Annotated in this window: 46 protein-coding genes (2 of these 46 cut by a window edge); 21 read left to right on the top strand and 25 right to left on the bottom strand. The window is 46.9% G+C overall.

Annotated features, from left to right (window positions below; all coding sequences use genetic code 11):
* The 5 genes from NCI00_RS26065 to NCI00_RS26045 form a co-directional block, all read left to right on the top strand.
* Window positions 1-633 carry the 3' portion of a rhomboid family intramembrane serine protease gene (locus NCI00_RS26065; protein WP_166559918.1) on the top strand. It extends 147 nt beyond the left edge of the window, so only the last 633 of its 780 coding nucleotides appear in the window; the start codon falls outside the window, past its left edge; the stop codon is at window positions 631-633.
* Between the two features lie 114 nt (window positions 634-747).
* Window positions 748-1,665, top strand: a complete 918-nt coding sequence (locus NCI00_RS26060; protein WP_253532526.1) for a rhomboid family intramembrane serine protease — start codon at window positions 748-750, stop codon at window positions 1,663-1,665.
* A gap of 120 nt (window positions 1,666-1,785) precedes the next feature.
* A complete protein-coding gene (gene dxs / locus NCI00_RS26055; protein ID WP_253532525.1) occupies window positions 1,786-3,720 on the top strand; it encodes a 1-deoxy-D-xylulose-5-phosphate synthase in 1,935 nt (644 codons plus the stop codon).
* Window positions 3,721-3,985: 265 nt separating this feature from the next.
* Complete coding sequence (locus tag NCI00_RS26050) at window positions 3,986-5,215, top strand: dicarboxylate/amino acid:cation symporter (protein ID WP_253532523.1); 1,230 nt, start codon at window positions 3,986-3,988, stop codon at window positions 5,213-5,215.
* Between the two features lie 127 nt (window positions 5,216-5,342).
* Window positions 5,343-5,732: an RDD family protein gene (locus NCI00_RS26045; protein ID WP_253532521.1), complete on the top strand. Its 390-nt coding sequence runs from the start codon at window positions 5,343-5,345 to the stop codon at window positions 5,730-5,732.
* 59 nt (window positions 5,733-5,791) lie between these two features.
* On the opposite strand, the gene NCI00_RS26040 is transcribed toward NCI00_RS26045, so the two are convergent.
* On the bottom strand, window positions 5,792-6,436 hold the full coding sequence (locus NCI00_RS26040; RefSeq protein WP_166559913.1) for a MarR family winged helix-turn-helix transcriptional regulator: 645 nt from the start codon (window positions 6,434-6,436) through the stop codon (window positions 5,792-5,794).
* A gap of 181 nt (window positions 6,437-6,617) precedes the next feature.
* On the opposite strand from NCI00_RS26040, the gene NCI00_RS26035 reads away from it, so the two are divergent.
* Complete coding sequence (locus NCI00_RS26035; protein ID WP_253532520.1) at window positions 6,618-9,089, top strand: TonB-dependent receptor; 2,472 nt, start codon at window positions 6,618-6,620, stop codon at window positions 9,087-9,089.
* Between the two features lie 72 nt (window positions 9,090-9,161).
* Here NCI00_RS26035 and NCI00_RS26030 read toward each other — a convergent pair whose 3' ends face one another.
* Window positions 9,162-10,097, bottom strand: a complete 936-nt coding sequence (locus NCI00_RS26030; protein WP_166559912.1) for a sugar phosphate isomerase/epimerase family protein — start codon at window positions 10,095-10,097, stop codon at window positions 9,162-9,164.
* 211 nt (window positions 10,098-10,308) lie between these two features.
* Window positions 10,309-12,528, bottom strand: coding sequence for an alpha/beta hydrolase family protein (locus NCI00_RS26025; RefSeq protein WP_253532519.1), 2,220 nt, complete (start codon window positions 12,526-12,528; stop codon window positions 10,309-10,311).
* Window positions 12,529-12,884: 356 nt separating this feature from the next.
* Between NCI00_RS26025 and NCI00_RS26020 the strand changes: the two genes are divergently transcribed.
* The gene (locus NCI00_RS26020) at window positions 12,885-13,754 is read left to right on the top strand and encodes a carbon-nitrogen hydrolase (protein ID WP_253532517.1); all 870 of its coding nucleotides are present in this window, start codon (window positions 12,885-12,887) and stop codon (window positions 13,752-13,754) included.
* A 75-nt stretch (window positions 13,755-13,829) separates the two neighbouring features.
* Here the strand turns inward: NCI00_RS26020 and hisIE are convergent, their stop codons facing one another.
* The 3 genes from hisIE to NCI00_RS26005 form a co-directional block, all read right to left on the bottom strand.
* Complete coding sequence (gene hisIE / locus NCI00_RS26015; RefSeq protein ID WP_253532515.1) at window positions 13,830-14,429, bottom strand: bifunctional phosphoribosyl-AMP cyclohydrolase/phosphoribosyl-ATP diphosphatase HisIE; 600 nt, start codon at window positions 14,427-14,429, stop codon at window positions 13,830-13,832.
* Between the two features lie 93 nt (window positions 14,430-14,522).
* Window positions 14,523-15,686: a sigma-54-dependent transcriptional regulator gene (locus NCI00_RS26010; protein WP_253532513.1), complete on the bottom strand. Its 1,164-nt coding sequence runs from the start codon at window positions 15,684-15,686 to the stop codon at window positions 14,523-14,525.
* Window positions 15,687-15,887: 201 nt separating this feature from the next.
* Window positions 15,888-16,586 (bottom strand): peptidylprolyl isomerase, encoded by a 699-nt coding sequence (locus NCI00_RS26005; protein WP_253532511.1) that lies wholly within the window; start codon window positions 16,584-16,586, stop codon window positions 15,888-15,890.
* Between the two features lie 69 nt (window positions 16,587-16,655).
* Between NCI00_RS26005 and NCI00_RS26000 the strand changes: the two genes are divergently transcribed.
* The 6 genes from NCI00_RS26000 to NCI00_RS25975 all read left to right on the top strand — a co-directional run bounded on the left by NCI00_RS26000 (window position 16,656) and on the right by NCI00_RS25975 (window position 25,344).
* Complete coding sequence (locus NCI00_RS26000; RefSeq protein ID WP_166559907.1) at window positions 16,656-17,888, top strand: HD domain-containing protein; 1,233 nt, start codon at window positions 16,656-16,658, stop codon at window positions 17,886-17,888.
* Window positions 17,889-17,898: 10 nt separating this feature from the next.
* On the top strand, window positions 17,899-18,936 hold the full coding sequence (lpxD, locus tag NCI00_RS25995; RefSeq protein WP_166559906.1) for a UDP-3-O-(3-hydroxymyristoyl)glucosamine N-acyltransferase: 1,038 nt from the start codon (window positions 17,899-17,901) through the stop codon (window positions 18,934-18,936).
* Window positions 18,937-18,941: 5 nt separating this feature from the next.
* A complete protein-coding gene (locus NCI00_RS25990; protein WP_253532560.1) occupies window positions 18,942-20,333 on the top strand; it encodes a bifunctional UDP-3-O-[3-hydroxymyristoyl] N-acetylglucosamine deacetylase/3-hydroxyacyl-ACP dehydratase in 1,392 nt (463 codons plus the stop codon).
* Window positions 20,334-20,432: 99 nt separating this feature from the next.
* Window positions 20,433-21,236 carry an acyl-ACP--UDP-N-acetylglucosamine O-acyltransferase gene (gene lpxA, locus NCI00_RS25985; RefSeq protein ID WP_114068851.1) on the top strand — a complete coding sequence of 268 codons (804 nt, stop codon included), beginning with the start codon at window positions 20,433-20,435 and terminating at the stop codon, window positions 21,234-21,236.
* A gap of 212 nt (window positions 21,237-21,448) precedes the next feature.
* Complete coding sequence (locus tag NCI00_RS25980; RefSeq protein ID WP_253532509.1) at window positions 21,449-22,258, top strand: polysaccharide deacetylase family protein; 810 nt, start codon at window positions 21,449-21,451, stop codon at window positions 22,256-22,258.
* A 5-nt stretch (window positions 22,259-22,263) separates the two neighbouring features.
* Window positions 22,264-25,344: a PVC-type heme-binding CxxCH protein gene (locus NCI00_RS25975; protein WP_253532507.1), complete on the top strand. Its 3,081-nt coding sequence runs from the start codon at window positions 22,264-22,266 to the stop codon at window positions 25,342-25,344.
* Window positions 25,345-25,515: 171 nt separating this feature from the next.
* On the opposite strand, the gene cysM is transcribed toward NCI00_RS25975, so the two are convergent.
* Window positions 25,516-26,388 carry a cysteine synthase CysM gene (cysM, locus tag NCI00_RS25970; protein ID WP_114460990.1) on the bottom strand — a complete coding sequence of 291 codons (873 nt, stop codon included), beginning with the start codon at window positions 26,386-26,388 and terminating at the stop codon, window positions 25,516-25,518.
* Between the two features lie 64 nt (window positions 26,389-26,452).
* On the opposite strand from cysM, the gene NCI00_RS25965 reads away from it, so the two are divergent.
* The 5 genes from NCI00_RS25965 (at window position 26,453) to NCI00_RS25945 (ending at window position 29,834) form a co-directional block, all read left to right on the top strand.
* Window positions 26,453-26,665: a hypothetical protein gene (locus NCI00_RS25965; RefSeq protein WP_253532505.1), complete on the top strand. Its 213-nt coding sequence runs from the start codon at window positions 26,453-26,455 to the stop codon at window positions 26,663-26,665.
* Window position 26,666: 1 nt separating this feature from the next.
* Complete coding sequence (locus NCI00_RS25960; RefSeq protein WP_253532503.1) at window positions 26,667-27,080, top strand: PIN domain-containing protein; 414 nt, start codon at window positions 26,667-26,669, stop codon at window positions 27,078-27,080.
* A gap of 3 nt (window positions 27,081-27,083) precedes the next feature.
* Window positions 27,084-28,607 (top strand): oligosaccharide flippase family protein, encoded by a 1,524-nt coding sequence (locus NCI00_RS25955; RefSeq protein ID WP_253532502.1) that lies wholly within the window; start codon window positions 27,084-27,086, stop codon window positions 28,605-28,607.
* Between the two features lie 23 nt (window positions 28,608-28,630).
* Window positions 28,631-29,140, top strand: coding sequence for a gliding motility lipoprotein GldH (locus NCI00_RS25950; RefSeq protein ID WP_253532501.1), 510 nt, complete (start codon window positions 28,631-28,633; stop codon window positions 29,138-29,140).
* A gap of 64 nt (window positions 29,141-29,204) precedes the next feature.
* Window positions 29,205-29,834 (top strand): LON peptidase substrate-binding domain-containing protein, encoded by a 630-nt coding sequence (locus NCI00_RS25945; protein WP_253532500.1) that lies wholly within the window; start codon window positions 29,205-29,207, stop codon window positions 29,832-29,834.
* 84 nt (window positions 29,835-29,918) lie between these two features.
* On the opposite strand, the gene NCI00_RS25940 is transcribed toward NCI00_RS25945, so the two are convergent.
* Together NCI00_RS25940 and NCI00_RS25935 are read right to left on the bottom strand one after the other, a co-directional pair.
* On the bottom strand, window positions 29,919-30,392 hold the full coding sequence (locus tag NCI00_RS25940) for a nucleoside deaminase (protein ID WP_253532499.1): 474 nt from the start codon (window positions 30,390-30,392) through the stop codon (window positions 29,919-29,921).
* 7 nt (window positions 30,393-30,399) lie between these two features.
* A complete protein-coding gene (locus NCI00_RS25935; RefSeq protein ID WP_253532498.1) occupies window positions 30,400-31,593 on the bottom strand; it encodes an NAD(P)/FAD-dependent oxidoreductase in 1,194 nt (397 codons plus the stop codon).
* 85 nt (window positions 31,594-31,678) lie between these two features.
* Here NCI00_RS25935 and NCI00_RS25930 point away from each other — a divergent pair, with 85 nt between their 5' ends.
* From NCI00_RS25930 to NCI00_RS25920, 3 genes are read left to right on the top strand one after another with little or no spacing between them, the layout of a single operon-like run.
* The gene (locus tag NCI00_RS25930) at window positions 31,679-32,908 is read left to right on the top strand and encodes a glycosyltransferase family 4 protein (RefSeq protein WP_253532497.1); all 1,230 of its coding nucleotides are present in this window, start codon (window positions 31,679-31,681) and stop codon (window positions 32,906-32,908) included.
* Between the two features lie 42 nt (window positions 32,909-32,950).
* Window positions 32,951-33,400, top strand: a complete 450-nt coding sequence (locus NCI00_RS25925) for a PaaI family thioesterase (protein WP_253532496.1) — start codon at window positions 32,951-32,953, stop codon at window positions 33,398-33,400.
* A gap of 36 nt (window positions 33,401-33,436) precedes the next feature.
* Window positions 33,437-34,900: a cellulose synthase family protein gene (locus NCI00_RS25920; RefSeq protein WP_253532495.1), complete on the top strand. Its 1,464-nt coding sequence runs from the start codon at window positions 33,437-33,439 to the stop codon at window positions 34,898-34,900.
* A 191-nt stretch (window positions 34,901-35,091) separates the two neighbouring features.
* On the opposite strand, the gene rpmB is transcribed toward NCI00_RS25920, so the two are convergent.
* From rpmB to NCI00_RS25840, 16 genes are all read right to left on the bottom strand, one after another.
* Window positions 35,092-35,316 carry a 50S ribosomal protein L28 gene (gene rpmB, locus NCI00_RS25915; RefSeq protein WP_013926610.1) on the bottom strand — a complete coding sequence of 75 codons (225 nt, stop codon included), beginning with the start codon at window positions 35,314-35,316 and terminating at the stop codon, window positions 35,092-35,094.
* Between the two features lie 119 nt (window positions 35,317-35,435).
* Window positions 35,436-35,819, bottom strand: coding sequence for a LytTR family DNA-binding domain-containing protein (locus tag NCI00_RS25910; RefSeq protein WP_253532492.1), 384 nt, complete (start codon window positions 35,817-35,819; stop codon window positions 35,436-35,438).
* 302 nt (window positions 35,820-36,121) lie between these two features.
* Window positions 36,122-37,153: a Holliday junction branch migration DNA helicase RuvB gene (gene ruvB / locus NCI00_RS25905; protein WP_114461001.1), complete on the bottom strand. Its 1,032-nt coding sequence runs from the start codon at window positions 37,151-37,153 to the stop codon at window positions 36,122-36,124.
* A 110-nt stretch (window positions 37,154-37,263) separates the two neighbouring features.
* Window positions 37,264-37,431, bottom strand: coding sequence for a GxxExxY protein (locus NCI00_RS25900; RefSeq protein WP_256498320.1), 168 nt, complete (start codon window positions 37,429-37,431; stop codon window positions 37,264-37,266).
* A gap of 176 nt (window positions 37,432-37,607) precedes the next feature.
* Window positions 37,608-41,243 (bottom strand): PKD domain-containing protein, encoded by a 3,636-nt coding sequence (locus NCI00_RS25895; RefSeq protein ID WP_253532490.1) that lies wholly within the window; start codon window positions 41,241-41,243, stop codon window positions 37,608-37,610.
* Between the two features lie 227 nt (window positions 41,244-41,470).
* Entirely contained in the window at window positions 41,471-42,316 is an 846-nt protein-coding gene (locus NCI00_RS25890) for a sugar phosphate isomerase/epimerase family protein (RefSeq protein ID WP_253532488.1), read from the bottom strand.
* 48 nt (window positions 42,317-42,364) lie between these two features.
* Complete coding sequence (locus NCI00_RS25885) at window positions 42,365-43,588, bottom strand: MFS transporter (protein WP_114067440.1); 1,224 nt, start codon at window positions 43,586-43,588, stop codon at window positions 42,365-42,367.
* Between the two features lie 105 nt (window positions 43,589-43,693).
* The gene (locus NCI00_RS25880; RefSeq protein WP_253532486.1) at window positions 43,694-44,995 is read right to left on the bottom strand and encodes a Gfo/Idh/MocA family oxidoreductase; all 1,302 of its coding nucleotides are present in this window, start codon (window positions 44,993-44,995) and stop codon (window positions 43,694-43,696) included.
* 179 nt (window positions 44,996-45,174) lie between these two features.
* A complete protein-coding gene (locus tag NCI00_RS25875) occupies window positions 45,175-45,945 on the bottom strand; it encodes a 3-ketoacyl-ACP reductase (RefSeq protein ID WP_253532484.1) in 771 nt (256 codons plus the stop codon).
* A 51-nt stretch (window positions 45,946-45,996) separates the two neighbouring features.
* Window positions 45,997-47,442, bottom strand: coding sequence for an oxidoreductase (locus NCI00_RS25870; RefSeq protein ID WP_253532483.1), 1,446 nt, complete (start codon window positions 47,440-47,442; stop codon window positions 45,997-45,999).
* 111 nt (window positions 47,443-47,553) lie between these two features.
* Complete coding sequence (locus NCI00_RS25865; protein ID WP_253532482.1) at window positions 47,554-48,951, bottom strand: glycosyl hydrolase; 1,398 nt, start codon at window positions 48,949-48,951, stop codon at window positions 47,554-47,556.
* A gap of 172 nt (window positions 48,952-49,123) precedes the next feature.
* Window positions 49,124-50,452 (bottom strand): GntP family permease, encoded by a 1,329-nt coding sequence (locus tag NCI00_RS25860; RefSeq protein ID WP_253532481.1) that lies wholly within the window; start codon window positions 50,450-50,452, stop codon window positions 49,124-49,126.
* Between the two features lie 85 nt (window positions 50,453-50,537).
* Entirely contained in the window at window positions 50,538-51,803 is a 1,266-nt protein-coding gene (locus NCI00_RS25855) for a polysaccharide pyruvyl transferase family protein (RefSeq protein ID WP_253532480.1), read from the bottom strand.
* A gap of 17 nt (window positions 51,804-51,820) precedes the next feature.
* On the bottom strand, window positions 51,821-53,155 hold the full coding sequence (locus NCI00_RS25850) for a polysaccharide pyruvyl transferase family protein (protein WP_253532478.1): 1,335 nt from the start codon (window positions 53,153-53,155) through the stop codon (window positions 51,821-51,823).
* 87 nt (window positions 53,156-53,242) lie between these two features.
* Window positions 53,243-54,940, bottom strand: coding sequence for a RagB/SusD family nutrient uptake outer membrane protein (locus NCI00_RS25845; protein WP_253532475.1), 1,698 nt, complete (start codon window positions 54,938-54,940; stop codon window positions 53,243-53,245).
* A 12-nt stretch (window positions 54,941-54,952) separates the two neighbouring features.
* On the bottom strand, window positions 54,953-57,671 hold the 3' portion of the coding sequence (locus tag NCI00_RS25840; protein ID WP_253532472.1) for a SusC/RagA family TonB-linked outer membrane protein. It continues 656 nt past the right edge of the window; 2,719 of the gene's 3,375 nt are visible here — the last part of the coding sequence; its start codon lies beyond the right edge, outside the window; it ends in the stop codon at window positions 54,953-54,955.

Here is a 57,671-nt window from a genome sequence, read left to right as displayed (position 1 = left end):
TATATGTTTTTGCATGGTGGTTTTGGGCATTTATTCAGCAATATGCTCGGCCTTTTCTTTTTTGGACCGCTGTTAGAACAGCACGTGCTGGGCACCAAGCGTTTTATCATCTTTTACTTTGTTACGGGGATTGGCGCAGGTTTTTTGTACGCGGTCATCAATTACATCGAAATGTCGCAGCTCAGTCATGCTGTTGACCTATACACACAATTCCCGTCTCCCGACGCATTTTTGGATTTCGTAACCCGATTTGCTCCCGACATAAAGCAGGGAGCACTTGGTTTTTTGAATGATTTTGAAGACCAACCCAAAAATTTATCGTATATCAACGAGAGTGTGGGGTTTGTAAAAGATTTGTACCAACAGCGCCTGAATATACCCATGTTGGGAGCATCTGGGGCGATTTTTGGAATTATCGCCGCATTCGGGCTTATTTTCCCCAACATGGAAATGATGTTGTTGTTCTTTCCTGTCCCCATCAAGGCCAAATATTTTGTTACTTTTTACGCTTTGTATGAATTATACGCGGGGGTCTATATCAGGGATTCGGGAGTGGCGCATTTTGCCCATATTGGAGGCATGATTTTTGCGTATATATTGTTGAAGGTCTGGCGGGTGAAGCGAATGTACTGATTTGCGTTATTGTATATTTTTACCTAACTTTCGTTAAAAAAATAACAATAAAAAGCCTAAAAGCTTGTTTGAAATTACTAATAATTAACCAATAACCATTAACGACCAAAAGGCATGGGCAGCATTTTTGACGATGTTAAGGGGGAGTTTTCAAAGACCAACAATGCGGTTGTTAAACTCATACTGTTGAACCTGTTCGTCTTCGTGACGGTCATTGTTCTATACATTATTTTCACTTTTGGTCAATACCCCGTTTATTACGAATGGGTGATGGAACAGTTGCGCCTTCCTGCGGACTTTGATGCGTTTTTGCACCGCCCGTGGACTTTGCTCACCAACTTTTTTGTCCATCAGGGGCCTTTTCATATTTTCTTTAATATGCTCTCGCTGTATTGGTTTGGGCAGGTGTTGGAAGAATACCTCGGGAGCCGGCGGCTCGTGGCTCTGTATCTGCTTGGGGGGCTCGGAGGCGGTTTGTTGTTTTTAGCTTTGTATAACACATTACCTTATTTTCAGGGCGAATTGGCCAGTACAACGCTCGTTGGAGCTTCTGGGGCGATTTTTGCCGTCATTTTAGGGGCAGCTACGCTCTTGCCCGATCATACTTTTTTTGTCTTTTTGATTGGGCCCGTTCGTTTAAAATACATTGCAGCTTTGTGCATTATTATTTCAATGGCTCAGCTGGTAGGGCCTAATGCTGGTGGCAATGTAGCACACATTGCAGGAGCAATGGTGGGTTTTGGTTTTATCAAATCCCTTAAAAAAGGCCACGATTGGGGCACGCCCATTTATGCTATTAATGATTTTTTTCGGAAGTTGTTTACTGGCAAGCCCAACGTAACCATTCCGCAACGCGCCCGGGCAACGACCACCTCAGCGGCGCGTCACTTTACTTCCAGCAGCGAAAATTCGGCTATTTTGATTCCAAACCAAGACGAAATCGACGCTATTTTGGACAAAATTTCGAAGTCGGGTTATGAAAGTTTGACCCGGGAAGAAAAACAAAAACTCTACAAAGCAAGTCAGCAGTGATGGGTTAGGGGACGGTGATTTTCAAACTTTTGATAAGTTGCTTTTCTTTTTCGTACTTTTGCCAAACACTTTTATCGGTACATCGGTTATAGTACTACGTTTGTTTCAAGCCGTTACACAATGCTCATCACTCCAGGTAAATTACTTTCGCAACTCCATACGCCCGAAGATCTGCGTAAGTTAGACTCATCCCTACTTCCTCAAGTATCGCAAGAACTCCGACAGTACATCATTGATTTGGTGTCTGTGTACGGTGGTCACTTTGGCTCAAGCTTGGGCGTTGTTGAGCTTACCGTTGCCTTACATTACGTTTTCAATACGCCCGAAGACCAGTTGGTATGGGATGTAGGCCACCAAGCCTACGGTCACAAAATCCTCACTGGACGACGGGACAATTTTTATACTAACCGCCTCTACGGCGGCATTTCGGGCTTCCCCAAACGCAAAGAAAGCCCTTATGATTCTTTCGGCGTAGGGCATTCCTCTACTTCTATTTCTGCCGCGCTGGGCATGGCCGTTGGCGCACGGTTGGGTGGCGCTCAAAATCAACAGTCTATCGCGATTATCGGCGACGGTGCCATGACGGGCGGAATGGCGTTTGAAGCAATGAACCACGCTGGAGCGCTAAACAATACCAACCTGCTCATCATTCTCAACGACAATTGCATGAGCATCGACCCCAACGTGGGGGCGCTCAAAGAATATTTGACCGACATTACCACTTCCCATACTTACAACCGCGTAAAGGAGGAAGTTTGGAATCTGCTGGGCAAAATGAGCCAATTCGGTAAAAATGCCCGTGAGATTGTTTCCCGCGTCGAAGATGGACTCAAAGCAACCTTGCTGCGCCAAAGTAACCTGTTTGAATCACTTAATCTACGCTATTTTGGCCCCATTGACGGCCACGACGTTGATCATCTTGTACACGTTCTCAATGATTTAAAAAATATTCCGGGCCCCAAACTGCTGCACTGCGTCACGGTCAAAGGAAAAGGGTTTGCTCCTGCCGAAAAAGACCAAACAAAATGGCACTCTCCCGGCAAATTTGATAAGATTACGGGCGAAATCTTCAAGAAAGTTTACGACCAACCACAACCACCCAAATACCAAGATGTATTTGGAAATACACTGGTTGAATTGGCCGAACAAAACGAAAAAATTGTGGGTGTAACACCTGCCATGCCTTCTGGCTCATCGCTCAATATTATGATGAAAGCCATGCCCGACCGGGCTTTCGACGTGGGCATTGCCGAACAGCACGCCGTGACATTCTCGGCCGGGATGGCTACTCAAGGCTCGGTGGTGTATTGTAATATTTATAGCACTTTCATGCAACGAGCTTACGACCAAGTTGTGCATGATGTGTGTATTCAAGAACTACCCGTTATTTTCTGTCTGGACCGGGCAGGGTTTGCAGGAGCCGACGGCCCCACACACCACGGTGCCTACGACATTGCGTACATGCGTTGTATTCCTAACATGGTGATTTCGGCTCCGATGAACGAACAGGAGTTACGAAATCTGATGTACACGGCCCAATTGACCGAAACACAGAAGTCGAAAAAAGCATTTACCATTCGTTACCCACGCGGCGAGGGCGTCATGCCTCAGTGGAAAACGCCATTCGAGAAAATTGAAATCGGCAAAGGACGTAAAGTACGAGCGGGTGACGACGTAGCCATTCTGACCATTGGGCACATCGGTAACTATGCCGTTAAGTCATGCCATATACTAGAATTGGAAGGCATCAGCGCCGCCCACTACGATTTGCGTTTTGTAAAGCCTTTGGACGAAGCCCTACTGCACGAAGTTTTTCAAAAATTCGATAAAGTCATTACGGTAGAAGACGGCTGTTTGCCCGGAGGAATGGGCAGCGCGGTGCTCGAATTTATGGCCGAAAACGGATACCACGCCCAAGTAAAGCGTCTTGGTATTCCAGACCGAATTGTAGAGCACGGCGAACAACTTGAACTACACCGGGAATGTGGTTTCGACCCCGAGGGTATTGCTCGAACGGCTCGTGAAATGATGACAACCCCTGCAATTGCTTTGTAAAATTCCTTTATATTATTTCTACAAGAGGCTCGGTGAATCACCGAGCCTCTTGTGCGTTTAAAATTACCCGAACGTCTCCTGATTCGCCAAGTTGAGGGCAGTTTTTCGTCCTGACACACGCTTCTTTTTCTTTTTTTTCCTAATTTGTGGCAGAATCATAAAGCGCGGGAAGCAGGCCTCCAATCTTTATGATTATTCTTTTTAAAATACCACTCACTAAATTCCTTGAAAATTTTAACCTAACGTATCTATAACCCAACACTTCATGAAACTAAACATTACTACCAAAATCATCATTGGCTTCGTATTGGGCGTCATTATCGGTCAAATCCTGCACAGCACCATGAGCCCCGAAGATGCCACACAGATTGCCAATAAGTTTCAAATCCTGAGTAAAGTTTTCCTCAAATTAATTAAAATGATTGTCGGCCCACTCGTGTTTTGCACTTTGGTGGTGGGGGTTGCCAAACTTGGTGATTTTAGCGTAGTAGGACGGATTGGGATTAAAACACTGCTTTATTTTTATTTTGCTACGATTCTCTCGCTGATTGTGGGCTTGGTGGTAGTCAACGTAACCCGTCCTGGAGAAGTACAGCAGTGGCCGCGTCCTGCCGCAGGAACTGAAGTGGGCGTATCGGGCAAAGCCATGAAAACCGTCGAAGATTTTATCCTTCATATCTTCCCCGACAGCTTTTTTAAAGCATTGGCCGAAAACGAAATCCTGCAAATTGTGGTATTTTCACTGTTTTTCGGAATAGCCCTGGGCGCAGTGGGCGAGCATGGAAAAAAGCTAATCAAAGTGATTGACAGCTTGGCCGAAGTGGTGTTCAAAATCGTTGGCTATGTGATGCAACTTGCGCCATTCGCCGTTTTGGGCGCCATGACCGGCGTGGTAGCCTTGAAAGGCCTCGGCATTCTTATTTCCTATGCGTATTTGATTCTCTGCTTCTTCGGAGGCCTTCTTTTCTTTGTTTTCGGGGTTTTGTGGGCTATTTGTCTGGTAATGCGGATTCCGTACCTCAAATTGCTGGCGCACGTCAAAGATTCAATGATTCTGACATTCAGTACGGCCAGCTCAGAAGCCTCTTTGCCGCAGCAAATCACGGCGTTGGAGAAATTCGGTTGCAGCAAGCGTATCATCGGATTTGTGTTACCACTCGGTTATTCATTCAACTTGGACGGCTCGATGATGTACATGACCTTCGCAACGGGCTTTATTGCGCAGGCGTACGGCATCCCGCTTTCCATCGAGCAGCAGATTGCGATGTTGCTTACGCTGATGATTACCTCAAAGGGAATCGCCGGAGTGCCAAGGGCATCGTTGGTGGTGATTGCGGGTACACTGGCTCAATTTGATTTGCCCGTTGAAGGACTTGCGTTGCTCATCGGCGTGGATCCGTTTTTAGATATGGGGCGTTCGGCCACTTCCGTGGCGGGCAATGCCGTAGCTACGGCCGTTATTTCCAAGTTAGAAGGAGAATACATCGAGAGTTAAGGCAGATTTTACGTAATTTATTTTTACAAAAATTAACCCGTAACTCCTTGACTGTTTGGCTGAAAAGAAGTAGGTTCGATAAAAAATTCCCTGAACCACTTTTTTTACTCTAAACCTTCTTAATCTAATGCAAAAAGCCGATGCCATCCAACGTTTTGTAGCTGCCTTTATTGACGGTATTGTGGGTTATCTTCCCGCCTGGATTTTAGCCTTTATTTCTTTTAAACTCATTTTTGTGGGGTATCTTATTGCCATTGCTTACGTACTAACCAAAGACGCCATCCCGGCCACAAGCGGCTTTTTCGGAGGGCAAAGCATCGGTAAAAAATTAATGAAAATCAAAGTCATTAAGGAAGATACTGGCGCGGGTATTGAGGGAGATTGGGGCGCGGCCATTGTGCGCCAAGTTTCATTGATGATTCCTCTTTTTGGTTTTGTTGATGCCCTGATGGTATTTAGCGATGACAAAAAGCGTTTTGGCGATAAATGGGCGAACACCATCGTGGTAAAGCAGTAGTCAGAACCATAAATTCATTTCATAAAAAGCGTTTGCGAACTCCTTCGCAAACGCTTTTTTTATTCGGTTTGATTTAAATTCAATAGTTCATCTAAACTTTTCTCCCGCTCGTTTAGAAATAACGGTTTGTGGAAAAAATGCAGTTTTTGAAGCAGATATAACAACTGCAACTTCTCGATTTCATTTAGGTTGCCAGAAATAATCAAGCTTGCCTTTCGCATCTCACCGAACGTTCCAAACAAAACACCTTTTCCCCGCTCCGTAATTAACAAACGCTTGCTTCGACGATCGTTGGGGTCGTCGGTTTGTTCAATCAATTTGTTATTCAACAAACGCTTTATCACCTCCATTCCCGTCGTTTTTTCGTGGATGTTTAACTCGATGATTTCCGTTTTTGAACACCCTCCTCTTTGCCATATACCCGCCAAATAGCCGAAGTCATCCAACGTAATAAGCGCCGAGTCTTCGAGGGCTTTTTTAATGTACCCTTTGGCATAACGGTACAAAAAAGCAATCAATTGCGACAACAATGCTTCCACTGTTTCGCTGTTTTCAAAGTCTACCGCAGCATCGGTTGATTTTGAAAAAACCTGCTGATTCAAATACGCCACAAATCCTTCCATGTCTTTTCGTTGAGAAGAAGAACGCTGGGCTTCGTAATCTGCCAGATGACCAATGAGCTGTTGCAGGAGTTCGTAATTCATTTTTTTAAACTAAAAACATTCTAATATATCAAAATTAATTTGTTTTCGTACAAACAATTTCAAATTTGGAATGTTATTGTATTGTATCAAACATGGATAGAACAAAATCGAACCTAAAATGTTTGTCACAACACTTATTTAGCTACAAACCATCTAGAAATATATATACAATCTAAAAACAATGAATTCAACGTCAACACTCAAAAAAATCCCGAATTACACTGCCATAGTAGCCTTCTTCATGGTTGCTTATTTAAGCCTTGCTTCGGTTTTTGCCCAAAATACGGGGACCATCCTCGGTAACGTCAAAGACAAACGCACGCAAGAAGTACTGATTGGCGTGACGGTTCAGGTGGAAGGCACCAACCAAGGCACCACTACAGATGCCGAAGGTAAGTTTAAACTCAGCTTGCCCGTGGGTAGCTACAACCTCAAAGCCACATTTGTCGGTTACAAAGCCACCAGTAAGTTCAACATTGTGCTTACCTCAGGCAACGCCCAGCAAATCAACTTCGAGCTGGAAGAAGATGCCGTACAGTTGGCCGAAACCAAAATTGTTTTTAACCGTTCAATTTCGGTCGCCTCCGTCGAAACGCCCAACTCCATCCAAAAACTAACGACCGAAGAAATCAAAAACAACCCCGGTGGCAACTTCGACATCTCACGGGTAATTCAGGTATTGCCTGGTGTTGGCGGGACGGCTGGGTCAGTGGGCGGCTTTCGCAACGATTTGATTATCAGGGGAGGAGGTCCAAATGAAAACGTGTTTTATCTGGATGGGATCGAAATACCCGTCATCAATCACTTCGCCACGCAGGGAAGTTCGGGTGGCCCAACGGGCATTTTGAACGTATCTTTTATTGAAGATGCCACGCTAAGTTCGAGCAGTTTTAACGCCCGATACGACAACGCACTTTCGTCGGTGCTTCAATTCCGTCAGCGCGAAGGTAATCCAGAGCGTGTGCAGGGCAACATCCGCGTCAGCTCCACCGAAGTAGCCGGCACGCTAGAAGGGCCGATTTCCGCCAAGACCACTTTTTTGGCGTCGGTTCGCCGCTCGTATTTGCAGTTTTTATTCAAGGCCATTGACCTACCCATTCGGCCCAATTATTGGGATTTCCAGTACAAAGTCACGCATAAAATCAATAAAAAAACCACGCTAACGGCCATCGGCGTGGGAGCCATCGACGAATTCACTTTTGCCGTTCCGCAAGAAAGCAGCCCCGAAAAAGAATACATCTTACGCTCCAATCCCAACATCAATCAGTGGAATTATACGACGGGTTTTTCACTGAAACGGCTTCTGGAAAACGGCTTTATGAATGTTTCGCTGAGCCGAAACATGTTTAATAACCGTCTGGACCGCTTTGAAGACAATCGACAGGGCGATGAACGATACCGCGCGCTGAAGAGCAATTCGCAGGAGATTGAGAATAAACTACGGATTGATGTCAATAAATTCATTGGAAAATGGGAATACAGCTACGGCGCAGTGTTGCAATACGTCAAATACAACAATGATTTTTTCAACGTCTTACGCCGCGAAATCACCAACTCACAGGGACAAATCGTGCAACCGGGTATCACGGTGACGTTTAATACGGCCATTGATTTCTTCAAATACGGTGCCTTTGCGCAGGTTAATCGTAAACTACTCAACGACCGCCTCAATCTTTCGGCGGGCCTACGCACCGACATGAATTCTTTCACGAACGACGGCAACAATCCGCTCGAAACGCTGAGTCCACGCTTGTCGGCCAGCTATCAGGTGAGCGACAAATGGCGGTTGAATGCGTCGGTAGGGCGTTATTTCAAAACCCCGATTTACACCGTTTTGGGCTACCGTCAAGATGGGAATTTTGTCAATAAATCCAACAAATACATTCGTTCTGACCACGTGGTAGCGGGTCTTGAATTCATTCCAACGCCTACTACGCGCATCACGCTCGAAGGTTTCTCGAAAATGTACGATAATTACCCCATCTCGGTACGCGACGGCATATCGTTGGCCAATCAGGGGGGCAATTTTGGCGCCATCGGCAACGAAGCCGTGACGAGTACTGGCAAAGGCAGAAGTCGGGGAATTGAATTTTTTATACAGCAAAAACTCACCAAAAACTTCTTCGGCGTATTGAGTTACACCTATTTTCAATCTGAATTTACGGGAAAAGACGGTAAATACATAGCGTCAGCTTGGGACACCCGCAATCTGGTTTCAACCCAGTTGGGCTACAAATTTAAGCGGGGTTGGGAGCTGGGCCTAAAATGGCTTTACCAAGGCGGCGCTCCCTACACGCCGTTTGACTTGGCAACTTCTCAAAGAACGTATCTCACCAGCGGTGTGGGCACCGAAGACTACACTCGCCTCAATAGCCAACGGCTCAAAGCATTCAGCCGCGTGGACTTCCGGGTGGATAAAAAATGGAATTACAAAAAGATGTCGATTGACTTATTCTTTGATTTTCAAAATGCCTTGTTGACTGCCAATCCAGCCTTTCCACAATACACATTTGAGCGCACCGCCGACAATTCAGGCTTCAAAACCACCGATGGGCAAGCCCTCAAACTCGACGGAAGCAACGCCATTCCGCTCATTTTAGCCAACGAAGACGCCAATTTCACGCCAGCACTGGGCTTGGTGATTGAATTCTAAAAACACTTATTTAAACAAAAAGGGGCGTGTCGAATATAAAAATTCGACACGCCCCTTTTGCAAATACGCTTTTTACACCATTGCACCCACTCGCTCCAACAGCTTCTTGGTGGCTTTGATGCCGTCGTATTCTGACGTCACGTTTCCTTCGTACTCAATACCGATGATTCCCTTGAAACCAGCATCTTTTACGATTTTGAGCAAACGAGCGTAGTCCATTTTCGCCTCATTTCCCTTTTCGTCAAAGTCGTTGGTTTTGGCACTTACACCTTTAGCAAAAGCCATCAATTCTTTCACGCCTTTGTAGCGGTCGTATTCTTCTGTACAACTACCGCCCCACTCACCACCACTGCTACGCTTAATGCAAAAGTTGCCGAAATCGGGCAATGTACCTACATTTTTCATGTTGACCTGCTTCATGACATTCGACAGCCACTGCCCGTCTGACGAGTAACCACCGTGGTTTTCTACAATCACATTGATACCGACAGGTGCGGCAAATTCGCCTAATTTTCCGAGACCGTCTACCGCTGCTTTGGCTACTTCTTCGGCCGTACCACGCCCGAATGAATTGACCCTGATGGTTTTGCAGCCAAGGTATTTGGCACACTCGACCCATTTTTTGTGATTATCCACCGCTTTGTTACGTACTGCGGCATCGGTTTCGGCAAGACCGCCTTCTCCGTCAATCATGATGAGGTGGTTTTTGACGTCGTTGTCTTTACAGCGCGTTAGCAGGTCGTTGAGGTAGGCCGTATCTTTGGCTTTATCTTTAAACATCTGATTGACGTATTCCACAATCCCAATTCCAAATTCCTTACGAGCTACCACGGGAAAATCTAAATTGGTCAATTTTTTTTCGTTGAGAATAGCTTTGTGCAACGACCATTCGGCCAACGAAATCTGAAACCACAGTTTTTGCGGTTCAGCAGCAAACAGCTCAGGAGCAAACGCGGCCATTCCTGCGGCAGCGCCTAAGTTTTTAATGAAAGTGCGGCGATTATTCATTTTTAACGTAAAAATTTATGGTTTAACTCATCTAAAGCAATCTTCAATAAACTATTCAAGTACTCGTATTCAGCTCTTACTTGTTACTGAGACTTAATGAATTCCTCCTAAAATTCATCTTTTTCAGCCTTATAGTCAGGTTTTTCTCTACCTGATTTTAAGACGTTTTCGTCATCATCCATAAGCAATAATTGTTTTAAAATTACCCTTTCTACTTCTTGCCAACGTACCGCTCAAAAAATTCATAAATACGCAACATCCGATCGATGCGCTGACGCGGGTTGCCCGTACGGCTTAACTCGTGCGTACCGCCCGGCATCCGGACATATTCAACTTCACGGCCCAAAATTTTCAGGGATTTATACATCATTTCGCTCTGAATTACGCCCGTCCGCAGGTCATTCTCGCCGTGTTTGATGAGAAACGGGGTTTTTATTTTATCAACGAACGTATAAGGCGAATTCGCATCCATTGACTCTTTGGCTTCGGTTTCCCACGGATAGCCGCCAAAATAGCCAGGCACCAAACGCCACGCGTTGCCCTCGCCCATAAACGTGGTTAGGTCGTACACCCCGCGTTGGGCAAAAGCCGCCTTAAAACGATTGTCATGCGCGATAATCCACGCCGTAAGATAACCCGCATACGAACCTCCTGTTATCACCTGACGTGAGGTATCAGCCCATGTTTCTTTGGCCGCATCCGCACACGCCCGCAACACATCGTTGGCGGGGCCAGTGCCCCAATCACGGTAATTGGCTTTCATAAAATCGACGCCGTAACCGCCCGAACCACGCGGATTGGCATATACTACCCCATAGCCCTGCGCACAAAAGAACTGATGTTCGTGCCACATCGACGCTTCGCCAGGCCCCCACATGGCGGTAGGGCCACCGTGCATATTGAGCAGCAACGGATATTTTTTGCCTGCCTCCACAAACGTCGGTTTCATAATCCAATACTCGATGGTCTGGCCTTTTTCATTTTTGAATGTCCGTTTTTCGGGCATACTCAATGCTTTTTTGCTTACCCAATCGTTATGCGTCGACAACTTCACGGCGTTTTTTGCCAATACATCGGCCTGATACAATTCAGACGGGTTGGCCACTTCGGTTTTGGCAAAAACAACTTTATTGGGAAAAACATCAAAATCAGTCACTCCACTATCAAAATCAGACAATTGCTCTACTTTATCAATGGTCGGAACGGCTCTGAAAAGTGGGGCTCCACCGTTTGAGGAGGCCGTAAAATAGACGTATTCTACCTTACCAACTTCTTTCTTGTTTTTTGGGAACGTCAGCGTTACCCATTTCAGATTACCCGGAGAACGGTCAAAAGGATTAACGGAGTATTTGGCAGTCGTCGTTTTTAGGTTTAAAAAGCCCAAATGTCCTTGGTCGAGTATGGCCGATTTAACAGGAGCCTGTGACGTAATAAAAGCCAACCACTGTCCATCGGGTGAGGGAGTGGGCTGCCCAAAATTACGGCCTTTTTCTACCAAAACCGTTCGCATCCCGCTACCATCAGCGTTCATGACACAAATGCGACTTTCGGCGTCGCGGTCGGGATGAAGCAGGCTATCGGCGCGGGTACTAAACCAAATTTGTTTGCTATCGCCCGACCAAGCGGCACCCGCGTACGAATAAAACCCTTTGGTAAGCGCCACTGGCTTGGCCCCTTCTTTAACATCAATGACCAGCAAATGACTAAAACTCAACTCCTGACCCGCCGAGGCTTCGCCCTGAAAGTTGAGTCGATTGATGACCTTGGCTTTTTTGTCTTCTACATCCTTATCCAAATACGCCCTGATTTCTTCAATCGTCCCGTCGGGATTGGGTTTTGCAGTATTTTTTTTCAGAAATTCATTTTTGGCAAAACCTGCCTTTTCCAAACTCCAAGCTGGGCCAACTTTGGTCGGATTCAGGGTAGAATCAGCCATTAATGCCGAAAACACCACGCTGGTAGAAAATAATATATGACGACCATCGGGCGAAAACTGCGGCCCCGAAGCACCGTGTTTGTAATCGGTCAACTGCCACGCCTCTCCTCCATCCAGAGGCATTACAAAAATCTGCGCTTTGCCTTTGACGGCCCGCACAAAAGCCACGCTTTTTCCGTCTGGACTCCATACGGGCTGACTGGCACTTTCGTAGCCGCGCGTAATGGCCCGTGGGGGTGTTTTTCCGTCCAAATCTACGAGCCAAAGGTGGGTTCTGTATTCATAATCAAGCGCTTCTGAGGCAGGCTCAAGCGATGTAATGGTATAAACGGCCCGCTTTCCATCGGGCGAAACCGCAATCCCGCCCACTTGCTTAATGCGCGTCAAATCGGAGGCAACAATTTTTTCTTTGGTTTGCGAAAAACCGTTGAGGGAATGATAAAAAAGAACTGTTGATAGAAAAACAATTCTCGATAGGTTAGTAAAAAACATCATCTTAAAGGGTTTGTTGATTTAAACTCTAAAGTAAGCACTTTCATGGATTTGTCAATATGTAACGTCGGTGTAACGTCGGTGTAACGTCGGTGTAACGTCGGTGTAACGTCGGTGTAACGTCGGTGTAACGTCGGTGTAACGTCGGTGTAACGTCGGTGTAACGTCGGTGTAACGTCGGTGTAACGTCGGCGAGGTTCAAAACCTCGCCGACGTTCTAAACTGGCACTTTCCCTGATTTGTCAATAAATAAGGGTTTTCGCATTACCTTTGTCATCGGTAAAGTCGGTGAGGTTTTAAACGGCAGGCGCCGAGCCCTCGCCGACGTTTTTCGACGTCCTAATCAAAGTTAATTTTCCATGCGAAATGTAAAAGTGGGTTTGGTGCAAATGAGCTGCACCGCCGATGTTAATCATAATGTAGAAAAAGCCATCGCCAAAACCCGTGAGGCAGCGGCTCAGGGCGCACAAATTGTGTGTTTGCAGGAATTATTTAAATCACTTTATTTCTGCGACGTGGAAGACCACGCCAATTTTAGCCTCGGAGAGGCAATTCCCGGCCCCACCACCGAGCAATTTGGGGCATTGGCCAAAGAGCTTGGCATTGTCATTGTTGCCTCTTTGTTTGAAAAACGTGCCCCTGGGCTCTATCACAACACAACCGCCGTCTTGGACGCCGACGGCAGCTACTTGGGCAAATACCGTAAAATGCACATTCCCGATGACCCAGGATATTACGAAAAATTCTATTTTACTCCCGGCGATTTGGGCTACAAAGTGTTTGATACCAAGTTTGGGAAATTAGGCATTCTGATTTGCTGGGACCAATGGTACCCCGAGGCGGCGCGCATTACGAGTCTGATGGGGGCCGAGATTTTGTTTTATCCCACGGCCATCGGTTGGGATACCAATGAGCCAGACCCTGCCGTTAATTTGGAGCAATACAACGCTTGGCAAACCATTCAGCGCAGTCATTCGGTGGCCAACGGCGTATATGTCGTGTCGGTCAACCGCGTAGGGCGAGAAGCCGACCAGCAGTTTTGGGGCGGGTCATTTGTATCTAATCCTTTCGGAAGCCTCATGTATTTGGCTTCGCACGACCAAGAAGAGGTAAAAGTGGTCGAATTGGATTTGGATAAAACCGAATACTATCGCACCACATGGCCCTACCTCCGCGACCGCCGCATTGATAGCTACCAGCCTATCACGAAGCGTTTGATTGACGAATAGTTGGCCATTGGGATAATCCTAAATATTGGACGTTAGAAATTAACAAATAGTCTAACGTTCAATATCCAGTTTAGCTTACTTATGTCTTTCCTTCAATACATCCACGATGTCGTCCAAATCCATGCCGCGTTGTTCGAGCAGAATGAGGTAATGAAAAAGTAAGTCGGCGGCTTCGTTTTTGAACAAATGGTCGTTGGTATCTTTGGCTTCAATCACCAATTCAACGGCTTCTTCCCCTACTTTTTGGGCAATTTTATTTACGCCTCTTTGGAATAATTTACTCGTATAAGATGCATCCGAAGGGTTGTTTTTGCGGTCGCGGATGATTTGCTTTTGCAGGTAATTCAGGAAAGGAGCTTTGCCTTCGTTCTTTTCAAAAAAGCAGGTATCCGCACCTGTGTGGCAGGTAGGGCCAATGGGATGGGCTTTGATGAGAATCGTATCTTGGTCACAATCCACCAAAATTGCTTTGACCTCCAAGAAGTTACCAGAGGTCTCGCCTTTGGTCCAAAGGCGCTGCTTGCTACGGCTGAAAAACGTAACCACTTTTTCGGCTTCGGTTTTTGCCAAGGCCTCTTCATTCATATACCCCAACATCAGCACTTTGCCCGTCTCGTGGTCCTGAACCACGGCAGGTACCAAACCATCCGGGGATTTTTCAAAATTGATTTTCATACATTGGTAGGTGACCGTAAACAATGGACTTTGAACAGTAGACAAATTGTCTGGCGTTCAAAGTCCCTCGTCAAAGTCTATTTTCTAAATAAATTAATTACCGAAACTCGCGTACAAACGTACATCATCAAGCATGATTTCGTCGCCACACATGATGACCAAACGCTCAATAACGTTGCGAAGTTCACGCACATTTCCTGTCCAAGGCAACGACTTTAGGTGTTGCATGGCATCGGGAAGAATGGTTTTTGGGATACCGCCGTATTCTTGTGAAATATCATACAGAAATTTATCGGCCAGCAATAAGATGTCCTCCCGGCGCTCCGACAACGGCGGTACGTGAATCGGAATGACGTTGAGACGATGGTATAAGTCTTCGCGAAAGCCCCCTTCGGCGATTTCGCGCTTCAAATCTTTATTGGTTGCGGCAATCACCCGCACGTTGATTTTGATTTCTTTGTCGCCACCCACCCGCGTGATTTTACTTTCCTGCAATGCCCGTAGTACCTTGGCTTGGGCCGAAAGGCTCATATCGCCGATTTCATCCAGAAAAAGAGTACCTCCATCTGCTTGTTCAAACTTCCCGATACGCTGTTTGACAGCTCCTGTAAAAGCCCCTTTCTCGTACCCAAATAGCTCACTTTCAATCAATTCGCTTGGAATAGCAGCACAGTTCACTTCAATCAGTGGCTTGTTGGCGCGACTGCTTTTTTCGTGAATTTGCTTAGCCACCATCTCTTTTCCAGAGCCGTTGGCCCCCGTAATCAAGACCCTTGCTTCGGTGGGCGCTACGCGCTCGATGGTATCTTTTACCCTTTTGATAGGGGCAGATTCACCCACAATTTCGTTGATTTTAAAAATACGTTTTTTCAAATCAACGGTTTCTGCTACCAATTTCGATTTCTCGATGGCATTACGAACCGAAACCAATAAACGGTTCAAATCTGGGGGTTTGGTGATAAAATCGTACGCTCCTCTTTTGGTAGCCTCAACGGCATTTTCCACATTACCAAACGCCGAAACCATGATAAATTGGGTAGAGCGCCCCGCTTCTCCCGCTTTCAGGAGTACTTCGAGCCCTTCCAGTTTTGGCATCCGGATATCACACAGTGCTACATCGTAGGAATTTTTCAAAATCATATTGAGGCCTTCTTCACCATCTTTGGCTTCTTCAACCTCATATCCTTCGTATTCTAAAATATCCCGCAGCGCCGCCCGGATACTTTTTTCGTCATCCACAATTAGGATTCTAGCCATCAGTAGTAGAAATGTTAACCGTTTATTGTCAGTTGTTAATCAAACAGCGATTGCTTAAAAGGTTTTCGTTCTTTTGATTAACAAAAACAACATGCTGTGCAATAGCACTTGAATGGGCAAATTTAATAAACCCACGTCGGAAATTACGCGAAAGAATTGAGCTTTTACAAATATTTTAGCTTTATCCTTGCTATTTCTATCTTATTCAAAGATATACCCGTACTGTTTCGTAATTTTTTTCTTCTTCATTTTTTCAGCCGTCAGCCGCATTCTTACATCTTTGAGAGGGCGGTCAGCCGCATCCTTAGGCTGATGCGCAATGCTATCAATGACCGCTAAACCACTGATTACCTGCCCAAAAACGGTATAACCCCCATCCAAATGAGGACTACCACCTACGGTGGTATAGGCTTCTTTTTGCGCGGCTGTCGGCATTCTGCCTCCCCGGTTCAGTTGTGCCGTAAGGCCTGCGGAATCCCAAACTCGGCCCTGAACAATATAAAATTGACAGCCCGACGATGCTTTTTCGGGGTTATTGTTGCGCGCTGCTGCCAATGCTCCTTTTTTGTGAAACAATTCGGGTTTAAACTCCGCGGGAATCCGTTCCAAATTTGAGCCTCCGCCACCGAGCCGTTCGCCCGCTTTGGCATTTTTTGAGGTAGGGTCACCGCCCTGAATCATAAACCCCTCAATAATGCGGTGAAAAAGCAAACTGTCGTAAAAACGGTCATTGATTAATTTTAGAAAATTCTGTTTGTGCAACGGCGTGCGGTCATGCAATACCGCTTTCATCTCGCCATAGTTGGTATGAATGGTGACAAGATAATCTTTACGGGATTTTTTCTGCGCCATTGATTGCACGCAACTCAGCAGGAGAATTAATAGACAAAAACGATTCATTTAGGTATTGGCTTTATTTTTTCACGAAATTGCAATCAAAAAAAACGTTTCCCAAATTTTAGACAGCCCGTGAACAAACGCAAAATCCTCAATGACCCCGTTTACGGTTTCATCGCCATCCCGTCTGACTTTATTTTTGATTTAATAGAACACCCTTATTTTCAGAGACTTCGGCGCATCAGACAACTCGGATTGGCCGAATTGGTCTATCCAGGAGCGTTGCACACGCGCTTTCATCACGCCTTGGGAGCCATGCACTTGATGGGCCAAGCGCTCAATACGCTCCGCTCCAAAGGGCACTTGATTTGGGATGCCGAGTGGGAAGCCGCCCAAATTGCCATTTTGTTGCACGATGCGGGCCACGGCCCTTTTTCGCACGTGTTGGAAAAAACCATTTTCACCAACATTCCCCACGAATACCTGTCCTTACAAATCATGAAAGAGCTTAGTCGCCAACTGGGCGGGCGGCTAGACTTGGCCATTCAGATGTTTGAAGGAAGTTATCCACGGCATTTTTTTCACCAACTTATTTCTAGTCAGTTGGACATGGACCGCATGGATTACCTCAACAGAGACTGTTTTTTTACGGGGGTAGCCGAGGGTGCCATCGGCACCGACCGCATCATCAAAATGCTTGATGTGGTAGACGACCAGTTGGTGGTGGAGTTTAAAGGAATTTTAAGCATCGAAAATTTTCTCAATGCCCGCCGACTCATGTATTGGCAGGTATACCTGCACAAAACCTCTATTTGCGCCGAGGTGATGCTCATTCAGGCTATCAGGCGAGCACGTGAATTGGTGATGAGCGGAGAGGCGGTTTTTGCCCCACCCCATTTTTCTTTATTCCTAACCAATACCGTGACTCTCAGTCAGTTTGAAGAAGATAGTACTTATTTTCATGCCTTTACCAAAATTGACGATTATGATATATGGGCGTGCATTAAGGCTTGGGCCGACCATTTAGACCCCGTTCTTTCGTCAATTTGCCAACGGCTGCTGGACCGAAAATTGTACAAAATTCAGTTCGCTGATGAGCCTTTTAGTCAAAATCAGCGCCAGCAAATCCATCAACAATTGACCGCTCAGGGCATTCCTGAAGATTTGCATCCCTATTATTTAGTAGAGGGACAATCTACCAATGCCGCCTATGTTTCGAGCGAAGAACGCATCCTCATCAAAATGAAAGACGGCAGCGTACGCGACATTGCCGATGCTTCTGATTTACCGACCATTAAGGCCCTCAGTAATATTGTCCGAAAGTATTATGTTTGTTGGATGAAACCCCTAACTTTGCAGTCTTAATTAAGACCGTATGGAATTTACCGTCAAGCAGATTGCCGGACTGCTCGGAGGCGAAATAGAGGGAGATGGAGAACTGAAAATCAATCAGTTAGCAAAGATAGAAGAAGGTAAGTCCGGGACTATTTCTTTTTTGTCAAACCTCAAATATGAGGCATACCTGTACACTACCGAGGCGTCGGCAGTAATTGTAGATAAGCATTTTGAAGCCAGAAAAAAAGTAAATACAACGCTTATTCGGGTCGAAAACTCTTATACCGCTTTCACGCAGCTTCTTCAACAGTACGAACAAATCATCAAAGGAACGAAGCAGGGAATCGAACAACCTTCCCACCTTGGCGAGGGAACTACCACGGGTGAAGGACTTTATCTCGGCGCCTTTGCCTACGTTGGAAACAACGGTAAAATCGGCAAAAACGTCAAGATTTTCCCGCAGGCATTCGTCGGCGACAACGTCTGTATCGGCGACAATACCGTGATTCATTCTGGCGTAAAAATTTATAATAATACCGTTATTGGCAAGAATTGTACGTTCTTTGCCAATGCAGTCATCGGAAGCGATGGCTTTGGCTTTGCCCCCCAGCCAGACGGTTCTTACAAAACCATTCCCCAACTGGGCAACGTTATCATTGAAGACAGCGTAAGTATTGGGGCAGGCACGACCATCGACTGCGCCACCATGGGCTCTACCATTATTCGGGAAGGCGTAAAATTAGACAACTTGGTGCAGGTAGGGCACAATGTTGAGATTGGGAAACACACCGTCATTGCCGCACAGGCGGGCATAGCTGGCTCCACCAAAATCGGTGAAAAGTGCGTGATTGGTGGGCAGGCAGGCTTCAATGGGCACATTACGGTACCCAACGGTACGAAAGTCGGCGGGCAAGCGGGCATTACCAAAACCTGGGAGCAAGAAGGTTTATCCCTCAACGGCACTCCCGCCATTGAATTCAAAGACAGCCTGCGTTCGGCGGCTATCTTCCGAAAATTGCCTCAGTTGGAAAAAAGAGTAAACGAATTAGAAAAGAAAATTAAAGACGATAAACAATAGGAATGTTGAACATCAAACAACAAACCATCGAAAAAGCCGTATCAGTATCGGGCGTGGGCTTACACACGGGTGTGTCGGCAACCATGACTTTTTTACCGGCACCCATCAACCACGGCTATAAATTCCAACGCATCGACTTGGAAGGCCAACCCATCATTGACGCCGACGTGGACAACGTCGTAGATGTGTCGCGCGGGACTACCCTGGAGCAAAGTGGTGCCCGGGTCTATACCGTTGAGCATACCTTGGCGGCTTTGGTTGGTTTACAAATTGACAATGTACTCATTCAGCTGGACGGTCCCGAGCCGCCCATCATGGATGGAAGTTCCATTAAGTTTGTCGAAGCACTCCGCGACGCTGGCATCGAAGAACAAAACGCTTCGCGTAACTACTTTGAAATCCCCGAGCCAGTACGCTACATCAACGCCGAGAAAGACATCGAGATGGTGGCCCTACCACTCAACGATTATCGACTGACGGTGATGGTGGACTACAACTCGCAAGTCATTAACAGTCAGCACGCTTCGCTCAACGACCTGACGACTTTCTCGCGGGAGATTGCCTCTTGTCGTACTTTCTGTTTTCTGCATGAGTTGGAAGCGCTTTACAAAGCCAACCTCATCAAAGGCGGCGATTTGACCAATGCCATCGTGATTGTGGATCGCGATATTGAGGAAGGCGAACTGGATTATCTTTCTCAGTTATTGAACAAGCCCAAAATCGGCGTCAATAAAAAGGTAGGTATCCTGAATAATATCGACCTGCACTACCCCAACGAAATGGCTCGTCACAAGTTGTTGGATGTGGTAGGTGATTTGGCACTGGTAGGTCGTCCTATCAAGGCGCAAATTTTGGCCGCTCGTCCGGGCCACGCCGCCAACGTAGCGCTGGCCAAGAAAATCAAGAAATTGATGGAATCGGCCAAAAGCCATGTGCCGCACTACGACCCTAAAGTGCCGCCAGTGATGGATTTGAAGCGGATTTGTGAACTGTTGCCGCACCGTTATCCATTCTTAATGATTGACAAAATCGTTTACATGGACGAAAACAGCGTGGCAGGCCTTAAAAACGTAACGATGAATGAGCCGTTTTTTACGGGACATTTTCCAAACAATCCAGTGATGCCGGGGGTTTTACAAATGGAAGCGATGGCGCAAACGGGTGCGATTCTCGCCCTGAGCAGCCAACCCGACCCCGAAAACTACTGGCCGTTTTTGGCAGCTATCGAAAACTGCCGCTTCCGTCGGAATGTTGTACCCGGCGATACGGTCATTTTCAAGTGTGAATTTACGGCGCCCATCAAACGTGGAATTGTAAAAATGCACGGTGCTGGTTATGTAGCAGGTCAAATGGTCTGCGAAGCTGACATGACGGCGAGTTTAGTTAGAAAAAGATAAAACATACAAGCAACAGTCGATAAGGAAGCGCGTCTTTTTTACGGTCTTTTACACTGTTAAAGCTACGAACTCCGCTGAAAAACAGCAACTTGGACTATTATGATTCATCCATTAGCATATATACATTCAGACGCAAAAATCGCCCCTAATGTGGAGATTGAGCCCTTCGCCATTGTTCACAAAGACGTCGAAATCGGTGAAGGTTCTTGGATTGGTTCGCACGCGGTCATCAATGACGGCGCCCGAATTGGTAAAAATTGCAAAATCTATCCCGGAGCGGTGATTTCTTCTACTCCCCAGGATTTAAAATTCAAGGGAGAATATACGCTCACCTACATCGGCGACAATACCATCATTCGCGAATACGCCACCATCAGCCGTGGTACGGAAGAGCACTGGAAGACCGAAATCGGCAGCGACTGCCTCATCATGGCCTACTCGCACGTAGCGCACGATTGCCGCATCGGCAATAACTGCATCATCGTCAACAACGTGCAAATGGCCGGCCACGTCCACATGGGCGACTGGGCCATCATTGCGGGGTCGAGTTCAGTACGGCAGTTTGTAAAAATCGGCGCCCACGCCATGATTGCGGGTGGTTCGTTGGTTCGCAAGGATGTACCGCCGTTTACCAAAGCGGCCCGTGAGCCGCTTTCTTACGCGGGCATCAACTCGGTAGGACTGCGCCGTCGCGGTTTCAGCAATGAGCAAATCAACGAAATTCAGGAAGTATACCGCTATATTTATTTGCGCGGCTTCAACAATACCGAAGCCCTGGAGCACATCGAATTGGAATTGGCCCCCTCCGCCGAGCGCGACGAAATTGTGAATTTTGTTCGCAATTCCGAACGGGGCATCATCAAAGCCCCCACAAGTACAAGTACGGACAACGGCGATGATTAGTTAATAGAAAAGATTCGTTTACGATGATTTTATACCGGCAGCTGAAATTTATTTTTGGCTGCTTTTTTTATGGGGAATTGTACTGTAGCAAAAGTGATAACATTTGAAAAGACACGAATTTCTTTCCTCGATCTAAACATCAACATTTCACCCCCAAAACTAAGTAATTTCTCGGCTTCCCATCTTTTCTAAGAAAGCATAATTTCTTTTTTATGAAAAGCCTATTTTATCTACTTTCGTTGGTTATCTTACTGACAATAACCCATTTAAGCGCGGCACAAACGCCTTCTGCCGCTCCCGCTTTTTGGCCCGAAGGCAAACGCGTGGCGCTCAGTCTCAGCTTTGACGATGCACGACTGAGTCAGGTGGATGTGGGAACCAAGCTGTTTGATAAATACGGCGTAAAAGCCACCTTTTTTGTGCTGACGTCGAGCGTGAGTAAGCGCCTTGACGCGTGGAAGCAGGCCATTGCCAACGGCCACGAAATCGGCAACCATACGGAGCAGCATCCATGCAGCGGGAATTTTCCGTGGGCCAAACCCAAAGCCCTTGAAGAGTACACCCTCGATAAGATGAAAAGTGAATTGATCCGCACTAACAAAGCCCTCGAAGCGCAATTGGGCATCACGCCGAAGGTATTTGCGTACCCCTGCGGGCAAACGTTTGTGGGGCGCGGCATGAACACCAAAAGTTACATTCCGCTCATTGCCGAGTTGTTTTCAGTAGGACGAGGCTGGCTCGACGAAGGCCCCAACGACCCTACTTTCTGCGATATGGCCCAACTGACGGGCATGGAAATGGACGGCAAAGAGTTTGAGCAGATTCTTCCCATCATCGAAAATGCCAAGAAAACGGGGCATTGGGTCGTTTTGGCGGGGCATGAAGTGGGCGAATCAGGCAATCAAACTGCCCGCGTTGCGATGTTGAGGAAGCTGTGTGAATACGCCCAAAACCCCGCCAACGGCGTGTGGATTGCCCCCATCGGCACGGTTGCTAAGTATGTTCAGGAAAAAAGGAAATGAGTTCAATGCTCATCATTCCTTGTAAGTTTATTCATCATAAAAACTCTCCCGTCATGCGTTATATTGCGCTTGTCTGTTTATTAACGGTTTTTTCGTTTCAAAAAAATACCCCTCCGAAACTTTCGCCTGAACACCAAAAAGCGCTCGAATCGTTGCGCGTTATGGAGGGTTTCAGCGTGGAAATGGTCGCAGCCGAGCCGCTCATTGCCGACCCAGTAGCGATGGAAGTGGACGAAAACGGGGATATGTACGTGGTAGAAATGCACGGCTATCCGCTGGATGTGAGCGGCTCAGGAAAGGTGAAACTGCTGAAAGATACCGACAACGACGGCTACCCCGACAAAAGCATCATTTTTGCGGATAAGTTAACCCTGCCGACGGGCATCATGCGCTGGAAAAACGGTTTCATCGTCACGGATGCGCCCGATGTGCTTTATTTGGAAGATACCGACAACGACGGCAAGGCCGATATTCGCCAAAAAATGCTTTCGGGCTTTGCGCTGTCCAATCCCCAACACAACCTCAACACCCCTCGCTTCGAACTAGATAACTGGATCTATCTCGGCCACGAAGGTGCGGTAACGCCCTTTGTTTTTAAGAAAGAATTTGGTGATAAAGGCACCGACATTATTTTTCCCGATAAACCGTCAGCCGCGCGTTTAGCGCCCAATGCCAACGGGAAGGCGGTGCGGTTCAAGCCCGACAGCTACGAACTCGAAGAACTTTCAGGCCGCACCCAATACGGGCACAGCATGGACGCATGGGGGCATCATTTTTACACGAGCAACGCTAACCACATTTACCATGAAGTGTTGGCAAACACTTATATAAAAAACAATCCCGCTTTGCTGGTACCCAACGCCACGCAAAACATTTCCGACCACGGCGAGGCGGCCGAAATTTACCCCATTACCGAAACCCCCAATCACCAACTGCTGACCGACGTCGGCGTCATTACGTCTTCTTGCGGGATAACGTGGTACGGAGGCGGAGCGTTTGGGGAGAAATTCAACAACGTAACGTTCATTGCGGAGCCAGTGCATAACCTTGTCCATGCCGACATTGTACGTGACGCAGGTGCGAGTTTTACAGCGAGTCGTCTGAATGAAAAATCGGAGTTTCTGGCGTCAAAAGATGCGTGGTTTCGGCCCGTCAATTTTTACGTCGGGCCTGATGGCGCGCTGTATGTCATTGATTATTACCGCCAAATTGTGGAGCATCCCGAATGGATGTCGGACGAAATTACGCAATCGGGCGCGTTGTATAACGGCACGGACAAGGGACGTATTTACCGCATTGTCCCCCACAAAGGACTACCAATGAATTGGTTAGGAAAACTCAATTTATCCAAAAAATCATCCCCGGAACTGGTCACATTACTCGACCATGAAAACAGCTGGTATCGTCGCACGGCGCAACGCTTATTGCTGCATCGCCAGGCGAAAGAGGCCATTCCAGCATTGCACGCATTACTAACGAAAAGTAAATTTCCCGAAGCGAAGGCCCATGCCCTTTGGCTGCTGGACGGCATACAAGCCATTGAAAAAGAAGACATTGTACAAGCGCTCAAAAGCGAAACGGCGGGCGTACGCGAAAACGCCATCCGGGTGGCGGAACGGTATCTGAACGCAGCTTTTGGAAAAGAATTAATCAACGAACTGACCGCGCTACAAAACGACGATAGCCCCAAAGTGCGGTTTCAGTTGCTCAACACACTGGGTTTGGCAAAAACGGTCGAGTCAGAAAAGGCCCGTTTGGCAATCTTAAAACGGGACATACACGACCGTTGGGCAGGGCTTGCTAGTATTGCTTCCTTTGCGGGAAAAGAAAATCAGATTTTTGACGTAGCCATTGCCGAATTTACGAACAAGTCGACCTCTGAAACAAGCGAGTTCATTGCCAATTTGGCCTCAACCATTGCGGGCGGAGAAAATAAAACAGGATTCTCGGAAATGATGCAAAAAATCATGGCCGAAACTACGGGGGAGGAGGCTTGGAAGGCAGCTGCACTCAACGGCGTTGCCAAACGTTGGCAGTTTCAGAAAGGCAAGGGAACGGTGTTATTGTCTGAACCTGAAAAAGAGAAACTGTTAGCTAACTTTGCTCCGACAACCTCTCCAGAACTTTGCATGGGTTCATTGAGTTTGTTAGAAATCACGGGTTTTCCCAAAGGAAAAAGTTTAGAGGCGAAAACCGCGCAGGCAATCGCTGCGCTTAAAAACCCTTCCACACTTACCAGCCAAGGCAGCAATGTCGATGTTTACCGCGCCCATGCTATTGCTTTTCTTTCAATGGTTAATTCCAACGAAACAAAGCCAATTTCGCAACAAATGTTAACCCAAAAAGAGCCAGAAGTGGTTCAGTTGGCGGCGTTGAGAGCCTTAGGAAAAAGCACTGATATGCAAACCTATCAGTTTTTGTTGAATGAGATGAAGGGCTTTGCTCCCGCGTTGAAAAAAGAAGCGGTGAATGTTTTTTTGTCAAAACCAGAACGAATCAATGTATTGTTGAAAGCAATCGAAACCAAAGAAATCGAAAAGTCGGTAGTGGGTTGGCAACAAATGGTTCGGTTAATGAATTACTACGACACTGACATTCGGGCGTATGCGCGGAAGGTACTGTCGGTCAATGAAGACCGAAAAGCGGTCTTGCAGAAATATATGGCCGCTTTGGAGCTAGAGGGTAGTCAGCCGAAAGGCCAATTGGTATTTGAAAAGAACTGCGCGACCTGCCACCAAATCGAAGGAGTAAAAGGCGTAAATTTTGGCCCAGACCTTTCTACTTTACGCAGCCGAAATGCCCAATCGGTATTGACCGAAATCATCAATCCCAACAATTCGATTGCCGATATGTACGATTTCTGGACGCTGGAACTCAAAAACGGCAGCGCCGTGGCGGGCATCATCGCGCAGGAAAACACCAATAACGTATCCATCCGCGAAATGGGCGGAATGGTCAGCGTGATTCAGAAAAAAGACATTGCCAAGATGCAGAAAGCGGAGCAATCCATCATGCCCAACGGCCTCGAAAATGCCATCAGTATTCAAGAAATGGCCGATTTGATTGCATTTATTAAGAGGCAGTGACCGCAGTCGCGCAGACACCGCAGTCGCGCAGACACCGCAGTCGCTCGCGTCCCGCGAGTGACGACTATCAAAAGGCCTCCGGCCGTACAGATAGTAAAGGCCAGAGGCCTGACAATAGTCGTCACGCGGCAGAGCCACGCGACTGCGGTGTCTGCGGTCTGCGCGACTGCTTTACCCAAACAATTCACTGGACAGGTACCGGTCGCCTCGGTCGCAGACGATGAATACAATGACGCCCTCTTCCAACTCCTGCGCCAACTGAAGGGCCGAGTGAGCCGCGCCGCCGCTGCTCATACCCGAAAAAATACCCTCCGTGCGGGCCAGTTCACGGGCCCGCTGTGTGGCTTCGGCCTGCGATACCTCCATCACTCGGTCCACGCGTGAGGGATCAAAAATTTTAGGTAAATACTCGATCGGCCACTTTCGAATGCCCGGAATACTTGAGCCGTCGGTGGGTTGGCAGCCCACAATTTGCACGTTTGGATTTTGCTCTTTCAAATACATGGACGTACCCATGATGGTGCCCGTCGTGCCCATCGACGACACAAAATGCGTGATTTGCCCCTCGGTATCCCGCCAGATTTCGGGCCCAGTGGTGCGGTAGTGTGCCAGATAATTGTCAGGATTGGCAAATTGATTAAGCATCAAGTATCCACCTTCGGCCACTTTCTCGTCGGCATAGTCACGGGCCGATTCGATGGTTTCCGTCAATGTCACCGTAGCACCAAATGCTTCCATGGTCAACACACGCTCACGCGTGGAGTTTTTGGGCATAGACAGTTCAATTTCAATACCATACAGGCGTGCAATCATTGCCAACGCAATGCCCGTATTGCCGCTCGTGGCCTCAATTAACTTCATACCGGGCTGTATTTCACCGCGCTCTACCGCTCCTTTAATCATGCTGTATGCGGCCCGGTCCTTCACGCTACCGCCGGGGTTATGCCCTTCCAGTTTACCGTATATTTTTACTTTTGGATTGGGATTCATGCGTGTCAGTTCCACCAGAGGCGTATTTCCGACAAAATCTAAGAGAGTTGGCATTTGGAGGGACGGGGTTTGTGTTTTCTGAAATAATTACGATAAATTTGTTCAAAAAGTTGCACCAATGGGAGCATTACAGATTGAAAATACAGAACGGTATTTAAAAATTACCCTAGACAAAGAAGCTTTTGATGACGCGCAAATTATGGATTTATTGGAATATCTGCGTACAGAAGAGCTCATAAAAAGGGCACAATTTGATGATTCTATTTCAGAATTAGGCAAAACCATTAAAAAGGAATGGTGGGCCAAACACAAAAGTGAACTTCTGAAATAGCATGGACAATATTGTTGTGGATGCTAATATCCTGTTTGCCGCACTTATATCAAACAATCGAAAAACAAGACTCATTCTCGCTAATCATCAATATAAATTTTACGCGCCGAAATATCTGTTTGTAGAGCTGTTTGAGCACAAAGAAACCATTCTTCAAAAATCCCACATTTCAGAAGCCGAAGTATATGAGCTGTTAGATAATATTCTTCAAAATATTCATTTTGTTGGCAACGATTTTATTTCCACCAATCTCTATTGGCAGGCTTACCGTCTTTGTAAAGATGCCGATGAAGATGATACGCCCTTTGTAGCCTTGACTCTCGCTTTAAAAGCAAAATATTGGACGCGTGATGAAACGTTGAAAACACATCTTCGTACTCAGGGATTTTACGACTTTTTTGAACCGAATTATTAACGCATGAGTGTTCTTAAAAAATTAGCCAGCGAAACGGCGCTTTATGGGGTAAGCAGTATACTGGGCAGGGTGATTTATTGGTTTTTGGTGCCGCTGCATACATACGTTTTCCTTCGCCCCGGAGAGCTGTCGTCCAATACCGAATTGTACAGTTGGGTGGCGCTGTTCAACGTGGTGTACACCTTTGGCATGGAAACGGCCTTTTTTCGTTTTGCCAACCGCTCGCCCCAACACCGTCAGGATTATTTTAACCAATCCCTCACGGCCATTGCGTTGGTGAGCATTGTTTTTTCGGGCGCTTTGATTGTGTTGGCTCCGCAAATAAGTGAGGCGCTTGATTATCCCGGCGAGTCAAGCAACATTATTTATTTAGCGCTCATCGTGGCCATTGATGCCATTGTTGCAATTCCGTTTGCACGTTTACGTTTGGAGAAAAAGGCCAAACAATTCGTTAAAATTAAGATTATAAATATCATCATCAACGTCTTGCTCAATGTCTTTTTTCTACTGATTTGTCGGGACATTTCGTTGGGGAAATACCTACCATCATTGCAGTCGTTGGGGGCGTTTTTGTACCGTCCTGAAATCGGACCGGGTTATATTTTTATCGCCAATTTGATTGCCAACGCTTGTTTTCTGTTTTTACTTCGCGATACATTTAAAGGTTTTAAAATCACTTGGAAAGGGCCACTTTTCAACGAAATGTGGGTCTATGCGTATCCTATCCTGATTTTGGGCTTGGCAGGTACCGTCAATCAAATGGCCGACCGTTGGTTTTTACGTCATTTACTTCCTGCGGGTTTTTACCCAAATCTAACGTCAGAAGATGCCCTCGGTATTTATGGCAGTTGTTATAAATTATCGGTTTTTATGTCGTTGGCCGTTCAATCCTTCAAATACGCCGCCGACCCGTTCTTTTTCTCGCAGGCCGAAGACAAAAATGCCCCTCATTTGTTGGCTTTGGTCATGAAATGGTTTGTGATTGTGTGCGTGGTGCTGTGGGTAGGCGTCAGTCTGAACGTGGATATTATCGGGCATTATATGTTGTCCAAAGCCTACCGCGTGGGCCTTTCTGTGGTTCCGATTTTGTTGTTGGCCAACCTGTTTTTGGGCGTTTATTACAATTTGGCCTTTTGGTTCAAGCTCACCGATAAGACTCAATTCGGTACGTTGATTACCACTGTAGGCGCAATTCTGACCGTAGTGCTCAATATCCTGCTGATTCCGACCATGGGTTACATGGGTTGTGCTTGGGCTTTTTTAGCTTCGAGCGTGGTCATGTGTGCCATGTGTTATTGGCTGGGCGAAAAATATTATCCCGTACCCTACCAACTCGGCTCGGCATTGGGCTACATCGGTAGCGCGGCAGTATTGGTCTATCTTTCTTCGTGGATAACAATCTCCAACGTATGGGTATCATTTGCTTACCATCTAGCGTTATGTTTAGTATACTTTTTGGGAATTTTGGTCGTAGAGCGCGATTCCATACCTTTGAAGATTCGCCGAAAAATTAAGATTTTAGGATAATTTTTTAACCAGTACCCGACACTATGGATTTGTTTCGCCGCCTTGCCGCAAAAACGTCTGCGTATTTATTGCTTTTCTCCCTGTTTCTCCTTGCCGGAAGCTGTGATTCTAATTCGGTCTATAAAGACCACGAAGACATCGAAGACGGGAAATGGTACGTCAAAAACGAGCCTGCGTTTACCTTTGAAATCACCGATACGACACAAACCTACAACGTGTATTATCTCGTGCGCAACAGCATTGCGTACCCCTACTATAACCTTTATGTAAAGCGTTTTTTGCTCAACGACAAAAACAAAATCGTCAACGAAGCGTTGAATGAATTAATTTTGATGGACGAAAAAAGCGGTAAACCTTTGGGCGATGGATTGGGAGACTTATTTGACCATAAAGTACTGGCCCTCAAAAGCTACCGTTTTCCGCGCAAAGGAAAATATACGTTCAAAATCCGCCAATACATGCGTCAGGATCCGCTCCCCGAAATTCTGAGCATGGGCGTAAGCGTTGAAAAAGAAGTTATTAATCCGAAGTAATCAAAAGCAACCTCACGCCTTTGGTTGCTCGTTATTCGCTCCTCACTGCTGAGGACTTACACGTATGGAAAGTTTTCTCCCTTTTTTTCCTTTAAATCTGGTAGCATATCCTACCGAAAACCTCAATTTGCATATTTTTGAACCTCGTTATCAGCAATTGATTAATGAGTGCATCGACAACCGAACAACGTTTGGGATTCCCGCCTTTATCAATAATAAACTGCCCGGCTACGGCACCGAAATGAAAATTGTGAACGTGTCTAAACGCTACGACGACGGGCGAATGGACATCAAAACCAAAGGAATACGGGCATTTCGCGTGTTGACGTTTCAAAATCCCGTTCCCAATAAACTTTATTCGGGCGGTAAAGTTACGTTTGTGGAAGAGACCGAATCATCGGAAGGGGTGATTTCCGAGCTTTTATTGCAACTCGACCGTCTGTATACCATTCTCCAAACACAGGTTGATTTTGACAGTGCTATCTCTCCTTTTTCGTATCAGGTAGCGCACAAAGTGGGGCTTTCGCAGGAGGAAGAATATCAGGTATTAACGATTGATTCCGAAACTGAGCGCCAACGTTTTTTGCTGCGCCACCTCAATAAGGTCATCCCTGTCATGGCTGAAATGGAAAAAACCAAAGAGCGCATCAAGCTCAACGGTCACTTCAAAAATCTCGACCCGCTTAATTTTTAGCGGAGTTTCTCACGCAGCGTCGCAGAGGAGCAAAGACGTGTCAGGAAAAGCACTGCTCCTTAGCGACGCTGCGTGAAAAAATCATCAGTACGCAATTTTATCCTGCTTAACTCGCCAAGCCTCAAACACTTTCAGGGCTTCTTCGCGTAGGCAGCATTCTAGCGGAAGTTGCCGCTCTGATTTGGGCGTATCCAATTCTTGATAAATAAACGCGTCGTTGAAATGAGCGTCGGCGGCATCTTCTTTGGTGCAAGCGTAGTAAATTTTCTTAATGCCCGCCCAATAGATGGCCCCCAAACACATGGGGCACGGCTCACAAGAGGTATAAATAATACAATCGTCTAACTTAAAATCTCCTACTTTCTGACACGCCACCCGAATCGCCGTGACTTCGGCGTGGGCGGTCGGGTCGTTGGTAGACGTAACCTGATTGCAGCCTTCGGCCACCAATTCTCCATTGCGGACAATCACCGCCCCAAAAGGCCCACCCTTATCGCTTTCCATTCCCGCGCGTGCCACTTCAATGGCCCGACGCATCCATTTATGATGTTCGTTCATTGTTTTTTTACCTCATTCTGAATAATTCTTCCAAATCGCGTTTGCCGCTGATAACTTCGGCGGCCAATTCACCCAATGCGGGCCCATGCTTGAATCCGTGCCCCGAACCGCCGCCCAAAAACCAGCAATTGTCGGCGTCGGGGTGCGTGTCCAAGATAAAATTGCCATCAGGCGAATTTTCGTAGGGACAAACGCGGCTCTCGACCAACGGCGCGTTTTCTAAAGCTGGAAAGCGATGGGCCATGAATGACCGCGCTTTTGCCAATACATTTTCATTAAAAATTCGTTCTCCAGAAGTTGGGTCAAATGTTTCGCCCCGTTTATCCACCCCTATCTTGAATCCTCGGTACGCATTGCCTGGAATGCCATAATAAAAATCTTCGCCGTCCAAATCAATCCACGCGGGCATAGAATCAAACAGATGGGTATAGCCCGCTGGAACGCCCAAGTAATAGGCTTCTTGCTTGGTACAGGTAACGATTTTACCTAAAATTTCGGGAAACAATTTTCCCAACCACGGTCCGCACGCAAAAAGGTAGGCATCGGCTTTCAACTCAGTTCCATCAGAAAGGGTTAATGATTCGAGTCGCCCATTGGCCAACGGATTAGGTTTTGCCAATTTATTGAGGTACGTTCCTCCCCCCCGTACAAAAACCTCATTGACCGCCTGACAACTTTCGCGTGCTTTGAGATACCCGCCATACGGGTCTAAAACCAAGTGATTCAGGTCATTAGTATTAATATGAGGATAACGTTTTGCGGCTTCTTGGGGCGTAAAATACACGTATTCCATCCCGTGTTTTTTCATAAAAGGTTGCGTTGCCTCAATCATTTCGGGCGCATCATTGTAGCAAAACCAAAGTACCCCCGAATTAAAAAACAACGACTTATTCCAACGTTGCTGCTGTTCACGCCAAAGCGAAATCGCCCGCACGTTGAGGTTAAAATAGGTTTCGTTGGCGCCGTAAGTAGAGCGGATAACGCGTGTTTCATCGCCCGAACTGGCGCGCGAGTTCCCCGGGCCCCAAGCATCAATCAACGTAACGCGAAAACCCGACCAAAGCAGCCAGAGAGCCGTCCAGCCGCCAAAAGCACCCGCTCCCACCACCGCAATATGAGAGCCAGTATCCAACAATGGGCCTCGACGAGAAGGCCTGATTTCCTGTACAGTTTTAGGTGCAAAAGTCGGTTGGGTCGACATAAGAGGCTAAAAAAGGGTTGAGAAATGCAAATGTATTAAAATTGATAGCCAAAAACCTACCGGGCTGATTATCTTCGCGTCACCAATGAAAATTTTACTGATACATCAATATTTTTTGGAAGACAACGACGGCGGCGGGTCGCGCTGGAACGAAATGAGCCGCTTTTGGCAGTCGGAGGGGCATCAAGTAACCGTGCTGGCAGGCATGGTGCATTACATGGGGCATCGTCCTGCCAAATACCACCGCAAATACTTTCTTCCCGAAACCAATCAAGACAGGGTGCAGGTTATTCGTTGCCACGTATCCGAGTCCTACAACAAGAGTTTTTTCGGTCGTCTTTGGGCCTATTTCTCCTTTACTTTTTCGAGCATTTGGGGCGGTATCTGGTACGCCAAAGGCAACTATGATGTCATTGTCGTTACATCTCCTCCCCTCTTTGTGGGTATTACGGCCTACGTGCTTTCGGTATTGAAACGCACACCTTTCGTATTTGAAATCCGTGACCTTTGGCCCGAATCGGCCATTGATACGGGGGTGCTTACGAGCGGTATTTTAATCAAATTTGCCTATTGGTTTGAGAAATTCGTCTACCGTAAAGCCAAATTAATCAACGTATTGACACCTGCTTTTCGGGAAAAATTACTAGCAAAAAAAGGAGTTCCTTCTTCCAAAATTATCTTCATCCCAAACGCCGCCGACTTTTCTCTTTCGGATGAATTATTGACTTCATTCGACGTTGCCCAGTTCAGAAAAGAGCACGACTTAACGGGAAAGTTTGTCGTGACCTACGTAGGGGCACACGGCGTAGCCAATCATTTGGTACAAGTGTTGGATACGGCCGAGTTGCTCAAAGACACCAACGTTTTGTTCTTGCTCATCGGCGACGGTATGATGAAAAAAGACCTGATGGTCGAAGCCCAACGACGACAACTTTCTAATGTCCGTTTTATCAATTCTGTACCCAAAAAGGAAGTATTTAATTACATTTTGGCCTCCGATGCGGGGGCGTCGGTGCTCAAAAAAGTGGATACCTTCAAAACCGTTTATTCCAACAAGACGTTTGATTATATGGCGTGCAAAAAGCCAATTTTGATGGCAATCGACGGGGTTTCACGCCAATTGGTGGAAGAAGCACAAGCAGGTGTGTACGTCGAACCCGAAAATCACGTTGATTTTGCCCAGAAAATCCGTATGTATCTGGCAAATCCTGACTTGGTCAGTCAACACGGCCTAAACGGCTATCGCTACGCAAAAGAAAATTTTGACCGCGCCCTTTTGGCCAGTAAATATGTGGGGTATTTATCTCAGGTCTAATGCCTATATTTGCGCCCCAATTCTCTGAAAATCAAGAAACAAATGAGCACCGAAACCAATCCACGTTTAGACTTTTTTCGTTCACAGATAGGCAATAGTTTAATTCAAAGCCCCTCGCCACTAGGGCGTTGGCTCAATGCCACCCTAAAAGACGTTCAACACGGCACCATGACCGTTGAAGTAACCGTACGACAAGACATGACCAATCCCCTCGGCACGCTTCACGGCGGCGCAGCGGCGGCCATCATGGACGACCTCGTAGGCATGATGGTATTTGGACTGGGCCGCGAGTACGGCTACACTTCGGTCAACCTTAATTGTGATTTTTTGAACGCAGCCCGCATCGGCGATGTTCTAACTGCACACGCGCATGTGGTTCGTGCGGGCAAAAACGTGATTCATTGCGAAGCCAGAATCAGTAATTTAGAGGGCAAAATAGTGGCCAAATGCAGTACCAATATGATTCAAACGGGCGTTAAACTTCCGTTTTAGTCGGGGAAACCGACGCGTGGTTAGTGGTTAGATTTTATGGAAGTTATTGTTATCATACTATACTTGGTTCCTACGCTCATTTTATTTTCGTACAGCTGTGCGCAATTGAGTCTGGTATGGAATTATTGGAAAAAGAAGAGAATAGAAAACAGAAATCCAGCATCCAACATCACACCTTTATCCTTCGAATTTCCGCTGGTTACCGTTCAGCTTCCCATCTACAATGAACTATACGTAGTAGAACGACTCATCGACGCGGTCTGTCTTTTTGAGTATCCCAAAAACCGTCTCGAAATTCAAGTTTTGGATGACTCCACCGACGACACCGTCTCCATAATTGCCCAAAAAGTACGTCTCTATCAGACCCAAGGATTTGATATTCAGCACATTCGACGCAGCAACCGTGACGGTTTCAAGGCAGGCGCGTTGGCATACGGGCTTACCGCAGCCAAGGGCGAATTCATCGCTATTTTTGACGCCGACTTTATTCCCCATCCTGATTTCCTGACAACCACCATTCCGCATTTTGAAAACGCGCCCGTTGGAGTAGTCCAAACGCGCTGGGTGCACCTCAATGAATCGTATTCGCTCATCACTCAATTGCAGGCATTCGGGCTAGACGGGCATTTTATTGTGGAGCAAGGAGGACGCAATGCGGCTGGGCATTTCATCAATTTTAACGGAACGGCGGGCGTATGGCGCAAAAGCTGTATTCTGGATGCTGGCGGTTGGTCGGCCCAAACCCTCACCGAAGACCTTGATTTAAGTTACCGCGCCCAATTGCGTGGTTGGCAATTTGTCTACCTCGAAAACGTAGAAACACCTGCCGAACTTCCTGCCACCATGCCCGCCCTCAAATCTCAGCAATACCGCTGGATGAAAGGCGCGGCCGAATGCGCCCGCAAAAACCTCAAAAAAGTATTACAAAGCACTACCGTAAAGTTTTCGACGAAAGTTTATGCGGCGTTTCACCTGCTCAACAGCGGTGTTTTTTTGGCGGTCTTTGTCATGGCTCTGCTGAGTGTCCCCATTTTGGCGATTACGGCTTTTGAACCCAAATACGATTATCTGTTTAGTATTTTTAGAATATTTCAACTTAGTTTCTTGATGCTCTTGGGCTTTTACGGCACCACGCATTACCGTCACAAGACCTTCGGGCAGTTTGTGTGGCAATTACCCTTTTTTTTAACCGTCATTATGGGGCTATCACTGCACAATGCCATTGCCGCTCTGGAAGGCTACTTCGGCAAAAAAACCCCTTTTATTCGTACACCAAAATGGGGAATTGTGCAGCCAAAAGATGGCTGGCAACGCAAAAACTACCTTGTCAAAAGCCTTAACTGGCTCACAATTGCTGAACTTCTAATGGCGGTTTACTTCGCGGCAGCGGTAGGTCTTGGGTTTTATTGGCATTCTTACCAAATGGTCGTACTTCATGCTATGCTGGCGCTAGGGTTTGGCTTTGTCAGCTTTTATTCTGTCAAGCATTCAATCTCCTGAACTTCCTCAACTTTTATGTTTGTAATAGTAGGTTTGGCTTCAATCAAGGGTTGGTTTGTGAGCAACGGCCGCCCGTACTCTACACGGAATACTTTTGCTCGACTACTTAAAACTTTTGGGAAGCTATAACAACAAAAAACCCCGCTGCAGCGGGGTTAATGTCTTTTGCAAAAGATTGGTTGTCGGTTTAATTACAACGCTCCAACTTCTTTCAAAACAGCTTCGATACCTTTTTTATTGATCGTGCGAATTGCTGAAGTAGCCAATTTAATTTCTACCCACTCGTTCAAAGAAGGTACGAAAAACTTCTTTGTCTGCAAGTTTGGATAAAACTTACGCTTGGTTCTATTGTTAGCGTGCGATACGTTATTACCAACTCGTGTTCTTTTGCCCGTAATTTCACAAACTCTGGCCATGACGATTGATTTAATTTCAGAATGAGGCGCAAAGGTCGTAATTTTTCTGGCAACTGCCAAATCTTTGTCAAAAAAACGCTTTACGTAAAATGATAAAATGCCCTTATAAGGTGATAAACCTAGTTTACTCCGTTTTGCTTTTGTGAAACAGAAGTTTGCACGTATTGCCGACGTCTTTTCGAAACTGGCACTTTCTTTCCGTCAAGCAATTGAATGAACGTACCGCCCTCGGTAATTTGATAACCCGCAAAATGATGAAAATTGACCAAATACGACTTGTGCGTACGTACAAAACTCGTCTTTTTGAGCAGTTGTTCGTAGCTTTTAAGGGTTTTGGCCTGTACAAAAACTTTCCCAGTTTTGGTGACAATCCGGACGTAATTCACATCCGCTTGGATAAAAATCACATCTTCGGTACGAATAAAGAAAGAGCGTTTCAGATTTACTAACTCCAAATAATCAGGAGATACGGCAGGACTTAAAAGTGATGAGAGATTGTTCATGGCTGAGTGAGGCTGTTTTTATAAAATATGCGCTGCAAAATTGCGGTATATTCTCAAAACATAGAAATCTAATCAGGATGAAATGTAAAATATGGCGTCTGAAACGTCATTACGGAAGCTAAGACCGCACTTTTATCCAATAAGCTCCCTCAAAGTACAAGTCCCATCTACTGCTGTCATTTTGTACAAATGGTATATTTTGCTTATTAATTAGTAATTTTTATATATACAAACAGGTCTGCCTCTACCCTCAATTGGGTTGAAACAGACCTGTTTAAAAGGTGTTTTTATTGGCCTACTGATTACTCTGGAAATAAATCTCCCGTCCGAAATTTAGGGACGATTCCCAAGTGGCGGTAGGCTTTTTCGGTAGCTTCACGCCCCCTAGAAGTACGTTTAATGAATCCTTCCTGAATCAAAAACGGCTCATACACCTCCTCAATGGTTTCGGCTTCGTCGCCGCAAGCGGTGGCGATGGTAGAGAGCCCCACAGGGCCGCCTTTGAATTTCTCAATGATGGTGGTAAGGATACGAATGTCCATTTCGTCTAGGCCATGCTGGTCTACATCGAGGGCTTTCAGGGCAATCTCTGCAATCTCGACCGTAATTCGTCCACTTCCTTTGACCTGCGCAAAATCGCGCGTGCGGCGCAGGAGGTTGTTGGCGATACGCGGGGTGCCACGACTACGACGGGCTATTTCGTAGGCCCCTTCGTCGTCAATAGGTGCCCCCAAGATTCCCGAAGAGCGTTTTACAATCGACGTCAACAACTTGGCATCGTAGTATTCCAATCGACAATTAATCCCGAAACGCGCCCGAAGCGGTGAGGTGAGCAAGCCCGCGCGGGTCGTGGCCCCAATCAACGTAAAAGGATTGAGGCTGATCTGAATACTGCGCGCATTGGGCCCCGAGTCGAGCATAATGTCAATCTTGTAATCCTCCATTGCCGAGTAAAGATATTCTTCTACAACGGGGTTAAGACGGTGGATTTCGTCGATAAACAATACATCGTTAGGCTGCAAGTTGGTGAGTAATCCCGCCAAATCGCTGGGCTTGTCCAACACTGGCCCAGAGGATGTCTTTAGGCTGGCGCCTAGCTCATTGGAAATAATGTTGGAAAGGGTGGTTTTTCCTAACCCCGGAGGGCCGTGCAATAGCACGTGGTCGAGGGCTTCGCCGCGCTGCTTGGCGGCGAGTACAAAGACCCGAATGTTTTCCAGTATCTTATCCTGCCCCGCAAAATCGCTGAAAGAGAGCGGACGCAATGCCCGGTCTATCTCCTTTTCCATCGGGGAAAGCGGGTCGGTAGTTCCTGTTAAGTAATCTTGACGCATAATACGTATTCACGCAGAGTGGCTGAGGTACGGTTCGCCGTTGCGACGGTCCAGCAGGCGACGGTCCGACAAAGACGGAAAACAAAACCCGTCACTTTGCGTGGTGTGATTTATAAACGATTAACAATTCTTTGAATTCCGTCTTTTATCAAAGGTACGTTAAAATTTATTAAGAGACCGAGTTTTAGGCCAGTCAATTTCAAGTAGGTTTGTAGCTGTTTTGGGTGTATTTTGAAGCAGGAGTTTACGACGATTTGGGGGATTTCGTTTTCGTACATGAGCAAGGTTTTTGTTCATGCAAAAAGCACATACGTATGAAAAACAAGAAAAATGTTTCTTAACGGTCTCTGATTTTGCGGCTCTGCGTGACACAATGATTTCTTATTCACGCAAAGTCGCCAAGGAGCAAAGAAAAAAAAACTCTGCGCCTTCGCGGCTCTGCGTGAAATAGATATTATCGCACAAGCAGCACCGCTCCGCGTTGGTTTTCACGCGGCCGGTCGGGGAAGAATTTGGATTTGAAAGAAACCACGTACGGATAACTCATCGGCGGATACACACTGCCCCGATAGCTACCATCCCATTTTTGGTTGATGTCGTTGGTATAAAAAATCACCTCGCCCCACCGATTGAAAATCTTCAATTCAAAATCAGTCAAGTGGTCGCCAAACACGTTCAATACATCATTGTTGCCGTCGCCGTTGGGTGTAAACACATCCGGGATGTAAATACGCGGCTCGCAACGAACTACTACGCGGGCCGTATCAAAAAGCTCACAACCTTCAGGATTACTGATGCGAACGCGGTAGTTTCCGACGAGACTAACCATAACACGCGGGGTGCGTTCTTCGGAATGGAACCAAAAATAACTCAGATTGGAAGCACCACCGCGCACGGCCAGCGTAGCCATTGCCCCATCGTCAAGATCACAGAGCGGCACTTCTTTGGTCAAGTCATACGTAGGGCGCGGGGCCAGTGAATACGTAAAATCGTCGTTGTCGGTACAACCCGTTACGGTATTTGTTACCGTCAATGTATACGTTCCTCCCCGCGTCACGCTGATACGCTCAGTGGTTTCGCCCGTACTCCATCGGTACTGGTTGCCAGGAATAAGCGGTAACGACGGTATCAACAACGCCGTATCGCCGATGCACTTTTTACGGTCGGGGCCCAAACTCAGGAATTTATCAGGCGTAATTCCGACCGTAATATCCCGCAAAGTGGTATCACAGCCGCCGGCGTCTGTTACTTTCACGTTGTACGTACCCGGCAATAAATTGGCGAGCAAGGCGGCGTTGGTTCCCAGCCCCGCCCCCATGGCGTTGGTCCAGACGTAGGTTTGGGGAGTTCCCGCAACGGTATTGAGATTGATAGCTCCCGAAGAAGGCAACGTGCAGCGCGCGTTGACGATGGTCGGTTGCAATCGCAATGTCCTGACCGCTCTCAGCCCAAATGAAGAATCGGTGGCACATACAGCGGGATTTCCGCGTAGCATGACTCGGTACGTTCCTTCGCCTACATTAGGAAGGGTGTTGCCCGTGGCGCTCAACATAGTATTGTTGGGGCCAAACCACTCAAAAGTATAACTGCCACTCGGCGGTGAAACCCCTAGTTGGATTTGTCCATCGGTAGTGGTACAACCCGTTGGTGGCGTTAATACTGCCGCTATCCGCGCTTTGGGTAAAGCCCGTACTTGAATTGTATCTTCATTGACGCAGGCTTGGGGAGTCCCTGTATTGATGGTTACTTGTACCGAATAAGTACCCGGTTGGGTTACCGTAATCAATTGTGTGGTCTCGCCCGTACTCCATTGAAATTTATTCCAATTGGTAGGAGTTGGCTTGGCGTTCAGCACTACATTTCCACCACCCACGCACAAACTCGTATCAGGACCGAGCGAATAGGCTGGCGGTCTGCGAAGGGTAACCTGTGTAGCACCCCGTGAAAAACACTGTGATTCAATACCGTTTGCGGCAAATACTTCATAGCTGCCCGAACCACCATTGGGCTGTAATGTAATGGTTTTCGTTTGAGCCAGTGGGACCCTATTTCTACGCCAGAAATACGCCTCGGCCTCCACGCCCGCATCCAGCACCAGTCGATTGGTACAGGTATCAATGGGTGATTTTAGATTGATAGGGTCTGGCGTGGCAATGATGGTGATGCGCTGGGTGATGGTGGTATCTTTACATCTGTTTACCAATCGTAAACTGACAGTGTACGTACCGGGCATTTTGTAGGTATGTTGCACCTGTTGATTTTGCCCCGTTACGGGAGCAGACCCATCGCCAAAATTCCACGTGTAACTGTCTTTGATAGGGTCGCAGAGAGGGGAAGCCTGAAAGTTGGTGGCTTGGTTGGAACAGGTGTCCGAATAGGTAAAACCCGGCCCAGAGGATTCGTTGGTAAAGTTTTGGACAAAATTGGGCAATCCTAACTGACTTGTGCTTCCACCCAAAAATATACCATCTTTCACAAATCTTACTTCGTCCTGCGAGTCTTCGTCGGGTTCGTTGATAACCCCTAAATATCGGCTGTCTTTGATGGCCAGATAGATTCTGCCGTCCGACCCTACCTGAAGCGCTCCGTACACTTGCGTGGCCGAACTGTCAATCAATATTTTGGAGTCGGCAATCCGCGCCGAATCGCCCAAACTGATGTCGTACTGCCATAATCGGGAAAGGGTGGTGTCGCCAGGGGCATCGCCTTTTTGCAACGACACGTACATTTTCGTGCCATCGGGAGAAAACTCTACCCCGTAAGCCTTGGGCGGAGCGGGCCCCAAATCAATCGTTTGCGGTCCAGACAGCCGCCCCGATGAATCGCTAAAATTGTAAATTTCGACAAGGTTGCGGGGAGGGCCCGGCACCACCACCGCCAACCGGCGCATTCCAGTACTATCGGCGGGAGAAAATTTCATGTAGCCTTCTCCTTTGGAAACCGTATCCTGAACGGCACCTAAGGCATACTGGAACGGGCCTTCCAAACCTGCTTTCGTGGCGTGATATACCCGAAAAACATTACTATCATAATCGTGCGACACAATCCAGTACGTAGAGTCGCGGTCGTTTCTGACCGAAGCAATCCGCTCGGTGGTATTATCATTCAAAAGGTTATTGGTTTCTACCACTTCGCCTTTGCCGCCATTGCGGCGCATATCTACCAAACTATAACTAAACTTTTTCTGTCCGTTGATTTCGGAGGTGGTGAAAACGTAATACAAGTATTCACAGCCTCGGCAGGTGGGTTTAGGTACAATCAGGGCCGATTGGGTCGAATTAGGGCTTCCCGCCAGCGCCGCCGTGTCTTTGGAAGGCATCACGGCCCCGTTTTTATCAAATATTTTGACTCCATCCGTGTAAAAAAGCAATTGTCCTTTGGAGTTGGAAATGGAAGAAGTACCTTCAGGAGTTTTGATTTGACCATCGGTGAGCGGTTGCGGACTGCCGCCCGAAAAATCAAGGCCCGCGTTGTTTCCGAAATACCATTTGGCTCCTTCCTGATTGGATTGTTCCAAACAGACCTTTACCGTAATTTTGTCTTCATACGTACATCCTTCGGCATTGGTTACTTCCACAGAGTAGCAACCCGAGCTGTCAACGCGAAGGGTTTGAGTGGTATCGCCTTTCGGAAACCACATGTATTTAACCCCATTCGGAGCGTTGTTAGGATACGGATTTAGGAAAAGTTTCCCCAAATCCTCCTTACAAATCATGGTATCACGACGCCAATTGGGAAAAGCGGGCGGCGGCACCCCCACGTTAACGGTTCGGGTAACCGTTTCGGGTACGCCCGCTACCGTCCGGGTCAGCGTAATGAGCTTCATGCCCGGCGTCTGAAAAAGGTGCTTGATGCTCCTTTTGGTGGAAGTAATAATGCCGCTTCCATCCCCAAAATCCCAGCTCCATGCCGTTGACGTGGCCAATGTGTCTGTAAAAACCGTTGAATCAGCCAAGCATTCCTGATCAGGAATACATAATTTACCTGAAACCTTAAAAGGCTCTAGCTGTGCGTGCGCAGTGCCGATAGACAGCACCAACAGCATCCATCCTCCAAGGAATGAAAGAAATATGTGCAGCTTTTTTCTCATGGGTTCCATTTGACTCCTCCTACCTCAAATCTCGTGCCTAATCTTAACCTTTTGTCGATAAAGATGTTTACGCAGTTTTTCGTAAAAACGTTGTAATCAATTCAATACTATCTATAAAAAAACAGGTCAGACCATTGAGTTCTACCTAAAAACGACAAAACCTTACCGAAAATTTTATGGAAATCTACGGTAAGGTAATAAATTATGTCGAAAAGGAAATCAGCTACCTAAAGGCTCTTCAAATAAGCCATGCTTTGAGGCACTTGCTGCATGGCACCTAGGTTTTCGTCTTCGATGTAAAAATACTTAATAGACGATTTTTTGGCCGCTTTTAGAATCTCTGGGTAATTGATTTGGCCCGTACCGAGCACCACACAGTTTTCGTTGGGTGTGCTGCCAGAGGTACTTTTGGGCACCCCGATTTTCAAGTCTTTCAGGTGAATTAATTTAAACCGTTTAGGATATTTTTTGAGCATCTCGGCAGGATTCTGACCGGGCAGGTGCATCCATACCACATCCATTTCAAAAAAGACAGCATCAGGATTGGTATTCTGAACGATGTAGTCAAAATACGTCCCTCTTCCGTAAGGCTCAAACTCAAACCCGTGGTTATGGTAACAGAAAGTCAGCCCGTTTTCTTTGAGTTTTTGTCCAAAACGGTTGAAATCTTCTACCGTTTTTTTGGCCAATGCTTCATCCATCGGCCCTTTGTGCGGTACTGAACCAATCCGCACAAATTCAGCACCCAGCGTTTTGGCATTTTGAACCACGGTTTCTGACTTATCTGTCAAGTCGGCAAAGCTTACGCCGAGGCTACTGCACCGCATTCCACGTTCATCCAATAAAGCCCGAAGTTCGGCCGCTGTTTTACCAAATAAATTGGAAAATTCAATGTTAGTAATACCCATCGCCTTCACCTTATCCAAGGTGCCGGGCACGTCTTTACTAAATTCATTCCGAAACGTGTACGAAACCGCCCCAGGTGTATCCTTTAGCAATTTTCCGAAACGTTGCGCGTAGGCCGTTGACAAAAAACTCGTCAGGATACACAAATAAATCAAATGCTTTTTCATAAAAATCAGGTTAATTGTTACAAATAAAGAGGTTAGACAAACGTCTATCTACTCCTCCACGTAGTTCATATCTTTAGTAAAAGTTTCTTCTAACGACTGAAGGCAAATCAACGAAATAACCACCACCACCGTTCCAATCAATAGCGCCCCATTTATTACCCCCAAAGAAGGTTTGAGGTATACAAAAGACGCCGCCAGCGGAATGGTCGCGCCACGTACGAAGTTGGGCACAGAAGTAGCCACCGTAGCCCGAAGATTGGTTCCGAAAAGTTCGGCGGCCAGAATAATAAACAACGTCCAATAGCCATTGCAAAACCCCAAACAGGCGCAAAGGATGTAAAATTGGGTCGTGTTTTGGATGGGGGCCATCAGGTAAATAATCATGAACGAGAATGACATCAACAGAAAAATGCGAATGGCTTTTTTCCGACTTTGTAGGCGCTGACTCAAAAAGCCGCTCACAATATCGCCGAATGTTTGCCCCGTGAAAGCCAGCATAACGGCTTTGCCCGCTATGATGGGGTCTGCTAAGCCGTGACTTATCCCGAATTCGGGCGAAAAAGTAATCAAAATGCCCACCACAAACCACAACGGCACCCCGACGACAATTGCCAATAAATATTTCTTCAAGCGTTGCGGAGTAAAGAGCATTCCGATATTGCCGCGCTTCACATCTTTATTTCGGAGATTAACAAATAAGCCCGATTCAAATACGTTGACCCGCAACACCAACAATAAAAGCCCTAACCCCCCACCTACGTAGTATGACATGCGCCATTCGAACAAATCAGCAACAAAATAGGCCAGTACACCACCCAAAACACCCATCGTTGCTACCAGCACCGAACCATACCCGCGCAAATGCTTGGGCAACACCTCGGCCACCAGCGTGATTCCTGCGCCTAATTCTCCCGCTAAACCCACGCCCGCAATGAATCGCAAAACCGCGTATTGAGGCACGCTGGTGATGAGTCCGTTGGCGATATTGGCTAAAGAATAGAGTAAAATAGAACCAAAAAGCACGGAAAGTCGGCCTTTTTTATCCCCCAAAATCCCCCATAGCACGCCACCAATCAACAATCCAGCCAACTGCATATTGAGTAAAAAAACGCCTTCTGGCAAGAGTTGGTCACCCGTTACGCCAATGGCTTTGAGGCTGGGCACGCGCACCACACTAAACAAAAACAAATCGTACATATCTACCAAATAGCCCAAGGCGGCTACCAAAACGGGCACTTGAAGAAGAAGTTTAAAATCGGAAGATTTGGTCATAAAAATTATTTTTAAGCGCAAAAAATTAAACCACAGAGAAACAAAGAAACACAGAGTTAAAAAAAGTCTCTCTGTAGTTCTCCATTCCTCTGTGGTTGAGAAGATTTATACTTTATCAGGTACAACAAACGGTGCGCGGTATTTGCGGGTGAGCATGGCATTGGCTTGCTTATCGCCAATGAATGTTTCTTTTTCGGGATCAAACTTGAGCGTGCGTCCCAGTCGATACGAGATGTTGCCCAAATGCGCCAGCGATGCCGCCATGTGGGCCGTTTCTACGGGGCCGTTCAGGAGTTTTTTGTCCTGCGCCCGCACTGCATCCACAAAGTTTTTGTAATGGTCGCCGCCCTCTTTTCGGGCTGGGCCAGGAGTCCGTTCCCTGCCAAGATAGGTTTTATAGTCGTTGTAGCCATTGATAACCATGTAGCCTTTGTCGCCGTAGAAAAGATTTCCTACTTCCACGCCGTCTTCCTTATTGGTCATCCAAGGGCGCACTTCCACTTCGATGATTTTTTTCTGTTTGGGATAAATATAACTCGAGGTGAGCGTCTCGGGGGTTTCTTTGCAGTCGTTCCAAAGGAATTTACCGCCGGTAGAAGTAATCTCTTCGGGCAACCCTACGTTGAGCCCCCACATGGCGAGGTCAGTTTCGTGGATACCTTGGTTGCCGATGTCGCCGTTGCCATATTCCCAAAACCAGTGCCAGTTGTAATGTACGTAGTTTTTAGAGAACTCACGGGCTTGCGCTGGTCCCTGCCATAAGTCCCAGTTCAGGCCCGCAGGTACTGCCGATGGTCCCTGATTGCCAATATCGGGCCGCCATTTGAATATCAAGGCGCGGGCCATGTAAACGTTTCCAATGAGGCCGTCGCGCAGGTGTTTAATGGCCTCCTGAATGGCCACCGAGCTGCGCAACTGCACGCCGTGCTGTACAATACGGTTGTATTTAGTAGCGGCTTCGACCAGTTTGCGACCTTCATAAATATTATGACAAGCGGGTTTTTCTACGTAGACATCCTTTCCCGCCTGACACGCCCAAATAGCCGCCAACGCGTGCCAATGGTTGGGCGTGGCAATACTCACGGCATCAATGTCTTTATCTTCGTAGACTTTCCGTAAATCTTGTTCCGTCTTTACTTTCTTTTTATAGTTCTTTTCAAAGTCGGCCGCGCGCTCTTGAAGTACAACGTTGTCAACATCGCAAAGGGTAGCTACTTCTACATTGGCTAGTTTTGAGAACCCAGAAATATGGTCTTTACCGCGACCGTTTACACCAATTACCGCCACGCGCACGCGGTCATTGGCCCCAAATGCATGGGCAGGAATAATGGTCGGAATCCCTACCGCCGCCGTACCTAAGGCTGCCGTTTTTAGAAATTTCCGTCGTGAAAAGGGGATATGTTTCATTTGTCAAGGGTTTGAATTACTTCTAACCCTAGTAAGAACTCCAAGAAGCATACATACTTGTTTTTGAGGTCAAAAATCGGTTTTAACACCCAATTTCCCCTGCTTTTATTACAACTAGCCAAACCTTTCAGTCAAACGGTCTTTCTGCCCTATCAGGTAGTGCAAACAAACTGCCGAGGTTACAACCGTGCGAGCGTCAGTCCTCCATCTACCATAAACACCTGCCCCGTCGAATATGGGAACGCGCCTTCAGCAATGACGGCTACGGCTTTCCCGATGTCGTCGGGGTAGCCCCAACGCGGTTGCACGGTGAGGCCATCGGCAATGAGCTTGTCATACTTATCGGTAACTCCCGCTGTCATGTCGGTTTTGATAACGCCTGGGCGCACTTCGTAGACCGGGATTCCAAATTCGCCCAAACGCGCCGCAAACAACTGCGTGGTCATGCTCAGTCCCGCTTTGGCCACGCAGTATTCGCCGCGATTGACAGAAGCCACCGTTGCCGAAATGGAGGAGATGGTAATGATACAGCCTTCAAAATCCGTCTTTTCGGCTTTTTGCTGAATCATCCAGTTGGCCGTGGCTTGGGTCAGAAAGTAAGTACCTTTCAAATTGGTATTAACTACATAGTCAAAGCTTTCTTCGGTGGCTTCCAAAATATCAGCGCGTACTTTAGGGGCTACGCCAGCGTTGTTGACCAACACATTCAAACGCCCAAAATGCAATTTGATTTTCTCTAACATCGCTGTTCTTGCTTCTGCCGATGCAATGTCGCCCTGACAATAAATCACTTCTGAACCTAAACTGCGTAAATGGGTTAATGCTTCCTCAACAGAAGTTTCATCGCGCATACCGTTGATGGCCAAATCAAAGCCTTTTTTTGCTAAATGTTCGGCGATTCCCAAACCGATTCCGCGACTTCCGCCAGTGATAAATGCTACTTTTTTCATAGAAAGAACGTCGGCAAGGTTTTGAACCTTGCCGACGTTGATGATAATGGTTTACAAACTCTCTTTGATCGCCTTCAACTCTTCGGCCTCAGGGCGTTTTTTATAGAACGGATCCAAAGGATAACAGCCAGAAATGATGCCGTTTCTTGGCGCAGTGGTACAATCTGAAAACGTACGGCAAATGAGGTTACGCGTCATGGGGCGGCCATTGGCCATGTCGTCGGGCATGGTGGGGTACGACAACACCATACGCCCAAAGCCTACGCTATCGGCCATGCCGTTGCGCAGTACGTATTGGGCCACGTTGGGTAGCCATTCTTGCAAATACGAGTAGCCCGAACCAATAATAACCAACTCAGGAAAAGCCTTTTTAAGCTGGGCCGTTACATCAATTTGTCTTTTTACGCCCGCAAACGGCTCTTCCGGTGGCTGGTAGCCGTCAGAGGGTGGGAAGAGAGCAGGGCGCATCAAATGCGGATTGTAATAAGGGCTGCCCCCTGTGATACAAATCATCTGAATACCAAGACTTTTCGCCAACTCTAAAAAGGCTTTTGGCTCTTCTAAATCAACCCCCAAACCATCTTCCCGGCCGCCGAAAGCGTACGGATAGGTTTCGGCTTTTTCGGGCTCGCCCTGTTCGTTGGGGCCTTTTTTAAACGGTAAAAAGTCAAATGCACTCACCCGAATACCCATTTCCAAGCCCGGCGCAGCTTGTTGAATGCCCGCTACGATGTTGCGCAAGTAGCGTGTACGGTTTTCAAAACTACCGCCGTATTTGCCAGGTCGGTCTACCGCACTCAAAAATTCATGACCCAAATAGCCGTGGCAATGCTTGATGTCTACAAAATCAAAACCTGCTTTCTGCGCCAACACGGCGGCTTTGACGTATTTTTCTATGATTTCATCAATTTCTTCGTCGGTCAGGACGGGATAATCGGCATCCATGCCAAACTTTTGGTTGAGAAAAGGATGCGAATACAGAATTTTCGATTCAAATTTTTTGTGACTGTTGGGCTTGCAAAACCGCCCTGAATGGGTCAATTGCAGGCCAATGACCAAATCGTCAGCAGTGCCGAATTTCTCTGTATGTTTATCCAAAATCAATTGGCGTAGGTTGACATATTCCTCAAAATTGTCTTCACTCATCACCAGCTGATTGGGGTTGGCTTTGCCTTCGTGGCAAACGGCCACCGCTTCGCAGCCAAACAGCAACTTGGCGCCGCTGACGGCAAACTTTACCCAACGATTTTTGGTAAATTCGGTAGGTTTTCCGTCCAAGGTTCCGTCCCAACCTTCCATCGGTAAAATACAAAGACTATTTCCGATGGTTTTGCCTGATTTTAACGGAATGGCGGTATTGAATGGGCTTTCTGCGGGCGGCAGTAAGGTTTCGTCAAAAGACAAATCAACTTCAGCCGTTTCCAAGTACTTTTTCAAGTCAGACGCCGTTTTGAGTTGCGCCACTCGGGTATATTTTGGTTTGAATTTGGTAGACATGGAGGTTTCGTTAACCGTTAATTATTATCTGTTATTCGGTTTTGAAAAACGTAGGGTTCATTTCTTTTACAAGCCAGACCTGCGGTCCAAACTCAACCTACCCACTAATATTTATTTTACACAATTCAAAAATGCGTAATAAGGCTCGTTATTAATCATCCGCTGCACATACAGCGCGGCCTCCCGAATGTGATAATCACCCCACATGCTTGATTCCCCGTAGGCTATCTTACTACCTTCAGGTACATAATCCCAGCCATTGGGTTGGTGATAAATGGAATGCAGTAACAAGCCCTGATGATGGGGGTCGGTACTTAAGTAAGGCTCTTCGAGCAATGAGTTCAAAACCGTCAAACCTGCCTGCCAATACGTCTTCCCTGACTCCGCATCCCCTTTGGAAATCAAATAGTTGCCCAAACGTAACAATCCCTGCGCACCAATGGCGGCGGCGGAGCTGTCGACGGGCTCGTGGTCGTTGAACGGGTCGGCAGGTCGGTTTAAATAATCTCCCAATTTATGGAGATTGGGCGCGCCTGTATCCCAATACGGAATGCCGTTGGTGGGTGTATGTTCGATGTAAAAATCGCAGGTAGCGCGGGCGGCTTTGAGCATCATAGCCTCGACGGCTTCGCGCCCGCCAAAAGGCACTAATTCAGCATCAGAAATACTTTCCAAGGCTTCGAGTTGCTCAGGAAAACCGCACATGGCCCAGGCCAAACCGCGCGTCCAAGTACTAAAACCAGTGTAGCCCTGTTGCGAATTCGGACAACGGAAGTTACCATCTTTCACATTGAAAACACTCTCGTGGGCAGTACGGCCCCACAAATCGTATGAATCGCGGCCTTCGCCGTAGAATACCGAGAAGTCGGCGGTAGCTTTGATGTGCAGCAAAGCACGTTCGAGCAGATTGATTTTTACGTCTCCTTCTCCCTGAAAAACATGCCCTAGTTGGTGACTCACCACCAACGCCCTACACGAGCGAATGGTATCGACAAACAACGAATGAGCGCCGTTGAAAGAATGGATAAAACCGCCCACTCCACCGTCACGGTTTTTGATTGAAGTCCAGCGACTTGCCTGTACCGCGCCTGAGATTTTGAGGGCCAATTCATAGAAATTTTTCTCCCACTCATTGAACTCAATCTTGCCTTCGTGCATCAGTCGCAGCAAATTCCCGTAGGTGCTGACGTTGTTGAATCCGTGGTCGTGTACGCCGATGTGGCTCACGTGCGGGGCCATCACAGTGAGGGTATTTTTACGCCCGTATTCTAGAAAATCCGTTTCGCCCGTGGCATCGAACTGTAAAATGGCGGAGCCAAACTGAAAGCCCTGCGTCCATTCGGTCCAACCACGAGTGGTGTATTGGCCTTTTACGGTAAAAACAGGAGAGCCGTTGGCAACGTCATAATTTTCTTCAATCAAACGGATTTTTTGGGCCGAAAGCGCCCAGAATCGCTGCAATTTGGCCAACAAATCAGTGGGCGTAAGGGTGGGGTTAATGTGAATCATTCAGGTTGTAAAAGGAGGTTAAACGTGCTGAAATGAAAACAATCGCTGTATTCATTATTTACTTTTAACAAACCATTTTACCCCTAAAATCTACTTTTGATTCGGGTCTAAATTGCGTTTTCAGATTAAAAACAGGCCCAGAAAGCCCCAAAAGCAGGCACTACATCCACGATTACCACGTTAGGTCAATCAATAGGGTAAGACCCATGCCAACAAATCCACTCAGCGTACTTACAAGTGTCCATGCCCGCAGAGTTTGTCCTACGGTCATGCCCGAAAAGCGGGAAATGACCCAAAAACCTGAGTCATTCGGAAACGAGCAACACATGCTTCCGCAGCAAATTGCCAACCCGACCGTAATGGGATTGGCGCCCGCCACGGCAATCATGGGTGCCACAATGGAGGAGGTAGTTACGGCCGCTACCGTAGCCGAGCCTTGGGCCGCACGCAAAATAGCCGTCAATACAAAGCCCAACATCAACAGCGACATGTTCATGGAAGACAACCACCCGACGAGCGCGGTTGCAATGCCCGACCCGTTGATAATGGCCCCAAACGAGCCACCCGCACCCACAATCAGCGTCAATAAGCCCGCCGAAGCGCCACTTTCGCTGATGAGTTCTTCAAAGGTTTTCCGAAAATAAGGGCGTAACAATACCCCTGCAAGTATCACACCCAACAACATCGCCACGTTTTTATCCCCCAAAAAAGCAATTATCTGACGGCTAGCGGTACCTTTGGGCATCATTTCGGACACGACACTACCAAACAAAATCAATAGAATCGGAAAGAGAAGCAGCAACAATGAAAGACCCCCCGAAGGTTTTTTACGGTCATCTTCCAGCACGGCCTCCGCAGTACCAGTAGGCTCGGCAATTTGCATGTGGGGCATTTTAATCAGGTACTTGGCTGCCACTAACCCTAGCAATGCTGGAGGCAACGCCACCAACAGCGACCAACCGATAAACTGCCCCGAGGGTAGATTCAGCGTGCCCATCACGGCCAATGGCCCTGGCGTAGGCATTACCAAACAATGCGTGGCAAAACCGCCAATCAGCAACGCCGTCACCAAAGAAATTAACGGCAGAGTAGTTTTACGGGAAATGTCCCGCAAAATGGGCATATAAATGATAAATACGGCGTTGAGAAATACAGGAATACAAATCAGATAACCCGTAAGATTAACGGCCAGCAGCGCATTTTTTTTACCTACCGCCCGCAACAAAAGCGTCGCAATTTGCTCAGTGGCCCGCGCCTCCGCAAGCAGGTTGCCGAGCACAATTCCTAACCCAATCACAATCCCGATGCTGCCAAGGGTTTGTCCAAAACCCGTTGAGATTTGCTTCGTTACCTCATCAAGCGGCATTCCGATGGCTACTCCCGTGAGCAACCCCACCCCCAACAATGACACAAATGGATTGATTTTCAGGCGGATGATTGTAAAAAGCAGCACCGTAATGGACACCAAAAAGATAGCGAGAGGATAAAAATGCGGGTTCATGAAAGTGAGGTTTTAGGTAGTCAGAAAAGCGCGGAAAACAGCCTTTCTACTTTCTATTTGCGGCCTCACTTTCTACCTCTATACCCTATACTTTTTGCTTAATAATCGCAAAGGCTTCGTCATATTGTTTGTTTACTTTAACCAGCGATTGCTTCACATTTTTGAGTGCTTCTTTGTAATTGTCATTGACCTGCATAAGCCGGTCGGCGATTTGTTTGCCAGTGGTTTCGTTGATCTCAAACGTCCAATCCTTAAACCCGAGGTCGTAGTACATTTGGCCCTTGATGGTATCTTCGGGCTGACGCAGGTAAAAAGCGGGTGTACCGTTGGTGATGGCAATGATGGGCGAATGACATTCGTAACTCAGCACTGTATGGGCATGAGCGTAGAGCGAAGCAGCTTCGTCGGGAAGCCAATAGCCATGCTTGACGACAAATAGTTTGACATCATCGGGCAACGGATTGACCAGCAATTCATCAATAATATCCACCTGATACGTCATTTCGGGACAAACAACGATTGTATTGCCCGTTTTGCGCACCCATGCCACCATCGCTTCGCGCACTTTGGCGTGGTCAATCTCTTTCCATTTATCGTTCAGCGTTTCGATTTCTTTGATGCGTTCGTCGCTGTAGCCAGCATTATTGGCCCTGATTTTGTAGTAAGGCGTAACCCGCAGTCGAGGAATGACGCAGATGAACTTGCGGTGTTCAAGCTTGTTCTCTTTGATAAATCGGTCGGCTTTGGCATCGTCATGAATTTCTAGCACAAAGGTAGCATCGGGAGCAAAGGCGATGTGTTTCCCTTCCAATCCGGCCTCTTTCAGCTTTTGAATGGAGGCCGTTTCGCGGGTAAAAATAAACGATGCGTGTTGCAGCAGGTCTTTTAACGAAGGCGAAATATTTTGGGTTGTAACGCCGAAAATCCCAAAAGGCTTCTGCGTTTGTTTGTGCCAAGATTCTACATAATCAGCCGCCACGACCGACGGCCCCGAACCATGGATAAAGAAATCGGCTTCCTGAAACGCCTTTTTTACTTCGTCGGTTTGCGGAACGAAGCTCTTATCCACCGCGCCATGAATGATTTGAACATTCGGGTAATAGGTATTGAGCATGGTTTCCACTTTCTCACTTTTGCTCTTTTTCCAAAGGATGATTTTGGCCTTGGGAAGCCGTTTTTGCAATAATCCGATCAGACCAGGCGTGTGGGCAATATCGCCGATATTGACATCCTGCCAGCCCGACGTAATGAGTAGCACCGGATTTTCTTTGTTAACGGCTTGGGAGATAAAAGGGACAAATGCAGCCGCAGATAGCATACTGCCTTGTTTTACAAATTGGCGACGATTCATGGTTGAGGATAGTATTATTAGGTTAATGCCAGTTTTTTCACCACCGACATGGTTTCTTTTTGTCGGTTTTTCACAAAATCCATGGCTTTTTTGGCTTTTGCTTTGGCTGCGGGGTAGTTTTGATGAATAGTCAAAACGGCCCCTGTAATAGCCGTCGATGGGTCTTGGTCAATTTCAAACAGCCACTCGGGCACGCCGATGTCCCGAAACATCCAACCTTTGCGGCCGTGCTTCAACGGACGGGCGTGAACGACGGGAATGCCCAAAGCCAAGCCCATGATCAGCGAGTGCGGCTCCATTCCAAACATACAATGCGCCCGGGCATATACCGACATGGCTTCGTCGGCGCTCCAAAAGGTTTCACGACAAATGACCTTGGCTTTGATGCTCGCATCCAGTTGGTCGTAGAGCATGGTTTTGGCGTATTTTGTTTCTTTGAGCGCCTCGGGCGCAATCAGCACTTTGAGGCCGGTGGTCTGTACCCACTGCGTGATGAGGTCTTTCACTTTACCGAGCCGCAGGCTGTCCTGTTGCTGCTGTTCGGGGCTTGGGGCGGGGTTCATCAAATCGCCCTTGCCGGAAGCATTCAAATGCGGGGTGTTGGTCCGAACGACCACCACCAAAAATTTCCCCTCTTCCAGTCCTGACTGTTTAAGATACGCTAATCCTTTTTCTTCATCACGAACATCAATACCAAAACAGCCATCGGGACCAAATTCGAGAATCGGCGTTTTGAATTGATTGTCTTTCAAGAACTTGACCGAATCGCCATCCCGACAATAAATGAAAGCAGCCCGGTTGAGCACATCACGGTAAAGCGACATCGAAGGCGGCGCAAACTTATCAAACGACTGTCCGTACAGCCCAAACGGAATATTGTTTTCGATACAGTAATAAAATGGAGCGAGGTTGGATAGGGTCGAGCCCCATTCGTAATTGAACAGGCCATAATTCATGGGCATTCCCGAATTATGGATGTACAGATTCGCCTGTTCAAACGCCGCTTTCAATTCTCCCGTTAATGACTCATCCTGATTGAAAAATGCCCCGTGAATAATCTTCACCTTGGGAAAGTTTTTGGCAATCAGCGCCTCCGTCACGGGACGCGGCTGGGCGTGCCACAGAATGATTTGGGCTTCAGGCACGTAGCGTTCCAAAAGTCGCAGCGTACCGGGCGTGTGGCCGATGTCGCCAATATTGTTGTCATTCCACGACGACCGCAGCAGAATAGTCGGGTTTTTGAATGAATGATGTGCGCCTTCGCTTTCTCCTTCTGCACCCGCAGGGAGCATAAAAGGAAGAAAAGATAACGTTGTTTTTTTGAGAAACTCCCGGCGATTGTCTGTATTCATGAGGTATTGGACGTTTGTCTATTTCCGGAACGGCACACTTTTTTCTTTTTTGCCGCAGGGAAACCAATGTTTTTACAACACTATTGATTAATAGCCTGGGTTTTGCTCCAATTTTGCCCCCGTATTGGCATCAATTACTTTTTGGGGAATGGGCCAATATCGGTTAAAATCCTGAATGGTCTTGCCGGAAGAAGGCCCGTTTGCCACAGAAGGTGCTGAGTTGTATTTTCTAACCCTATCCACCAACCTTCCCATACGAATGAGCGTACGCAAGCGCGGTTCTTCCACGATCAATTCTCGTGTACGTTCATCCAGAATAAAATCTTCCGTCACATCAGCGCTGCTTATCAACGAAGCTTTGGCCCTGGCCCGTACCACGTTTATATCTTTGGCGGCATTGGCTAAATCTCCTTTTCTAAAGTAAGCTTCGGCTCGTAACAGGTAGGTTTCGGCCACTCTCATTCGGCTGAAATCTTTGGCGGTATTGCCCGAAAGGGTATTTCCGTTTATGGGCGCCCCTTCAATTTTTCTGAAATAAGGGTAATATTGCCTCAATGTGTCAAGAGTAATGGTGGTGGGAGCTCCATCATTTTTTAGAATAATTAAATTGCCATTAACTTTTCGGGTTAAAATGGGTCTGCCAAAATATTCTTTGTCGGCTGGGTTATTATAATAAAAGGTACGTCTGATGTTAAACCTTGAATTTCGGATATCTTTGGGGTCTAACGCCCACACATCGTATTTGGCGTAGTTGGTTGGTGAATTGACCCCGATGCCTCTCCCCAAACTGTCAGGGGATATATTTAATATTTTATTGGGGGTTTGAAGTCGGTCATATTCAGGTGCCCAGTACCGAATGCTGTTGTTGGCGGCAGCTACAGAATAACTTCCCCCCAAGGTGGTGGACTCAAACTGCCAGGCCCACATAACTTCCTTGTTGCCAGATGATTTATTGATTTGTCCATCGGCAAAAATATCCGAGAACACATCACCGGGCTTAGACGCAGCCGGGCCAAACCGAGCGGTCATGATCTGGTAATCGCCGGCTTCTTTGTTAATGACCTTACTTGCGGCACTGATAGACTTATCATACAGAGTGGCATCTTTTGTTTCCATTCCCAATGAAATATACACTTCACTCAATAAATGAAAGGCCGCCGCGCGGGGTATTCTGCCGTCTTTTACCTCCAATGGCAAAAGTGCCGTAGCTTCTTCCAGATCTCTCGCCGAAAAACTCAGTACTTCTGCCCTTGAATTACGCACAAAATCAAACTTCGGCTCGGTGATTCTTTCTTTCACGATTGGCACGCCCCCGTAAATGTTTGCCAAAAAATTATACGTATATGCCCTGAAAAACAACGCCTGACCTTTGATGTTTTTTCTGACGTCCTCCGCAATGTTCAGCGAAGGGTTGTCAATGTTTTCAAGAATTAAGTTAGCCCGCACGATCATCTGTTTGTATGCCCAATCCCAATACACAATGGTGGCATCCAAATTTGAATTTAACAAGCTGTAATCTTTATTTCCCCGGGAATCATTTCTGCCCCATTGGGTTTGATCGGTGCCCACGGTCATGTACTCAAAATTAGTGGAAGCAATGATATGCTCCTGTCGCGCTCCCTCGTAAAGTGCCACCACGGCGGCGTCAAACCCTGCGGCGTTGGTCAATAGGTTTTCCGGGCTGAACCTATCCAAAGGGACCTCATTTAGAAAACTGTCTTTACAGGAGGTCGTGGCAAGCAGGCAAAGTACAATAATCGTTATGTTGTTAATTGTATTTTTCATCTTTTTAAGGTTCTAAAATGATACATTAATACCACCTACGAAGGTTTTCAGCAAGGGCCCGTTGTTGCCGGGGTCTCTGCCTCCGCCGCCAAATTCAGGGTCCCAACCGTCCCATTTGGTCCACGTATACAGGTTTTTGCCGCTCACATATACCTGCAAGCCCGAAATTTTGATTGGCTTCAGCCATTTTTCGGGGACAGTATAAGAAAGAGACACATCCTGCAATCTCACAAAGCTGCGGTCCTGATAGAAGCCATATCCGAGGGGGTTGCGGTAGTTGATTCTTGCGTGCGTGTTGATTGGGTTTTCGGGAGTCCAATAAGGCGTATTCAGGAAATTGGCCTGATCAAAAAAGTTAGAACCCGGATTGATAAGTGAATTGGAGCTGTATCCTCCTTCTCTGACCGTAAGTGCTGTAGAAAGGCTAAAGTTTTTGTAGTTGAATATATTGGTGATACCTAGGTTAAACTTTGCCTGATTATTACTGACCACCATTCGGTCGGCTGGCGTGATCTTTCCATCGGGTAGGCCGTTGGGTCCGCTGATGTCTTTAAATTTAATATCACCGACTTTGGCTCCGGGAATTAAAGACAGATCGTCGTTTTGCTGAAAGATACCATCGAAAACATAATCGTAGTTGGAGCCTAAAGGATAGCCGATGAACCAACCGCTCGCAATATCATCATCTTCCACTCCATCTTTATTGATATCTCGGCCGGTCAGTTTTACTACCTTATTTCGGTTCAATGAAAACGCCAGATTGGTATTCCAGGTAAAATCATTGTTCTGCACATTGACAGTTTTTAGGTCTAATTCAAAGCCGGTGTTTTTTGTTTCGCCGATATTTCTTAAAAAATTTTCAAAGCCATTGGTGTTGGGAATGGTTTGATTAAGCAGCAGGTCAAACGTATTGGAGGAGTAAAAATTGACGGAAGCGGTGATTCGTTTTGAAAAAGCCTGCACATCAGCGCCGAGGTTGAAACTTTCGGTAGTTTCCCATCCAAGGTTGGGGTTGGCAAGGGTGGTTGTACTCAAACCGATTGAGGTAGGTGAACCATCACCAAATACATAGTTGTTTTGCCCCACCTGACTCAATGAAGAATATTCACTTACGCCCCTGTTTCCATTTCTTCCCCACGAAGCCCGCAGTTTAAGAAAATCTATTCGTTTGATATTTTGAAAAAAACGTTCATCGCTTATGTTCCAGCTGAAAGCGGCGGCCGGAAAAACACCGTATTTTTTTCCGGTACCAAAGGCCGAATACCCATCTCTACGCACACTTAAAGTGAAAAAATAGTTGCTGGCAATGGTGTATCCCAGCCTTGCCATGCTTGAAACTTGCCGGTTTTGCGCAGCACTTGCATCAATCACGAATCCTTCCCCAATTTCTAAGGAATTGTATCCCAAAGCATCATTAAAGATATTTCGACTTGATAAAAACGACGATTGGTTGGTTAATTGATAAACGCCGTACAACAGGGTCAAATCAAGTTTATGATTTTCAGCTATTTTCTGTTGGTATTTGACAATATTTTCCAAGGTCAAATTTTGGCTTTCACCCACCCGTTTTGAACCCGAACCAAGTCTGTTCAAAGGTACGTAGGAGGGGCTGTATCCAAAGTTTTTTGAGTCTGTTCGGGTATATCCTGCATTCAATTTGTAAGATAAGCCTTTCCAAATATTTACATCGGCGTAGGCATTGGAAAACAGGATGTTTGTCACTGCTTTACTGTCATCCAAAAGCGTACCCAAAATAGGATTCGACACCAGACCCCAATTTTGAGGAAGGGGGTTAGGAGATACGCCGTCTTCTAAAAATAAACTTGCGTAGGGGCTTAGGTAGGAAGTGTTTAACAATGAAGCCCTTACGCCTGAGTTATCTCGGGAAGAAAAGCCCGAATTAATGCCAATTTTCAGCCAGTCGGTTGCCTGTACACCTAAGTTCAACCTACTTGACAAACGTGTAAAATTATCTCCCTTTACTGGCGATTTTGAACCCGTATAAGCTCCCGAAAAAAAGTAATTCACTCTGTCAGTTTTTCCCGAAACACTTAATTCATAATTGAACATCGGTGCCGCCTGCTTGATCTCATCAAAAGGGTTGATGGTTTTGCCAGCGGCAATGTTTGCCAACTCGATGACCGAGAAAGGCACCGCGCCCCCTTCGGCAAGTTCAGCGTCTTTGCGGGCGGCCAAGTACTGCTCTGCGTTCATATAATTGGGCAGATAGGCATAATCAGACGCTCCCATGTAGGAATTCAATGAAAACTTAGGTTTGCCGGATTTGCCCTTTTTGGTCGTAATTTCGATGACCCCGTTCGTAGCCAATGAGCCATAAATAGCCGTAGAACTGGCATCTTTTAATATATCAATGGATTCAATATCATTGGGGTTAATATCTGCCAAACTGCCGCCCGCGTAAATAATCCCATCCAATACAATGAGGGGAGCCGTGCTGGCCGAAATAGAATTGATACCTCTGATTCGGATGCTGCCGGCCTGCCCGGGTCTTCCATTGTCTGTCACCTGAACACCCGCCGTGGTCCCTCTCAAAATTTGGGCGGCATTGGTGTTGGGTTGAAGCCGGGTATCTTCAATATTTACACTGGTTACCGCTCCAGTGAGGTCTTTTTTCTTTTGAGTACCATACCCTACTACCACCACCTCCTCCAGCGATTTATCATCAATCTTCAGTAAAACAGGTATTTGTGTACGATTGCCTACCAGTATT

Origin of the sequence: Runella salmonicolor (genome assembly GCF_024158025.1) — a bacterium.
Lineage (GTDB): Bacteria > Bacteroidota > Bacteroidia > Cytophagales > Spirosomataceae > Runella > Runella salmonicolor.
Note: the sequence above shows the minus strand (reverse complement) of the source record. Positions and strands in the feature narration are given on the sequence as shown.

Excerpts from the sequence above, each read along its gene's own strand:
- NCI00_RS25910 (WP_253532492.1), bottom strand. The coding sequence starts at position 35,819 with ATGAACAATCTCTCATCACTTTTAAGTCCTGCCGTATCTCCTGATTAT.
- NCI00_RS25960 (WP_253532503.1), top strand. The coding sequence starts at position 26,667 with ATGGACAATATTGTTGTGGATGCTAATATCCTGTTTGCCGCACTTATA.
- NCI00_RS25980 (WP_253532509.1), top strand. The coding sequence starts at position 21,449 with ATGAAAAGCCTATTTTATCTACTTTCGTTGGTTATCTTACTGACAATA.
- NCI00_RS25885 (WP_114067440.1), bottom strand. The coding sequence starts at position 43,588 with ATGACCAAATCTTCCGATTTTAAACTTCTTCTTCAAGTGCCCGTTTTG.
- NCI00_RS25925 (WP_253532496.1), top strand. The coding sequence starts at position 32,951 with ATGAGCACCGAAACCAATCCACGTTTAGACTTTTTTCGTTCACAGATA.
- NCI00_RS25940 (WP_253532499.1), bottom strand. The coding sequence starts at position 30,392 with ATGAACGAACATCATAAATGGATGCGTCGGGCCATTGAAGTGGCACGC.
- rpmB (WP_013926610.1), bottom strand. The coding sequence starts at position 35,316 with ATGGCCAGAGTTTGTGAAATTACGGGCAAAAGAACACGAGTTGGTAAT.
- lpxA (WP_114068851.1), top strand. The coding sequence starts at position 20,433 with ATGATTCATCCATTAGCATATATACATTCAGACGCAAAAATCGCCCCT.
- NCI00_RS25950 (WP_253532501.1), top strand. The coding sequence starts at position 28,631 with ATGGATTTGTTTCGCCGCCTTGCCGCAAAAACGTCTGCGTATTTATTG.
- NCI00_RS25895 (WP_253532490.1), bottom strand. The coding sequence starts at position 41,243 with ATGAGAAAAAAGCTGCACATATTTCTTTCATTCCTTGGAGGATGGATG.
- NCI00_RS25845 (WP_253532475.1), bottom strand. The coding sequence starts at position 54,940 with ATGAAAAATACAATTAACAACATAACGATTATTGTACTTTGCCTGCTT.
- NCI00_RS25935 (WP_253532498.1), bottom strand. The coding sequence starts at position 31,593 with ATGTCGACCCAACCGACTTTTGCACCTAAAACTGTACAGGAAATCAGG.
- NCI00_RS26050 (WP_253532523.1), top strand. The coding sequence starts at position 3,986 with ATGAAACTAAACATTACTACCAAAATCATCATTGGCTTCGTATTGGGC.
- lpxD (WP_166559906.1), top strand. The coding sequence starts at position 17,899 with ATGGAATTTACCGTCAAGCAGATTGCCGGACTGCTCGGAGGCGAAATA.
- NCI00_RS25855 (WP_253532480.1), bottom strand. The coding sequence starts at position 51,803 with ATGAATCGTCGCCAATTTGTAAAACAAGGCAGTATGCTATCTGCGGCT.
- NCI00_RS26005 (WP_253532511.1), bottom strand. The coding sequence starts at position 16,586 with ATGAATCGTTTTTGTCTATTAATTCTCCTGCTGAGTTGCGTGCAATCA.
- NCI00_RS26010 (WP_253532513.1), bottom strand. The coding sequence starts at position 15,686 with ATGGCTAGAATCCTAATTGTGGATGACGAAAAAAGTATCCGGGCGGCG.
- NCI00_RS25975 (WP_253532507.1), top strand. The coding sequence starts at position 22,264 with ATGCTCATCATTCCTTGTAAGTTTATTCATCATAAAAACTCTCCCGTC.
- NCI00_RS25850 (WP_253532478.1), bottom strand. The coding sequence starts at position 53,155 with ATGAATACAGACAATCGCCGGGAGTTTCTCAAAAAAACAACGTTATCT.
- NCI00_RS26020 (WP_253532517.1), top strand. The coding sequence starts at position 12,885 with ATGCGAAATGTAAAAGTGGGTTTGGTGCAAATGAGCTGCACCGCCGAT.
- NCI00_RS26030 (WP_166559912.1), bottom strand. The coding sequence starts at position 10,097 with ATGAATAATCGCCGCACTTTCATTAAAAACTTAGGCGCTGCCGCAGGA.
- NCI00_RS25890 (WP_253532488.1), bottom strand. The coding sequence starts at position 42,316 with ATGAAAAAGCATTTGATTTATTTGTGTATCCTGACGAGTTTTTTGTCA.
- NCI00_RS25900 (WP_256498320.1), bottom strand. The coding sequence starts at position 37,431 with ATGTACGAAAACGAAATCCCCCAAATCGTCGTAAACTCCTGCTTCAAA.
- NCI00_RS26060 (WP_253532526.1), top strand. The coding sequence starts at position 748 with ATGGGCAGCATTTTTGACGATGTTAAGGGGGAGTTTTCAAAGACCAAC.
- NCI00_RS25865 (WP_253532482.1), bottom strand. The coding sequence starts at position 48,951 with ATGATTCACATTAACCCCACCCTTACGCCCACTGATTTGTTGGCCAAA.
- NCI00_RS25955 (WP_253532502.1), top strand. The coding sequence starts at position 27,084 with ATGAGTGTTCTTAAAAAATTAGCCAGCGAAACGGCGCTTTATGGGGTA.
- NCI00_RS26045 (WP_253532521.1), top strand. The coding sequence starts at position 5,343 with ATGCAAAAAGCCGATGCCATCCAACGTTTTGTAGCTGCCTTTATTGAC.
- NCI00_RS26040 (WP_166559913.1), bottom strand. The coding sequence starts at position 6,436 with ATGAATTACGAACTCCTGCAACAGCTCATTGGTCATCTGGCAGATTAC.
- ruvB (WP_114461001.1), bottom strand. The coding sequence starts at position 37,153 with ATGCGTCAAGATTACTTAACAGGAACTACCGACCCGCTTTCCCCGATG.
- NCI00_RS25870 (WP_253532483.1), bottom strand. The coding sequence starts at position 47,442 with ATGTCTACCAAATTCAAACCAAAATATACCCGAGTGGCGCAACTCAAA.
- NCI00_RS25920 (WP_253532495.1), top strand. The coding sequence starts at position 33,437 with ATGGAAGTTATTGTTATCATACTATACTTGGTTCCTACGCTCATTTTA.
- NCI00_RS25930 (WP_253532497.1), top strand. The coding sequence starts at position 31,679 with ATGAAAATTTTACTGATACATCAATATTTTTTGGAAGACAACGACGGC.
- NCI00_RS25965 (WP_253532505.1), top strand. The coding sequence starts at position 26,453 with ATGGGAGCATTACAGATTGAAAATACAGAACGGTATTTAAAAATTACC.
- NCI00_RS25945 (WP_253532500.1), top strand. The coding sequence starts at position 29,205 with ATGGAAAGTTTTCTCCCTTTTTTTCCTTTAAATCTGGTAGCATATCCT.
- NCI00_RS26025 (WP_253532519.1), bottom strand. The coding sequence starts at position 12,528 with ATGATGTTTTTTACTAACCTATCGAGAATTGTTTTTCTATCAACAGTT.
- NCI00_RS25875 (WP_253532484.1), bottom strand. The coding sequence starts at position 45,945 with ATGAAAAAAGTAGCATTTATCACTGGCGGAAGTCGCGGAATCGGTTTG.
- hisIE (WP_253532515.1), bottom strand. The coding sequence starts at position 14,429 with ATGAAAATCAATTTTGAAAAATCCCCGGATGGTTTGGTACCTGCCGTG.
- NCI00_RS25880 (WP_253532486.1), bottom strand. The coding sequence starts at position 44,995 with ATGAAACATATCCCCTTTTCACGACGGAAATTTCTAAAAACGGCAGCC.
- NCI00_RS26035 (WP_253532520.1), top strand. The coding sequence starts at position 6,618 with ATGAATTCAACGTCAACACTCAAAAAAATCCCGAATTACACTGCCATA.
- dxs (WP_253532525.1), top strand. The coding sequence starts at position 1,786 with ATGCTCATCACTCCAGGTAAATTACTTTCGCAACTCCATACGCCCGAA.
- NCI00_RS25860 (WP_253532481.1), bottom strand. The coding sequence starts at position 50,452 with ATGAACCCGCATTTTTATCCTCTCGCTATCTTTTTGGTGTCCATTACG.
- cysM (WP_114460990.1), bottom strand. The coding sequence starts at position 26,388 with ATGCCAACTCTCTTAGATTTTGTCGGAAATACGCCTCTGGTGGAACTG.